This window comes from Streptomyces sp. NPDC031670, assembly GCF_055580545.1.
On record NZ_JBVILC010000028.1, the window covers coordinates 10,572 to 68,242 of the forward strand.

Genomic DNA, 57,671 nt, shown 5'->3' on the forward strand with positions numbered 1-57,671 from the left:
ACCCCCCCCACCCCACTCTCCCCTCCCCCCCCCCCCCCAACCAAACAAACCCCCCCCCCCCCCCCCCCCACCCCCCCCCCCCTCCCACCCCCTCCCCCCCCCCCCCCCCCCCCCCCCCCCCCCCCCCCGCTGCGGGGGCATCGGCGCTAGCGCGCCGGGGCCGGGGGTGGTGGTGCACCGAAGGGAAGGAGCGATTCGTCGGGAGGAAGGCATGAGCCGGATGGACAGGGTCCGCCGCAAGTGGTGGACCCGCTGGTATTTGTGGGTGGTTGCTGCCGTGGCTGGTTTGTTGGCCCTCGGCATCTTTTCCCATCCCGATCAAAGCCCTGCCCCCGCACCGGTCCCGCTCGAATCCTTGAACACCGCGCGCTCTTCGCCACCCCCGGTTCCGACGTCGGTCCCCCCTCGCCTCCGCCCTCGCATCCGCGTGAGCCGGAGCCCACGGTGACACAGACCATTCCGGCACCAGCCGTGCCAGGCCGCCCTCCACCCCTGCCCGGTCACCAGTAGTACCCCTACCGACGTGTACTTCGAGAACCGCGCCGAGGCCCGCGCGGCCGGAGCAGCCCCCTCTCACGAGGCCTGCCCGGCTACCGGCCTGGCCTTGACCGAGACGGCGACGGCGTGGCATGTGAGCCCTACCGGCCGCACGTCTGACGCCGCCCCCGTGAGCCGAGCTGATTCGCCGGTCACGGCCAGACCACAGCGTAGTGAGCTGGTCGCCGCGCAGCCTGGGGTGACCCGAGCGGGCATCGAACAGGGGGACGGCCGGGGCGCTGATCGCCGCGCTGAACCGGCCTCGACAGCTAACCCGCTGTTCACGGGCCACCAGGCGGGCTCGTGTTCGAGGCAGAGTTCGACGGCGCCGTTGTCTGCTGTTCACCTCCGTGCGGTCGGTCGACCTGGTGCTGTTCCAGTCGCGGCGCCGGAGCCTGATCCTCCGGCGCAGGAGGGTGCACACACAGGCCACGTGAAAGCCGGAGGCGCGGAGAGCGGCAGCACCTGGGGGCGGCTCCTCCCCCTGTGAGACCGTGCTGGCACGGAGGTCTTCGTGTGAGACCCGCAGTTGCGGCAGAGGCGCCTTCGTGGAGCAAGCGGGGGTCTATCATACAGCGGTTGCGGAAGGCGTCGAAGGCGAGTCAGGAGGTTCTGATGATGCCATCTGAGGTGTGCCAAGAAGTTGCAAAGCCCCTTTAGCGTTGCAGGTCAGGAGCCTGGTCCCCGCGCAGGCGGGGGTGAACCGCTGCTTGACGAGCGAGACGACTCCCGCGACGGCTGGTCCCCGCGCAGGCGGGGGTGAACCGGACTGCGCCGCGTCGTCGTCGGTGAGGGGCTCCTGGTCCCCGCGCAGGCGGGGGTGAACCGAGGGCGTCTACCTGGTCCGCCGGTTCGGCCGCCTGGTCCTCGCGCAGGCGGGGGCGAACCGCCAGGGGGCGACAGCCGGGCGCGGTTGGTTGCCTGGTCCCCGCGCAGGCGGGGGTGAATCGCGGGTCACGGGGCTGTTGCGGGAGCCGGTGCCCTGGTCCCCGCGCAGGCGGGGGTGAACCGTTCTGGGATCACGGCACTGAGGTGTGGGAATTCTGGTCCCCGCGCAGGCGGGGGTGAACCGCGGCACGTCTGGCAACCGCACATCGAGGGCCGCTGGTCCCCGCGCAGGCGGGGGTGAACGGGCTCGGCTGGAGGCGCGGAGTTGCGGTGCCTCTCCAACTCGCCGCTCGGGGCATGCGGATGCCGGGTCTCATCGCGGGAGCGTGAGGTGCGAGGTGGCTCTGGTGGGATGGTGGGTCAGTTGTTCGGTTTGCTTGGCGGGTCCTGCGCCCAGTGGTGGGTGTGTGGCGGTTCAGGTTGGTGTGGCTTGGGGTGGGCTGCGGAGCGTGAAGGCTCGTTGCGGCATCATCAACTGGCCGGAGAGCAGGGGGCGGTGCATGTCGCGGGGGCTGGCCTGGTGCGTTGTCGCATTGTCATTGGCGTGTGGTGAAGTACTCCCTTGCTGCCGTGTCGGAGTGAGGGAGTGATGGTCGATACACGCTTGTGGGGGAAGTCTGAGGGACTGCCGCTGCCCTACCCGCTGGTAGGTCATCTGGTGGATACGGCAGTGGTGTGCGGGACGGTGTGGGATGCGGTGCTCTCGCCCGCCCAGCGGCGTTGCATCGCCGAGGCGTTGGAGGTCGGGCCGGGTGAGGCTCGGCGGCTTTGCACGACTCGCCATGCCCGGAGGCCATGGCCCGCCGGAGCTTTCGGGAGGGACTGCGCCTGTACAAACTGCTACCGAAGATCGTCTCCGACGTACAGTCGCTCCTTGCCCCCGACGAACCTCACCTCCTCCCGGAAGGTCAGGAAGTTCAATTGGTCAACCTGTGGGACCCCGAGGCCGGTTCGGTTCCCGCAGGAGTCAACTACGCCCCACAATCAGCATCCTTCCTTCCGTGCGCTGATGACCAGGGGGCGTCGCTGGACGGGCTAGCCTCCCAGAGGGCAGACAAGACATCAGCCCTGCAGGAACCACCAGAGACCGATCTCCCGCCTCCAGAAAGCCAAGGAGGTTGAACCATGGCGAATCTGACTGTCCTGGCCACCACCGCGGTACCCGACCATGTACGGGGTGCCCTCACGCGCTGGATGATCGAACCGACCCCGGGGCTCTATGTCGGAACGCTCTCTGGACGCGTCCGCGATGAGCTCTGGCGCGTCGTCAGCGCCGCTGTTGGCAGTGGAGCCGCCGTCCTCATCCACCCCGAGGCCAATGAGCAAGGCTTCGCACTGCAGACCGCAGGCGAGCGACACCGAATCCCTGTCGATCTTGAAGGAATCACACTGATCGCATTTCCGGCCGGAATAGTGTTAAGAACTTGCAAACCCGGTATAAAAGGCCAGGTCAGGAAGTGTGGTCCCCGCGCAGGCGGGGGTGAACCGGCGAACACGGCGAAGGACGTGGCCGACCTCGCGTGGTCCCCGCGCAGGCGGGGGTGAACCGGAAGTTGGGGCGTAGGCGCTTTCGACGTCGGCGTGGTCTCTGCGCAGGCGGGGGTGAACCGCGTGCGATGTCGCTCATGCGCGACCCCCACGCTGGTCCCCGCGCAGGCGGGGGTGAACCGCGGGCAACGTCACCCCGGCCGCCTCACTTCTGGTCCCCGCGCAGGCGGGGTGAACCGTACGGAGGCTGACATGGCGCTGGGATCGGTCGCTGGTCCTCGCGCAGGCGGGGGTGAACCGACACCGACGTCGCAGCTTGGCGCGAACGGTGGCTGGTCCCCGCGCAGGCGGGGGTGAACCGAGGGCGGGGTCGGTGGTGACGCGGCGGTACAGCTGGTCCCCGCGCAGGCGGGGGTGAGCCGGTCTCCAACACCAACACCAGCTTCGCGACGAACTGGTCCCCGCGCAGGCGGGGGTGAACCGGCGTCGTGCCGGACGCAGCGCATCGGATCGCACTGGTCCCCGCGCAGGGGCCCCCTTGGCATAGGGAGGCCCGCTGGTCCCCGCGCAGGCGGAGTTGACCGAGGCCTCCGGGGCAAGTAGCGCGCGAAGGCGGTAATGAACGCGGCGTACTGCGCGTAGAGGCTACGCGCGGAAAGCGGACAGGCTCAGGACCAGCAGCGTTGGGTCGACTTCGGCTGTGTGGAGAGCGGCCAGCCTGCGGGGCATCGCCATTGTGCAAGGAGGTGACGGACCCCTGGGGTCCGTCACCGATGGCTCAGAAGAGCCAGCTGACGAGTTCGCTGATCAGGACACGGAGTACCGCGCTGACCACGATGCGGGAGACCTCGAGGAGGACCTCGCGTCGCTGGACGAACTTCTGCCGGAACCTGGACACTGTTTCTCCATAGCGCCTGCAGGGCCGAGGTTGCGCCACATCCCTCGAGAGGGTCGTGCGTTCATCTCGGTCTGCTGTCGGCTGGAGAGCCAATGGGATTCCGCGCACCTCCCAGGGAGACGTGCAGCAGTAAGTACTCTACGCGCAGGGCCAGTTCGCGTGCCTGCGGTTGTCTGGATTCCCCTCCGTCGGTCCTCGTGGGGCGCGGCAGGGCGACGGGATGTTGCAGGTCAGGGCCGCTCTGTTGTGTCCTGCTGTGGGACCTGTGCTGAATCTGTGACAAGGAGTGCTATGCCGCTGGATGCCCGTCTTTGGGGCAAACATGCTGGATTGGGCAAGGATGCTCGCGGTGCAGATCGCACGCATCCTTTGATCTGTCACCTGCTGGACACGGCGGCCGTTGCTGAGCTGGTCTGGGATGAGCTGCTGACCGCGTACCAGCGGAGCATGGTGGTGCAGGCGCTGCAGGTTTCGCCTGGGCAGGCGCGTGTGCTGGCGGCATTTTGGGCGGGTTTGCATGACATTGGGAAGATCAGTGTGCCGTTCCAGCTGCATCCGAATGGACCGAGGCGTGCGGACAAGAGGCTGCAAGCCCAGGAGCTCAGGGGGGAGGCGGGGTACGGGTTCGGTGCTGGTGCTGCGCAGGACAGGCAGTCGCATGAGGCGGCGGCGCACTGGTGGCTGGCGGGGGCGTTCAGGGAGAGTGGCTATCCGGCTTCGAGGCGGCGTCCGCAGTCCCGGCTCAGCCATGCGGTGGCCCAGCTCCTCGGTGGGCACGGTGGGCGTTTCCACCCGGTGGTCTACGACAAGGACTTACGGTGCCCCGTTGCGCGCCACCCCGGTATGGGCGCCGGCAATTGGGAGGAGCAGCGCCGGCTCCACTTCAATGAGGTGCGCAGAGTGGTCGGGGCGGTCTCGGTTCCGCAGGGGCGGATGACGAGCGGGGCGGCTGTTGTCCTGACGGGCTTGGTGACCTTGTCGGACTGGCTGGCCAGTATCGAAGAGGAGATCCTGACCCGGCTCAGGGACGAGGGATGGGCTGGAACCCCCGAAGACCTGGACGCCTACTGGCAGATCGCCCGCACGGCGGCTCGCCGTCTGGTCCAGCAGGCGGACCTGCTGGGGACGGGCTTCGCCCGGCCGCCGGAACCTGCCCAGGGCATGGGGGAGACGGGTCTTGGGGAGAGCATGGCGCGACAGGTGCCTGAGCTTGTAGCCCAACATGGTCCGGGCTTGGTGGTCGTGACGGCTCCGCCGTCAGAGATGCGTACTGAAGCGATCCTTCGCGCAGCGGCCGTCCTTGGGCATGCATCGAACGCGCGGGGCCTCTTCTACGCGCTGCCGACCGGTTCAGCGGCCGACAGCCACATGGCGCAGGTGCACGCGTTCGCCAGGCAGGCGCTGACCGGGCCTCGGCGGTCGCTGCTGCTCCACAGCTCTTCCCGGTTGAAGCCGGTGGAAGCCGCGGAGCAGTGGGCGCACGCCAACGCAACCGGGGGAGTCAGCGCGGAGCCTGGTGAGGAGTGGGCCCTGACAGCGAACAGCTGGCTCAATTCCCATCACCGCGCGCTGTTGGCTGCACTCGGTACGGGGACGGTGGACGAGCTTTTGCAGGCTGTGCTGCCGGTGAAGTTCAACGTCATGAGGCTCTTTGCCCTTTCCGGCAAGGTTGTCGTGGTGGATGAGGCCCATGCCCGTGGCGCCTGGGGGCAGAAGCTGATGCTCCGGTTCCTGGAGTGGGCGGCTGCGTTGCGGATACCGGTAGTCCTGGCCGCGACGGCCGCGGACAAGTCCGTGGATGCGATGCTGGCGTCCTACCGCCGAGGCGCAGGCGGCGGTCAAGAGCCGGTAACCCAGCCTCGCCGGTCGCCGGGGTGGTCGTTCGTGGACGCCCGGTCGGGAGACGGGCACCTGCCTCAGCAGCCTGCCGAGACCACACACGCCCGCACGCTCGGCATCAGAGTCGTCGACAGTTCGCCGTACGGGGAGATCCAGTCGGCTGTTGCGCCGATGGCCTCTGCAGGCAACGGACGGGCCGTCGTCTATCGAACCACGCCGGCAGAAGCGATCCGCACGTTTCACCAGCTCACACAGGATCAGCCCAGCCTTGAAGTGACCCTGATCCATGAACAGATGCGCAACAAGGACCGGTGGAAGCGGCTTGCGGCCTGCCTGAACGCTTTCGCCCCCGATGGTGGAGTCGCCGGCCCTTCCGTGCTGGTGACGACGCCGATGCTGGAACATGTCCGGGGCCTGCACTTCGACCTCGTCATCTCTGGACCGGCACCGCTCGCGGACTTGCTGGCCCGCGCGGCGCAGAGCACGAGTGATCGGCCGAGGCTGGTGGTGCTCCGGGCGGACAGCGTCTCCACAGGCGATGACGCCGCGCTGGTACGGCGCACTGACCTGCTCCTGGGATCAGGCAGGACCATTGCGCTGCCTGAAGAACTGCCCCTGCTGCTGGATGAGGTGTATGCCGACGACCTCGTCGGCAGGTTGGGGGAGTCCGGGGCTCGTGAGCTCCAGCAGCTCGACAACCAGCGCGCGGTTCGGGAGCGCAGAGCCGGCGGTACTGCGGGGTGGCTGGCGGTGCCTGGGCCGCGGGAGCTCGACGGTGACCTTGGGCGGCTGAGCCGCGATCACCCGGGTCTGGAGCCCGAGCTGCTTTCCGCGGTGCTCGGTGAGGACATGATTCATGTGGTCTGCCTCTATCCCGGGCTCAACAGGCAAGGGCAGATGGTGTACCTGCTGGAGGACGGCGTCCTAGAGCAGAAACTTGATGGCGGTCCCAAGGGGAGACCGAATTCGGGCCAGCTCGTTCCGTATCTGATACCGGTGCCGAGGCGACTTGTCGAGGGCGTGGAGGGCGACGCCAACCGTGCCTGGCGCAACATGGCCGCTCTCCAGAATGTTCTCCGGCTGAACCTGAAGCAGGACGACGGTGAGTGGGTGTACACCAGTCCGACGCACCGTATCTGCATGAGTGAACTCGGCCTGAAAGTTGACCGGTTGGCGTAACCGGCCACACTGGCCGGGCGCGCCCTTCTACCATGCGGTGAAGTCCGACCTCGGGGGGAGGGGCGTGTCCACATCTGCGTCCAATCTGATCGACCAGCCATGGATTCCGGTCGCATGGCTGGATGGGGAATCAGGCCCGTCTCACGTGGGCCTCAGGAGCCTGTTCCTGCAGGCCCGTGAGATCCGCGCACTGGCGATACCGGACGCTCCGGCTCACTCTGCTGTGCTGCGCGTGCTGTACGCGCTCACCGCCCGGATCACCGCCCTGGACGAGTCCGGTCCCGGAAGCTGGGGCGATCGGCGGGAGGACATCCTTGAGCAGGGGTTTGTGGAGCAGAGCATCGAACTTTCCGACGGCCGCAAGGCCGGCATCGCCGGCTACTTCGACCAGTGGACCCACCGATTCGACCTGTTCGACCGCGATCGTCCCTGGCTCCAGGACCCCCGCCTCCCCGACCAGTGCGACAGGAACCAGACCGCCGGCGTCCACAAACTGGTCATGAGCCGAGCGGCGGGCAACAACCATTCCTGGTTCGGGCACTGGAGCCATGACCAGCTCGTCCTCCCCAACCTCTCGCAGGCGGCCCTGGCGCTGCTGACCTGGCACTACTGGGGAGCCCCCGGCGGCCTCTCGAGGCGTGCGGTCGGCCAGGTGAGCCACCATTACGCGAAGGCTTCACCACTGCGCGCTGCGCTGTCGTATCACCCGGAGTGCGACAACCTCTTCCTCACGCTGCTGGCAGGTCTGACACCGCCGGACGGCGACGTCAGCCGGCAGAGCGACCTGTGTCCCTGGGAGTGCGACGACCTCCCGGACCCGCTCCAGCCGATGCCCGAGCCACACGGCCCCTGCTCCCGGCTCACCGCCTGTTCCCAGCACGCTCTCCACCTCGTCCCCGACCAGGACCACGAGCACACCGCCGACGCGTACATCACCTGGGCCTACAACGCCGAACGCATCCGGCCGGAAGACGACTACCTGATCTGGGACATCGACAAGGACGGGAAGACCTTCCCCCGCCCCGCACGCGCCTCCCGTTCCCTGTGGCGTGATGTCGATGCGCTTCTGCTCAAGCAGCTGGACGACTCCAGTCCCCTCCAGCCGAAGGTCATGGATCACGCCTTCGACGTCAGCCAGTACTTGCGTGTACGTGCGCTCGGCTTCGAACAGGACGCCAGCCAGGCGGCCAACTATCAATACGTCGATTCCACGACTCCGGTCCTCCTGTCCCGGGTGGAGGAAGACGTGGTGAGCGCGGAGCTGCCCGTCCGCCGGCTTCGTGAACTCGGCGAGCTCTTCGGGAAGCGGCTGGAGCAGGCCATAAAGGAAGCCTGGCTGACGTATACGGATGACAAGAAGAACGATCCGGGAGCCTGGCTGGACGCGGCCATGGCACGGTACTGGCCGTCGGCGGAGGACGAGTTCTGGTCACGATTCCGGCGGCTGAACCGCACCGAAGGTGGCGAGGATTCCGGATTCGATTTCGACGCCACGTGCAGGGCTTTCGGGCGGCACGCGCTCGACGCGTACGAGACGGTGACCGGCTCCGTGACGCGCACCCCACGAGGCGCGAAGGCCGTCACCAGGGCTAAAGCGATCATCCTGGCCGCCCTGAAAGACCCGCACAAGGCGCTGGCGCAGCCGCGCACGAAACGGGCGGCCAACCTGTAGTGACGCCGCCCGCCGACCCGAGGACAGGCATGACCTTCCACGCCCCTGAAGCGAGCAAGCACCAGAGGAATCGTGCTGCATACGCCGCATTCACCGCCCGCATCGAACGCTTGTGCCGCACCGACCCCGGCGCCCGCGCAGCGCTGCGCGCGGGTCTGCGCCGCGACCTGAACCACCCGCGCGCCCGCCCCATGCACCGGCTGCTGACACCGCTCCTGCCACAGGGCTGTGACGACAGATCCGCGCAGGCCCATTACACCGTGGCGTCCCTCATCGCGGCCCAGCCCCGGCACGCCTTCGCGACCGGCCAGGAGGACGACGAAGACACTGCCGTCGAAGTGGAAGCAGCCACGCAGCAGGTACTTCAGGAGGACGGAGAACCCGACAAGGGAGCCGTCGCTCCCGAGTCCACGCGCTACGGCCCGTCGTTCGGTGCTGCGCTCGGCGATGCCGTCATGGCGAAGGGCGCCTCCATGCGGATGAGCGCCGCAGAGAGCCGCATCAACCTCCTGACGCGGCAGAGCCTGCGCGGCATCCACCTCCACCTCCCCGCCGCGGTGAACCAGGTACGCACCACCGACGCCACCATCGACTGGGGCCAATTGCTGACAGACCTCGTCGACTGGCCCTACCAGTCCGGACGCATCAGCCGCCGCTGGCTGCAGGACTTCTACCGGATCACCGCCCGCGCCGACCAGGACTGAACCCCTCACCCCAGGAGATCCCGATGGACCGCAAGCCACGCTTCATCGACATCCACGTCGTCCAGCCCGTTCCCTACGCCAACCTGAACCGGGACGACACCAACTCGGTGAAAACCATGCTCTACGGCGACGCCCTGCGTACCCGCATCTCCAGCCAGTCCTGGAAGCGGGCCATCCGCGACCACTTTCAGGACACACTCGGCGACAACGCGCTGCGCACACGCCGCATCGGCGAGCGGGTCGCCGAAGCGCTCCGCAGCCGCGGATGGGATGAAGCCCTTGCCGAACGTGCGGGCGCGCACGTCGCGGCAGGAAGCAGCATCAAGTGGGAAGTGGCCAAGGGGAAGGACAAGCAGCCCCTCACGAACAAAGTCCTGACCAACGCGCTTGTCTACCTCCCCGAAGACGCTGTCGAGGAGCTCGCTGACATCGCCGAGGCCCACAAGGACGCGCTCACCACGGACTTCACCGGCAAGGGCAAGACCAAGCCCGAGAGCGCCCTGAAAGGAAAGATCGACACAGTTCTGACCCGGAGGAACGGCATCATCAACCTCTTCGGCCGCATGCTCGCCGAGGTCGACCAGGCCGGTGTCGACGGCGCCGTCCAGGTCGCGCATGCCTTCACCACACACACCACCGAGATCGAACTCGACTACTTCGCAGCCGTCGACGACGTCACCCGTATGAGAGGCGACGAAGCCGGCAGCGGTCACATGGGCACCGCCGAGTTCAGCACCGGCACCTTCTACCGGTTCGCCACCGTCGATCTCCAAGAACTCACCAAGAACCTCAGCGACGACAACGACATCGCCCTGGAGGCGGCCCGCGAGCTCGCCGGCCAGTTCCTGCTCTCCTTCATCGAATCGCTACCCCAGGCGAAGAAGAACTCCACCGCCCCGCACACGCTCCCGCACCTGGTCCACGTGGCCGTCCGCTCCGACCGGCCCCTGTCATTCGCCGCAGCCTTCGAAGAGCCCGTACGGCCTGCCGAACACGGCGGCTACGTCGCACGCTCCGTGCAAAGCATCGACGCCTACTCCAGGGCTGCCAACACACTCCTCGGCCCCGAGCGGGTCCTGCACGCGGCACACGCCTCCCTCCAATTCGACAAGCTGGAGCACCTCGGCGAGCGCCACGCGTCCTTCGAGAATCTCGTCACCACCTCCATCGACATCGCTCTCACCCAGGCCCCGCAGTGACCGAAATCCCCGCCCGCGGCCTGCTGCTGCGCCTGGCAGGCCCACTCCAGTCGTGGGGCACCCACAGCAAATACCTGCGCCGCGACACAGCCCGGTTCCCCACCCGGTCCGGCGTCGTGGGCATGCTCGCCGCGGGTCTCGGACGGGAGCGCCAGGCCCCCTTGGACGACCTCACAAAACTGTCGATGACGGTACGCGTCGACCGGCCCGGCGTCGTGCTCTCCGACTTCCACACCGTAGGCGGCGGGCTGCCCGCCGATGAAACGGTGATCACCGTTGACGGGGAACGCAGGACCAAGGGCAAGGGCACTCTCGTCTCCAAGCGCCAGTATCTGGCCGACGCTGCCTTCATCCTCGCGCTCACGTCCGACGATGAAGAACTGCTTCACTCATGCGCCGAGGCCCTGCGCAACCCGCACTGGCCCCTCTTTCTCGGCCGCCGGTCCTGCCCGCCAGAGGGCCCGGTACTGCTGGGAACCGTGGACGATCCGCTGCAGCACCTGGTCCGGATGCCGCTGGCAGCAAGAAGACCGCACGGCGGCCCGCAGCCGATCGAGTTTTACGGCGACAGACCGCTCGGAGTGCTTCCCGTGAACACGGACGCCCCAGACAGCGGTGACGGTGACCACCGCAGCGGCGACGTCGCCGATGAGCCGATGTCGTTCGCACCGCTGGAGCGTCTGTACCGGCCCCGGCCGCTGTACCGGCGTGCCGCCTACCTTCCGGATGCACGATACGCAGGCTTCGGCACCGGCTATGTGGAAAAGCTCCAGAGCTATATCGATACCTACATCTCCCATCCCGAGAGGAGGACCCGGTGACTGTGTGGCTGACCCGCATCCTGCCCTCACCCACTTCTTCCGACGCCCGCCGAGATCTCAGCGGTAGTGCCCAGGGCATCCGATTGCACCAACGTGTGCTGCAGATGTTCCCCGACGAAGTCGAAGGCCCGGCCCGGGCCGCATTCGGAGTGTTGTTCCGTGCTGAGGAAACCGTGCGTGGACCGCAAATCCTCCTGCAGAGTCGCCTAAAACCAGTTCCCTCCCGCCTGCCGGCGGACTACGGAAAAGTCGAAACGCGCATCCTCGACTCCTTGCTGGCGCAGCTACACAAGGGGCAAATCGTCAACTACCGCTGCGTGGCCAATCCCGTGCGCAAACCAGGAGCCGCCTCTCGGGCGGCGTACAACCTCCCTCCGGTCGTCGCCTTGAGCGGCAATGCTGCCATTGAATGGTGGGAACGCCAATCCACCGCTGCTGGTTTGGAACCTCTGCACATCAACGCCCAGCCGCTCGTCGCGGTCCACGGCCTGCGAGGTCCCAACGGTGCCGCCGCAAAGCAGCAAATTCAGCATTCCCGCACACAATTCGACGGGATAGCCCGAGTCCTCGACGCCAACCTGCTCCGTGAGAGGCTCGCGGCAGGTATCGGCCGGGGCAAGGCATACGGATGCGGTCTGCTGACACTCGCGCCCATACAGCAGCGGCCGTGAGTGATGGACCCGAAGATGACCTGATGCCTGCCGAGAAGCTGTAGCTACGGCGGAAGGGATCCGCGTACCGGCCTTCTCCGCGGGCTTGCTGGACCCTGGTCTCCCGCGTAGGCGGGGTGAACCGGTGGTACAGCGTTTGGTGGCCTTGAGGCGTTGGTCGTCCCCGCGCAGGCAGGGGTGAAATGACGACGGCAGTGCGGTTCTCGTCGTGCTCACCGTGGTCTGCGCGCAGGCGGGGGTGAACCGACGTGCGTGTATAGGGCGCTCGCTCCGGTGGTGTGGTCCCCGCGCAGGCGGGGGTGAACCGGTCGTCAGCGGCTTCGCCGATGGCATCAAGTCGTGGTCCCCGCGCAGGCGGGGGTGAACCGGACGAGCAACTGGCCAAGGCCCGCACCCGGCAGTGGTCCCCGCGCAGGCGGGGGTGAACCGCGGGACTGCTCCATCACGACGCGGCTGAACATGTGGTCCCCGCGCAGGCGGGGGTGAACCGCAGCGACGGACGCCACACTGCGCGCCAGCGGCGTGGTCCCCGCGCAGGCGGGGGTGAACCGCCGGGCAACGCGGCGGGGCTGAAGGAAGTCCCGTGGTCCCCGCGCAGGCGGGGGTGAACCGGAGGCCCATCATGGGCAGGGACGACATCAACGGTGGTCCCCGCGCAGGCGGGGGTGAACCGACGACATCCGGAGCCTGCGCAGCCTCAGCCCCGTGGTCCCCGCGCAGGCGGGGGTGAACCGAACGCCGCAACCAGTACGGGCGCTGAGGTCGCGTGGTCCCCGCGCAGGCGGGGGTGAACCGTTCACGCAGGACAAGTGGGGGTTCCTCGCGGCGTGGTCCCCGCGCAGGCGGGGGTGAACCGGTGGTGCACTAGGAGGGGGCACCCTGGGCGAACCGTGGTCCCCGCGCAGGCGGGGGTGAACCGACGCCCGTCCCCGGCCGGGACACCCCTCGTGGGTGGTCCCCGCGCAGGCGGGGGTGAACCGAAGCACGGCGGAGACACGCCCGCCACGACCGCGTGGTCCCCGCGCAGGCGGGGGTGAACCGGAAATGATCATGGCACTGAAGCCCGAGTACTCGTGGTCCCCGCGCAGGCGGGGGTGAACCGCCGAGCTTCAGCTTCAGCGGCCTGTACGACGGGTGGTCCCCGCGCAGGCGGGGGTGAATCGTACTCGCGCAGGAGCTCGGCGTCGACGAGATCGTGGTCCCCGCGCAGGCGGGGGTGAACCGGACCCCTCTCCGGGGAGCGAGATCCGCGGGCAGTGGTCCCCCCGCAGGCGGAGGTGAACCGTCGGGAAGCCACGTCTGCACCAGCGGACCACCGTGGTCACCGTGCAGGCGGGGGTGAACCGGACCCCTCTCCGGGGAGCGAGATCCGCGGGCAGTGGTCCCCCCCGCAGGCGGAGGTGAACCGCATCACGACTCGACATCAGTGAGGGCGAGAACGTGGTCCCCGCGCAGGCGGGGGTGAACCGGCGGAGGACGCTGCGCCGGCCCTGCTCATGGCGTGGTCCCTGCGCAGGCGGGGGTGAACCGACCACGTCGGCTTTCTTTGCCTGTCGTGCGTAGTCGCTCCTGCACGGCAGCGAGCTGGATGAATTGACCCCAGTGGTCCTCGCGGCCAGCGACGCCTTACCGTGAAGACCATTGATGTCGATCTCGCCCGGTTTCGCATTGCCTTGTCGCAGACGCAGGCCGGAACACGCCGCGAAGAGGCAGACCGCCATTCCTGACGAAACCGTTGCCCACACGTCGAAGGATGACGCCCTCGGGATTGCGTGGTGGACAGAGGACTCTGAGCGCTGGGACCTCCTGCAGTTCGAAGCAGGCCACGATGCTGCTGGCCTGCCACTTGACCGGTGGTGGAAGGACCGCAGGGACGTCCTGGAGGCGCTCATCCTTACCCCGGGACCGGTCGACCACGACTTCGCCCGCTTCCTCCTGGAGCAGGAGACACGGTTCCACCGCCACTGTTGGGGCTTCAGCCACACGATCGAGACCGCCGCGCTCCTGCTCGCCGAGCACTGCCGACCCGATGACATCTGGCACCTGTGGCAGGCCATCACCACCAGCTTCGACACGTGGTGCGGCCTGCCCCACCAGCTGCTGCTCGCGGGGTCATGAACGATGCGCACGATTGCCTACGTCGCCGGCTCCGACCACGAACAACGGGACAATCTGCTGGGGCACCTCCAGGGACTTGCACAGGCGACCGACGACGACGTCACCACACTCATCGCCGAACGCCGCCGGTACTACGCCGACGCCCTCCGCGAACTGGATGATGCACAGGAGCACGACGATGACCGCTGAATAGCCGTTCTCCAGCACCCCCGTGCCGTCGCCACACGAGGCTGCTGCCCGGTCCGTGCCCGTCTCGGTATCCACGCGGACACTGTGGTCGGCGGCGCAGTGTTCTGGCCGAGAAGGGCGTCGACCCCCTTCCGGGCACGCTCGAAGCCATAACGGTGGTCTTCCGGGACATCGCTGCAGACTGCGTTGCCGGCCGCCACGATGAGCTCGCAGGGCCGACACCGACCGGCGGGACTTGCCCGCCAGTATCCGTAGAGCACTGTCGGTATCTGCCTCAGCGTAAGGAAAGCAGCATGGCGTGGAACAGGGGTGCGTGCGGCAGTTGGGGGCGGAGGTCACCGAGTACGGTCCAGCCCCATGATTCGTACAGGGCGCGCACTTTGGGGTGGTCCTGGTCGACGAGGAGCGTGGCGCGTTCTTCGGGGCGGTGGGCGAGCAGGGTGTCGTGCAGTTGCTTGGCGGCGCCGGTTTTCCGCCAGGGTGTGCGGACCATGAGCTCGCTGAGTGCGTAGGTGCGCTGGCCGGTCTCGTTGGTGATGGCGGGGTCCACGGGGGTGAGGAGGCCTCCCCACCAGCGGGCGTCTTCGGGCAGGGGGGCGCCGTAGGCGTAGCCGACCGGCTGGTTGCCGTGGGCGCGGTCGTAGCCGATGGTGCAGGTCCAGCCGGGCCGGGAGGACCAGCCGTCGAGGCCCTGGGCGAAGCGGTCGACGGTGGCGAACGGGTCGGTGGCGGCCGCGTCGGCGTAGATCTCGGCGTAGAGGTCGAGGAGCAGCGGGCGGAGCTCGGCGGCCTGGTGGTGGTCGTAGTGCCGGATGTCGAGGGACACAGTGGTGCTCCTCCTAGGCGGTGGTGAGGGTGTGCTGGACGGCGGCGAGCCGGGTGGTGATGCGGCGGCTGTCGAGGCTGGTGGTGTTGAGGTCGGCGATGGTGGCGGCGGCCTGTTCGGGTTGGCGTTGGGTCAGCTGGAGTTCGGCGAGCTGTACGCGGTAGAGGGCGCGCTGGCGGCGCATGCCAGTGGGCAGGAGCTGCAGCGTCTGTGTGGTGGCGGCTTCAGCCTGGGCGTAGTTGCCCAGCACGGTGTGGGTGATGGCAGCGAGTCCGCTGATCTCGGCTTCGTTGAGGAAGGCGAGCCAGGACGGGGGAGGAGCGCTGACACGGTCGTAGGCCTTCTCCGCGTTGAGCAGGGAGCGGGCGGCGCCGGTGCGGTCGGCGGTGGTGGCCTGGCTGATGGCGAGGCGGGAATGCAGGAGGGCGGCGAGGTGGGGGTGGTGGCGGACCTGGCGGTGGTCGAGGGCGGTGCGGGTGAGGCGGAGCGCCTCGCGGTGGCGGCCTTCGATGCGGGCCTGCAGAGCGAGATTGGACCAGGCGCGCCCGACAGCGCAGGGGTCGGCGGCCAGCAGCGCGCTCTGCAGGGAGGCGGCGTGCAGCTGGGCGGCGGTGTCGGTCTCGCCGCAGTCGTGGGCGGCCCAGCCGGCTGACGCGTACAGGCTGCAGATAGCGCCGTGCAGGGCCTGCTCGACGCGGTCGCCGTAGCGGCAGTTGTCCAGGGCGGTGTTGAGCCGGTCGATGAAGGCAGTGGCGGTGGAGACGAGCGGGCCGCCGCCAATGGCGAAAAAGTGCGCGTCGAGCCTGGCGGTCTGCTCATGCACGCGGTCCACGTCGCTCATCGACAGGCGGCCGTGGTCCGGGGTGTCGTCGACGCCCAGAGCGAGCGTGACGGTGGCGGTGGTGGATGCTGTGATGAACCGGCGACGCAGCAACGTGACCTCCTTCGGCACGACGGGCGGCTGTCGCGGCGGGGCGGGCAGGGTCGCGCTGCCCTTGCCCCGGGGCACGAATCCCATCGCCTGGGCCGGACGGCCGAAGAGCTGTTCCAGCGCCAGGAGGTAGTGAACCCAGGGCCATCGGACTTGCCCGCTGAGCCAGTACCGCACGTGCCGGTCGCTGCACCGGCGCGGGCAGTTGGGCCCGAACATCTCGGCCAGGGCGTCGTTCAGGGCGTGGGCCAGCGTCCGCTGCGTGAAGTCGAACTCACGCATCAGTTCTGCCAGCTGGCGGTTGGGCACTGGGTCCATGGGGCTCCCCCGGGGGTGCGGGCCGTGACCGCGACGGTAGTCCCGCCGCGCTGGGCGCGTTGGCAAAACTTTCCGGTCCCCCTGCCTGAAGTGCCCGCAATCTCGCCTGACCTCACCCGATCGTGAAGGAGTTATCTGGGCGCAACGAAAACCCCGCCCCCGGGAGACAGCTGTGGCCCACACGCTCACCGACACCACGACCCCGTGGCACGAGGCCGCGACGGTGCCCTGTATGTCCCGCGACATCGAGATCGCCATGGCCCTGGCTGCCCACGCCCCGACCGGACAGGCCGCAGTGCTGGTGCGGGAGCGTCTGCGCTGCCACATCACGCTGCTGGATGGTCCCGCACAGGACCAGGTGCGGCGGATGACGCCGTCCCGCGGGCGGGACGTTGCCGCCCACACGATCCGCCAGGCACGCAGCCTGGCCGGCTCGGGTGGCGATGCCGCGGCTGCGCTGCGCCTGCTGGCCAAGAGCGTGCAGCACTTGATGCGGTACGCCGCGCAGGCACTCCCGGCGCAGCCGCTGCCGCTCCTCAGCGCGGGGGAGGAGCAGCCCGTGCGGCTCGCCCTGGCCCCGCCCCTGCCGCCCTCCGACCAGGAGGCGGACGAGGAGGCGCAGGCACAACACCCATACGGGCGCGGGCATCCGGCCCGTGCCGCTCACAAGGAGGAACTGGTGGAGCGGTCCAAGTCAGAACAGGTCCTGGAGTCGACGGGTCCCGTCGTGGTGGCGCCTGACGGTGCTGCCTCGATCGTCGCGCCGTCGAGCGTCGTGCGGATCGAGGACGTCGAGGACGAAGGCCCCTGACCCCCTGACCCGGGTCTGAGCCCTGAAGAGTGCGGTGCCGGGACCAGGGTCCGGCACCGCACTCGTTGCCAAGGAGATGCAGTGATCCACGTCTACACCGGCCCCACACTGGCCAGCGGTACATCGGTGCTGTGCAGCCCGCGCGTGAGGGTCCACCCCCCGGCCATGCACGGTGACCTCTTCGATCCGGCGATCACCGAGGGCGACACCGTCGTGCTGATCGACGGCGTCTACCACCAGGCGCCCGCGCTGCGGCACAAAGAGATCCTGGCCGCCATGGCCCGGGGAATCCGCGTCTACGGTGCCGCGTCGATCGGGGCGCTGCGGGCAGTGGAGCTCGCCCCGTACGGCATGACCGGCATCGGACGGGTCTATCACTCCTACGCTAGCGGAGAAGTGGCGGGGGATGACGAAGTGGCCGTAGGTCAGCACCCTGACGGCGCATATGGGCGGCTGACGTGGCCACTGGTCAATCTGCGCGAGGTCCTGCGGCATGCGGTCGCCGGCGAAGTCCTGGACGTGCACCAGGCAGAGGAACTCCTGGGGGAGTGGGGCGCCTTCTACTATCCTCAGCGCACCCTCGACGCTGTCCGTTCGGTCTGCCGGCGTCTGGGGACGCGCGCGTTCGAGCGGTGGCTGATGGCGCGGCTCGCCGCCGATGAGCACTTCGGCGATGTGAAGCGCGCCGATGCCATCGAGGCTGTCACCGTGGCCTGCGCGTCCGCACCGCCACAGTCCCGCGCTGTGTCGGCCGGCTGCTGGGACACGGTCTACTACCGGCGATGGGCTTGCTTGTTCACGCCTACGTCGACGCAGGAGGGGGTGCTGCCAGCCGGCCTGCGTCTGTCCTACCAGAGGCTGTTCGACCCCGATTTCCCCACGGTGTGGCGGGCATGGCTCGAGCACCTTTCCCGTCACCCTCATCCGGCAGCGGCCGATGACGCCATGCCGCTGGCGAGCCGCGTGCGCCGCGCAGCGCCGAACGCCGCCGCCGTCCCGGCCCACCTCATCCTCCGGCCCGAGCCGGACCTGCACGATCCGGCCACCAAGTCTTGCCTGCTCATGCGGGAGACGCCCACGGACCGGGCGGCGATCGCCCGCTACCTCGATGCCAACGAAGCCGCGCGCACCCAGCGGGGGCACTGCTGCGAGGCGATCAGCGCCGAGGCGGCCCGCCACACGCTGCTGCGCCTGTGGAAGACCTCCCCGGATGCCGTGGCTGGGCATGCTGCCGCCTGTGGTTACCGCACCCCCCAACGGGCGCTGGATGAGCTGAAGGTGTTCATGACCGGGCTCCTGCTGGACCAGAACCGCCTGTCCGAGGCGGTAGCCCGGTGAACGCGCCCGTTGTGCGCCTGGATGGCACCGTGCGGGCCCGCAGCCCCCAGGACACCTGGAACACCCTGCAGCCCCTTCTGTCGGACTTCGGGATCACCCGGGTCGCCCGGCTGACCGGCCTCGACTGCCTGGGGTGGCCGGTGTGGACGGCGATCAGGCCCGCGGCACAGACGCTCACCGCCACGCAAGGCAAGGGCGCCACCGACCTGCTGGCGAAGATCTCCGCCGTGATGGAGAGCATCGAGTTGTGGCACGCCGAGCAGCCATCGCACATCGCCTGCACCGCAGCGGCCGCCGATCTCGACCTGCCCTACCCTCTGGGCGCCCTCCCGCTCCACCGGCACCATCCAGGTCTGGCAGCGGTAAAGCTCGACTGGGTGGCGTGCACCGGAGCCCTGAGCGGCAGGCCCGCCCTCCTGCCGGCTGGTCTCATCCATCGCAGCGCGGCACGCCGCTTGTGGGAACCGGACCTGTGGCACACCACCAGCACGGGACTCGCCTGCGGCAACAGCCACGCCGAAGCGGTCCTGCACGCCCTGCTCGAAGTGATCGAACGCGACGTACTTGCTGCAGATGACCCACGCCACGCAGCCAGCCGCCTTCCCCTTCACCCCGCCACCGTCGAGGACCGCTACTGCCGACAGCTCCTCGACTCCCTGTACCAGGCGGGCATGGAAGTGGAGATCAGCGCAGTCGAAAACGCCTACGGCCTGCCGGTATGCCTGGCCCTCGTATGGAGCGAAGACTTCCCGCTCTGGTTCGCCGGCTCCGGCTGCCACCCCGCCCCGCCCATCGCCCTGTCCCGGGCGCTCACCGAAGCGATGCAGTCCCGACTGACCTGCATCGCCGGGACCCGCGACGATCTCCCCTCCCAGGAAGAGGTCTTCACCGCGGCTCCGCAACGCAGACCTGTGCCCGCGCCCGGTCCGCGGCTTGAGTGGAGCACGGTGATGCGCGACATGGTTCCGCCGGGCGGCGACTTCGCCCAGCAGGTAGCGGATGTGGCGGGGCGGGTGGAGAAAGTCACCGGCTACGAACCGCTCGTGGTCGACCTCGCCGACGCCGCATCTCCGATCGCCGCGGTGAAGGTGATCTGCCCCGGCACCCGCTCCCGGACCACCCGGGCGGTACCCCGGTGACGGCCGAACAGTACCTGCGGGAAGGCTTCGACGCATTCCACCTGGCCCGCTCCCAGACCCGGCTGGTCTCCCGCCTGTACGGGCAGGCCATGGGCGATGACCGCCCGGCCGGGCTGGGCACCTACAGCTCCTGCGACCGCACGCTGCTCACCACGCTGGCCAAGCGGCTGGAGCTCCACCGCGGGCAGCTCCTGCTGGATGCCGGATGCGGTAGCGGCGGCGTCGGCCTGTGGCTCGCCCGCACCCTGGAGACCCGGCTGTACGGCATCGACATCTCACCCGTCGCCACCCATCTCGCCGCCCGCCGCGCCCGCCTCCTCCTCACCCCCGGCCACGCCACCTTCTACACAGCCCCCCTGTCACGCCTGCCTTTCCCCGACCGGCATGTGCACGGCATCATCTGCGTGGACGTCCTCTCCTTCGCCCCCGACCGCCTCGCGGCGCTCCGCGAACTGCACCGTGTCCTGCGGCCGGAAGGCCGGGTCGTCATCACCCGGGCCATACGCCACGACACCCCCGCATCCGAGATCGAGCAGCCGGTGCGGGACGCCGGATTCGAGCTGGAGCACCTCGACGAGCGCCCCGAAGAACCCGCCGCCTGGGGCCGCCTCTACCGGTTATGGATAGCCCACGAACCCGAACTGCGCCGCGTCCTCGGTGACACACAAGCCGGCCGGATGCTCGCCGAGGCCGAACGGATGCTGCCCCGGCTCTCCGAGCGTCGCGCCCTGGCACTCACCCTGCGCCGCCCCGCCGCACAGGGCCGATAGGCTCCAGCCATCGAAGAAGGGAAGATCTGCCATGAGGTTCGCGGTGCTGTCCGCCGGATCGTGGGGCACCACGTACGCCGCCGTCCTGGCCCACGCCGGCAACGACGTGCTCATCCACGCCCGACGGCCCGAAATCGCCGAAGCGATCAACACCCGCCACGAGAACCCCGCCTACCTCCCCGGCATCCCCCTGCCTGAAAGCCTGCGGGCCACCACCGACCCAGCCCGGGCCCTCGCGCACGCGGACGCAGCGGTCATCTCCATCCCCGCCCAGTCCCTGCGCACCAACCTCACAGCCTGGACCCCGCACCTTGACCAGCGCACCGCTGTGGTCAGCCTGATGAAGGGAATCGAGACCGACACCGGACTGCGGATGAGCGAGGTCATCCAGGAAACAGCCGGCCTCCCGGCCGAGCGGATCGCCGTGCTCTCCGGCCCGAACCTGGCCCGTGAGATCGCTGCGAAGCAGCCCGCCGCCTCCGTCATCGCCAGCACCAACGAAGACCTCGCCCGCGCCCTCCAGACCGCCAGCGCCACCCCGTACTTCCGGCCCTACACCAACGCCGACGTCGTCGGCTGCGAACTCGGCGGCGCGGTCAAGAACGTCATCGCCCTCGCCACCGGCCTTGCCACCGGACTGGGACTCGGCGACAACGCCACCGCACTCCTCATGACCCGCGGCCTCGCCGAAACCGCCCGCCTCGGCACCGTCCTGGGCGCCGAACCCCTCACCTTCGCGGGCCTCGCCGGAGTCGGCGACCTCGTCGCCACCTGCGCCTCGCCCCTCTCGCGCAACCGCACCTTCGGTACCCACCTCGGCCAGGGCATGACGGTGGCTGAAGCAACGAAGGCGACATCGCAGACCGCAGAAGGCGTGAAGTCCGCCGCAGCCCTGCTGTCCCTCGCCCGCCGCCACCAGGTCGACATGCCGATCACCGACGTCGTCGTCCAGGTCATCGACGGCCGGCTCACCGCCAAGGGGGCCGCTGAACAGCTCATGTCCCGCACCCCTAAGCCGGAGGTCTACGCGGCAGCCACACCCTGACCGCTGAGCGCCGCCGCTCCAGCACTCCGCGAGGCCAGGGCGGGGGAGGGCACATCGGGGATGCGTCGTTGGACGCGACCACCCTGCTCCATGGTTCGTTTGCCCGGGGCTCAGGCACGAGAGCGGTCTGCCCCGTCACACGAGCCATCGGACAGTGCCTAGACCAGTGGCGAAGCCGCGAAGGAGTAGCTGTACACGCCCTTCCCATCGTTGTTCCAGTTCAGGAACAGGGTTGCGTCGCCCAGGCCCGGCCCGCTGACCCGGTGAGTGAGGGCGGGTGTGGTGTACGAGCCGCTGCCGCGCTCTACCCGCTCATGCAGATCGAATTCGCGTGACGAGACGATGGGATCCGTGCCACGGACGGAGCGCTTGATCTCCGTCTGGAGGCCGACGGAATCGAACGTATTGACCTGGTGCGCCGCGTAGGGAGCCTGCCACCGCAGGGAGGAGTACGCGGTGACGGTGTTCCGGCTGCGCCGGGCGCAAATCGTCACGGTGAACGTGAAGTTGTCGGGCCAGGGCCCGGAATACTGCGGCATGTCCAGCGTCTTTGAACTCGTTGTGCACCGGTAGCCCCCGCGGGCCGGTGCTGCCACGCCGGCTCCTTGCACCAGTGTCGTGGCCAGGAGCGTTGCTGCCGTCAGAGAGATGAATCGCCGCATGAGCGGATCAACGCCACGAGCACGGGGGCACGTTACGGCCCATGCTGAAAGATCACCCGCCAGGTAACCGCCTGACGCGACCTTGTCGATTTCACGCGGCTCGTTTCCAGTCCGGATGGACCGGGACTGTCAGACCCTGCCCGTAGCGTCGTGAAGGTGGGCCTGGAGCGGCCGGGCCTCTGCGCACGGGAGCAGCCCATGGGTGAGATCAACATCGGCAGCACGGACCTGGACCGGCTGCTGACGGACAGCGCCAGCTCCTACGGAGCTTCCTACCAGCAGATATTCATCCAGCTGGCTGCCTCACACCGCGGCCGACCCGCCGCCGACATCCTTCCGCTCCTGCACTGGGCGGCGGACCAGGCCCTGCTGGGGTTCACACACGACGACCTGATCGAGCAGGCCGAAGCGATCAGCGCCGGCAGGCAGTACGTCCTGCGCATTACGGTCACCTGATCGAGAAGATAGCGTCAGGGCCCTGGCTGATGCGGGCGGCTGGTCAGAAGGCCGCCGAGAGCGGTGTCGCCCCGAGGGAGACGAGGGCGGCGCGGCCGCCCTGCCCCCTCAGGCGCGGTGCGTACGACGGAGGGCGTCAGCGAGCTGGTCGCGGCTCATGCGGGAGAGTCCCTTGACACCGGCCTTGGCCGTCTTGTCGTAGAGCTCGGTCTTCGTCAGCGACTGGAGCGACTCAGTCTTGGAGGTGCTGGCGCGTTTCTTCGCAGCGGGGCTTCTTACGGCAGGCGGGCGTCGCGGAGGTGCTGGTTTTCTGACGTGCGTCCTTGGGGGAGTGGGCCTGCTGCGTGAGTGCCGACTCCTGGTGACGTCAGCCCTGTGGAGTCCTCGAAGGGCGGTTCATCATCCTCCGAGAGCGAGGACCTCGTGCCGCGGCGTCACGTAGCTGCGGTCCGTGTCGCCCCCTGTTCCCGTCCTGGTGGAGGGTTGGCTTGTGTCTGAACCCGTAGTCCCCGGGGTGACTTTCGGCGCGCTGCGCCGTTGTCGATTTGATCAAGTCGGGCGGACGCGGGTCCGCCCGTGCCTTGCGACACCCATGGAGGACAGATGATCGCCCCTACGGCCGCTTTGCGGACTGCGGTACGCGCAACAACAGTCGTCACATTCACCGCAGGACTTCTCATCGCGGGCGTCGTCAGTGCCCAAGCTGTCGCCCCTGTACCAACCGGCACGGACGCGCCTTCGGGCCTGCTCGGGCAGGTCACCCCTATCCTGGGGGGCCTCCTCAGCGGCGGTGGCATCTCCACCCTGCTGCCCGCCGGCATCCTCGGCGGCTGAGTGCCTGCTTCGGGATCCTCCGGGCGGGCGGGCTCGGTAGCCTGCTTGCAGGTGGGCAGGAGGCAGTGGCCGGGTGGCGGTGGTGCGAGCCACCGCCACGTCTGGCCCAAGGTCATCACGATGCCCGCCCCCCCTTGCCCCTAGAGCCCCACTCCCCTCATGGCTGCCGTTCGCGGAGCGGTCACCGCCCCGTTCCGCGAACGCCTTCCCAAAGCGCTCTCTTCGGGCAATGGTGGCTCGACCTGTCGATTCAAGGTGCAGGCAGAGGCACTTACTCCGGATGGCTGACCTCGCGGCCGCGTGTCCACGTCTTGCGTACTCGTTCGTTGCCTTCGCTGGTCTCGATGAGGCTGATCACGGCGTCGGGGTCGGATCCGTACAGCCTGACCCATTGCGTGTACCGGGCCAGGGCGGGCTCCGGGACGGTCCACTCGCCTTCCGTGGCCGGACCGGCCGCCCTGAACTGCAGCCGCACCACGTGCCTCGTCACGCTCCGCTCCTTGCCTTGGTGTTCGTTTCTCAGAGTTCCTGCTGCGCGGCCGGTCGTAGGGTCTGCGCGGTGTTGCGGCCTCCTGGTGGCAGCGCCTCCTGCTCAGAACTCGCCCTGCAGCCGGTATCGCTCCCGGCCGCAGTTCTGGCCGGTGCGGGCGGTGTGCGCGAAGGCCAGGAATGCTCTGGCGCCGCTGTGGAAGTCGACGCCGACGCCGGGGTGCTGCGCGGGGGTTCGGCCGGTGTAGCCGTAGACGCGGGCGATCTCCGCGTGCTGGCTGTTGGTGAGATCGCGACGAGATAGTCCTCGGCGGCACGCGCGGTGATCTTTCGGTCCTGGTATAGGGCAGGGACCGGCACTGTGGGGAGGACTTGTCCGGTGACGGGGATGTCGGCGTCGTCCATGCGGGCGCCGGGGGCCAGAGCGCACGTGATCATGACCCACAGGCGGCTGCCCGACGTCATGGTGACAACGATGCCGTACGGAGGGGCGTCGGCGTCTGCCCACGGTTCGGCACGGGCGATGTCGGCGGCTTGGGGCAGGACGCCGAGACAGAGCTGACGGACGCGGGCGGGACGCATAGGGCTGAAGTTCCTTACCGAGGGACCGTTAGGCGGGCGGGGTGGCGAGGGTGGCGGGGCGGATGATGTGGGCCCCGAGGCGGGCACGGGCGGCGTCGGCGGCCTTCTCGATCCGGCGGGTCTTGTCGTCGGTGGGATCGAGGTGCAGCTGATGGTGCGCCTGTTCGGCCGGGCACAGGCCCTGGACGCGCAGGGAGATCTCCTTGACCCTGGCCCTTTGCAGGCCAAGCGACGCATACAGCTGGTGGCAGGCGCGGGTGAGGTCACTGCTGTGGGCGGTCGGTTCGGGCGGGGTGCGGCTGCGGGTGGTGGTGGAGGCATCGGCGTAGCGCACGGTGACCGCTACCGCCCGGCACGCCTCGCTTCGTTGGCGTAGCCGCAGGCCGATGACGTCGGCCAGGCCGGTCAGGGCCCGGCGGTGCTCATCAGGGTCGAGCTCGTCGTGAGGGAAGCGGTGGGTGGCGGCGGTGGAGCGGGTTAGTGCGGTGCGGGTGACGGGGCGCGGGTCGTGGCCCTGGGAGCGGGTCTGGAGTTCGCGTGCGGTGGTGGTGCCCAGCAGCCGGGCCAGGGTCGCGGAGCGTGTGGCGGCGAGATGCCCGATGGTGGTGATGCCGAACTGCGCCAGCGTCCTGGCGGTGGCCGCTCCCGCCCCGGGGAGGGCGGCCACGGGGCGGGGAGCGAGGAAGGCGGTGACGGCGTCGGGCGGGATGACCGTGATGCGGTCGGGCAAGGTCTCGGCTGCGGCCATGGCGGCGATCATCGGGCTGGGGCCGGCACCCACGGTGGTGTGGACGCCGTACAGCGCCATCGCGCGCAGCCGCAGGAGCTGGCCGATGCCGTGCGGGTCCTGACCGAAGTAGCCGAGCGCACCGGTCAGGTCGAGGTCGACGGTGTCGGGAGGCACGGGCTGGTAGCGCGGCGTGAACTGCTCCACCAGTGGTAGCAGCCGGTCGAACAGGTCGCCGTCGCTGTGGTCGAGGTGGAAGCGGATGCGCATCACGCACCGCTGGCGGGTGCTGGCTGTGGTCATGGCGTTCACCCCGCACTCCCTTGGTTCTCCAGATGCCTCAGAGTGTCTCGTTTTCCTGCTGCGGGCGGGTTCGTCGCCATGGGTCGCGAGACGCACGCCGTTCGCAGCAGCATGACCATCCGCCTCTCAGCACTTCGAGGGCTGCCGATGCACCTCCGAGATCAATATATCGAACATAAATCGAACATCGCGAGGTGAGTGAGAACTGCCCTTGCCGTTCGAGCTGTGACTGAGTACTGAATCTGTCCAATGAGCACTGAACCTGTCGTGCTGTGCACTCAAGTTGGCGGGAAGGCCAGTCCTCGCGGAGGCTGATCTGGGCTGATTCGTTGTCGCCCTTTACAACTCGCCATGGGCGTGGTGCGTTGGTCTGGTGGACAGCTGGCTGCGCGTTGGACCTTCCGAGTCCGGAGCTGTGTGGTCACACCTGGCCGGGCTGCACGACCTCGTGGTCCCGTGCGCGATCGCGCCGGGGGTCGAGGACGAGGTCGCCGCCGCATCACTGCGGAGCTGGAGAGTGGCGTGGTCGGCGGCTGGCACCGAGGTCGTCGTTCCCGTACTGGTGCATGCTGCGGGGCCTCCGCCGACGGGGCTGGTGCCGGTTCGGCGGTTCTCCTGGCGTCCGGGCCAGCGGCATCGGCCCGGCTTGGGATACAGCGCCTCTACCGGCTGCTTGAACGGGTTCGAAAGCCTGGCGGAGCGGCGGCTTCTTCTCGTGCTGGATTTCATGCCGGGGAGCAGGGAAGTGCTGTCGCAACCCTTCACGCTGCGGTTCACGGTGGCCGGCTGCCGGGTGGAGCATGTCCCGGACTTCGCGGTGCTCCGCGATGACGGGTTGCTGGTGGTGGACGTGCGGCCTGGCGGCCGCGGGGACCGGACGGACGCGGTGAAGTTCGCGGCGACCGCCCGGGCGGCCTCGGCCGCCGGGTGGTCCTATGTCCTGGTGGCCGGCTGGCGTCCGCGGTTGGTGGAGGTGGTGGAAGCGCTGGCCGCCCGCCGTCGTCCGATGAAGGACCCGCTGAGGTTGCAGGACCGGCTGATGGACCTGGCGAAGGCAGCGCCGGTCCGGCTGGGGCACCTCGCGTCGATGACCGGGATGCCGGCGATAGCCCGTGCCTATCTGCTGCATCTGCTGTGGAGTCGTCGCCTTGCCATCGACCTCGATCACGGACTGAGCGACGGCTCCTGGGTCCACGTCGCCGGGGGCGGGCGGTGACCGGGCAGCGGCTCGGGCTGGAGGATCTGCCCGAAGGCGAGCGCGAGAGGCTTCGGCTGCGTCTGGAGCACCTGCTGGAGGTGGAGACCGGCTTTCGCAGCGGCAGCGGGTACTGGGCCCGGCCGGATGAGCCGCGTCCCGCTTACGACCCGGCGACGACGACTCTGATGGAGCGGCGCCGTGCGAAGGCTGTCGAGCTGAGCTCGTTGAACAGGGACGAAGCCCGGCATCTGGGCTGGTCGGGAGTAGGCGTGCGCACTCTGGGCCGGATGGCGGCCGCCTACCGCGAGCGGGGGCCGGCCGGATTGGTCGACGGGCGTCGGGATGGCTCTCCGCGTGGCCGGCGGTCGCTTTGCCCCGAGGTGGAGGAGGCGATCCGGGCGGTGCACGAGCAGTGCCTGCGCCGGTCCCGGATCAGCATGGCTACACGGGAGCGGTTGATTCACCAATACGTGCGGGAGGTGTTCCCGGGCAGGGAGGTGCGGGTGCCGCACCGGACGACGCTGGCACGGGTGTGGCGGGAGTGGTTCGGTGCGGGCGGGGCCCGGCAGCGCTACGTACGCTCCGCCGCCGCTACCCCGGCCCCGGCGGGGGCGCCGGTGATTGTGTCGCGGCCGGGGCAGGTGGTGGTGCTGGACTCGACCCCGTTGCCGGTGAAGGTCCTCGACGACGTTTTCGGCACTCCGGTCACGGTGCATCTGACGATCGCGCTGGATGCGTACACGCACTCGATCGTCGCGTTCCGGCTGACGCCGGTGGCGGAGTCAGCGGTCGAGGTGGCGATGCTGCTGCGGGACGTGCTCTCGCCACTGCCGATGCGCCCGGGCTGGGGCGAGAGCATGGTGTGGCCGTACCCGGGGGTGCCGGCCACGCTGGTGGCGGAGTTGGCGGGCGGGCCGGTGGCCGGGCTGCCGTTCTTCCCGCCGGAGGCGATCACCGTCGACCACGGGGCGGCGTTCAAGAACCACCACCTGGTCCAGGTCGCCCGCACGCTCGGCGTGGACTTGCTGCCGGCCCGGGCGATGCGGCCCACCGACAAGGCGGCGTGCGAGCGGGCCTTCGCCGCCATCCAGTCCCTGCTGCTGGAGCTCGTGCCGGGCTGGCGCGGCATCGATGTCGCCGACCGCGGCGCCGATCCAGAGGGAGACGCGGCGTGGACGGTGGCGGAGATGGAGCACCTGCTGGCCTCGTGGATCGTCGCGGTGTGGCAGAACCGGCGCCTGGACCAGCACGCTCCTGCCTGGGATCCCTCCGGCCGGCACAGCCCCAACACCCTGTTCGCCGCTGCTGCGGCGAGAGACGGCATCGCGGTCGAGATCCCGCCGCCGGAGCTGTATTACGAGCTGCTGCCGGTGCACTTCGTGAAGGTCGATGTCCGGCGCGGGGTGAAGGTCGGCGGCCTGTGGTACGGGGCCCACAGTCCGGCGCTCGACCCCTGCAAAGGCGTTCCCGCTCCTCGCGGTGGGCGGCACGGGGGGAAGTGGGCGGTGCGCCGGGACCCGAGGGACTGCCGCCAGGTGTTCATCGAACTCGACGGCGCCTGGCATGCGCTGGCGTGGAACGGGCTGCCGCCCCAGGGCACGGTGCCCGCGTTCGGGGATGGCCGGATCAGCGAGGTCCTCAAAGCGGCCGCCCGGAGCGGGCTGCGGCCGCGTACGGACGCCGAGTTGCTGCCGGTGCTGTTGGATCTGCTGGCCGAGGTCACCCCGGTAGAGGGCTGGCCCGGACGCCCCGAGGCGCGCAAGAGGGCCGCCGCCCGGGCCCGCGAACTCGCCCGCGCCAGGGCCGCAGCCGCCGCCGCCCCGAAGACCGGCCGCCGCAGACGCCCGCGCAGCGGCCCGCACCGGCACGGGAGGTGGCGGACGCCATCAGCGCCGACCGCACCCGGCGCCGTCAGGCCGCCACCGGCGGGGCGCGGCCCGCTCCCGCGCCCGTGCTCGGCGAGGCACTGACAGCGCGCACCCTCTACCCGGTGGCCCGGCCTACGCACGAAGGAGATCCGGACGAGGTACTGGAACCGGCCGAGGGTGACGAGGGCTGAGGGAGTCGGGAGGCAGCGCGCGATGACGGGTGATGTGCGGCGCGACTCGGTTGCGGGGTGGGAGCAGTGGCGGCTGTCGAGGCATGCCTTCGAGCCGGCGCCGCGCGTCTCGGCGAGGAAGTGGCGGGCCATGCCGGCGGCCGCGAAGGCCGCCTGGGACCTGGCCAGGGCGGCGACGCATGCGAACCTGCCGTTGCTGGCCACGCCGATGAGCCAGAGCGTGGACCGGCTGCTGTCGGCGCGGATTAGGCAGAACGCGTTCAAGGCCCGCCCGGCCACCAGGGCGGGGGTGATGGTGTCTGGCGGCGGATACCAGGGCAAGACCGAGACCGTATGCGAGATCGCCGCGGCCTTCGAGGACTCCTGGCGTGAACTGCACCGCACCCATCCCGACGCGGTGCCCGGCAGCCGCGACCTGTGGGCGCCCGTCGCCTACGTGCAGACCCCCGTGACGGCGAAGCCGAAGAGCACCTGCAAGGCCATCCTCGACTTCTACGGGGCCTGCACCAAGCGGATGGACCTGCCCGAGATGGTCCGCCAGGTCGCCGAGTCTCTCGGTGATCACGGCACGAAGGTCCTGGTCCTGGACGACATCACCCGTCTGCGGATGCACCGCGCCGATGACCAGGACACCCTCGACCTGATCCGCGCCTTCATGTCCATGCACGTCACCCTCGTCCTGGTCGGTGTGGACATCGAAGGCTCCGGACTCATGGGGGAGGGCCGCTCCACCGCCCCTACAAGCGAGCGCCGTCGGCCGGTCCACGGCTGGGAGCCCACCCAGACCGAGCGCCGCTTCGACCTCGTCCACCTCGACCGGTTCCGCTACGACACCCCCGGCCAGATCACCGCCTGGACCTCCCACCTCGCCGGCATCGAAGACCATCTGCGGCTCCTCAAGGCCCGCCCGGGCATGCTCACCGAACACACCATGCCCGAGTACCTCTACGCACGGACCGACGGTGTCGTCGGGCTGCTGGAACGCCTCATCGAGGACGGCTGCTCACAGGCCATCGCCACCGGCACCGAACGCCTCACCCCATCCCTCCTCGACAGCCTCGCCCTCACCCTCACCGGGGATACCGGCCGCGACTCCCGCTCCGGGGAAATCCCACCCGTCCCCACCCGTCCCCGCCGACGTCGCAACAGTGCATTCGACGACCACGGCCCCGGCCCTGCCGCCCAGGAGACGGCATGAACCTCCCGTTGCCCCGCAGCCTCGCCCCGGTACCGGGCGAACTCCTGCCCGGCTACCTGCTGCGTCTGTCACACCGTCTCGGCATCGCGCCGCTGGACCTTGCTGAGCGCCTCGACCTGGTCCACGGAGTACGGCGTACCGCCCTTTCACCGCGCCACATGATCCGCCTCAACCCCGACCAGGCCGCGAGCCTCGCCCGCTCCTGCCGCCTCACCCCGGCCGAAGTGCAGGGGCTGACCCTGGCCGGGCAGGCCCCCGGCTACAGCCCGCTGCACCCCGTCTACCGCGCAGAGCCCCACAACCTGCCTGCCCTGGCCAACGACGGGTGGGTGTTCACCGCGTTCAGCCGCTGTTGCCCCCAGTGCCTGGCCGACCCACCCGCCGACGCATGCCCGCAGGCCGTGATCTGGCCCGGCACATGGCGCCTGTCGCACACCTTTCTCTGCCCCCGCCACCGGCGCTTTTTGGAGGTGCGCTGCCCGTCATGCGGCGTGCCCGCCCTTGCCGGCGGCCACCGGCAGGACGACGACCGTACCCCCACGACTCTCGTGGCCCAGCCCGCTCTGCGCCTGCATCCCGCCCAGTGCCGCAACACCGGCAACGCAACCACCACGGCCCCCTGCGGGCACCGCCTGGACAGCACCGCTCCCATAGTCCCGGGCGACCGCCCCGGCCCTCAGCTTCTCGCCCTGCACCACCGGCTGGCTGCGGCCGCCGCCGTCGCGCCCGGCAACGGCGAGGCTCCCAACCGCCTCTTCACCGATCTGCGCCTGGTGTTCCTGCTCATGTCCCTGACGTGGCCTGCCGCCGTCGAGCACGTCACCGGCCCCGGCCTCATCGACCAGGTCGGGAGCCACATCACGGCCGAACCGCGGCCCTGGCGCAGCGTCGATGCCCAGCCCGCCGACCCCCGCCAGGCCGCCGCCTTCTACACCCTCGCCCTCCAACTCCTCGACCGCCCCGACGCGGCGGACCTCCTCACCCATCTGCTGCGTACGCTGCCGCGTCAGACGCTGATCCTCTACCGGGCCCGGCTGCACCGGATCGCCCGCCAGGCCAACCCGCACCTGCACCAGGCTCTCGGCCCCCTGCTCCAGAGCGACTGGGGGCGCAGCCCCCGCTTCCTTCCGCCCGACCCTCCCGTCCCCCAGTTCCGCTCGCACCATGTGCCCCAGCGGCTGCCTGAGGCCTGGACTGTGCCCCTCAGTGAACTCGACGGACCCCGGCGCGAACTCACCCGCGAGGCCGCCATACGCCTCGTGCAGATGACCGCGCCCCACCTCGCCTACAGCCAGGCAGCCCAATACCTGGGCGTGCTCCCCGCCAGCGCATGGTTCGCCTCACGCAACACCGTGCGCCGCTGGGAGAAACAGCCCGGACACGCCAACGCCTTCGTGCAAGCCCTCAGCCGCATCCCCCAGATCGCCGCCGCGGCGGGCCCGCTCATCGACTACCACCACCGCCGGCTTGCCCTGGCCGGCCATTCCATCCCCCACGGGGACTGGCCGGCTCTGGGTATCGCCGCCCACACCAGCGCGCGCCTCGATCAACTGGCGGCTTCCGCCTTCGTCTGGGCCCACGCCACCCAGTCCGAAATGTGCCGCGCCCCCTGCCTGCGCACCACAGGAGGCCCTCTGCTGCGCCCGTGGCCAGGAACCCTTTGGGTGCGCGAATTCCACCGCGGCGGGGACACCCCAGCTGTGCGGCGGCTCATTTCCTACGCCGCACGCATAGCCGCGCGCGTCGACGAGGCAGCACCGCCCGCTTCATCACCCTGACAGGCGGCGAGTGGGGTCTTCACTGTGGCTGAACCGCAAGCCGCCGCCAGATCGGCGTCTCTCCGTGGCCGGACGGCGTGCCACCCCTGTGCCGGCAAGCCGCGCTGTGTCCTGTGAGGCGAGATGCGGATCAGGGACGAAAAGGCGAACGCGCTTGCTGGGCCGGGGCGATGTAGCTGGTCCAAGCCCTCCCGTCGTACCAGCGGTTCGGCGCCGGGCGGCGGCGCACGGTACGCGTCCGGGCGGTGACGGCGCCACGGCCCTGGGCTGCCGGGGTGGGCGCGGGGGTCGGCAACATGCGCTGGCCTGCCAGGTCAGGGTGTCGCCGGTCTGCTCGGCGAGCACGTCGCGCGCTGCCCAGGTCAACAGCGGCGCGGCCGGCGCGGCTGCGCAGGCGGCTCAGGTCTGGTCGTCGCGCGCAGCGGACGGTGTCAACGGCATGCTGGAGGCGTGTGGTTCCGGCCATCGGGGTGTTGTTTTTGGCCTGTCTCCGGCCGGAGGGGTCGCCTGTCCGGGTGACCGTGTCATCGACCCGCAGGCGTCGGGGCACGGTGCCATAAGGAGGTGGGCCAGGACATGACGGTGTGGGTGACGCAGACGCATCAAGACCTCCATGACCCGCAGTGCGCGCATCTGTACGCCCTGCACCGTTTTCCCGATCTCCCGGCAGCCGCTGTCCGCTTCTCCTGGACCGCGGGGCAGGAGAAGCGGGTTGCGGAGGCGGGCCTGGTGTACTGCGTGGACGGCGTCGACCACATCATCACCTGTCGTCCGCGGCCCCCCGCGGAAGCGATCCGCCGTGCGCACCGCCCCTGGACCCTCCACCTCCACCACACCGATGGCCACGAGGCCGTCCAGACCTTCCCCGGGGCCGTCACCACAGGCCGGCTGGCTTCCTTCGTCACCCGCTTCGAGAAGGTCTCCTAGCCTGCCCGGCAACCCCGGGGCCGGCATCCGCCGTCCCCTGGCACGCGTCGTGTGCGGGCCGGGGAGGGCTGTCGAGCTCGCCACCGGTTGCCGCCTGACGAGGCGCCCCCGGCGGAGCGAGCCGTACGGGCAGTTGGAGGGCGGCTCGTGTCCGCGCCCGGTGGCCCGCTTTCTGGGTTGAGAGCGGACAGCTCAAGAGCGATGGCCCGATCGCAAGGCTGGGACCCGGCCAAAGTCGTGAAGATCCTGCTGGAAGAAGAGATCAAGGGCCGGGACGAGGCGACCCGCCGCAACCATCGCCCGCAGGCACAACTTCCGTCCGGGAAGACCTTCGATTCCTGGCGTGAGGCCGACTCCTCGATCCCGGCCCCGACTCAGCGGGCCCTGATGACGCTGGAATGGATCGGCTGCGCGGAGAACTTGGCCGGCGCGGGGCCCTCCGGACGAGGAGGAGCCACCTGGCGAAGGCGCTGGCGAACAAGGCGATCGACGAGGGCATGAAGGTCTGCTGGGTCACCCTCGGATCGCTCACCGCCCGCCTCGGACGGGCGACCGTCGACAACACCGTCTCCAAGGCCGTCGCGAAGATCGCCAGATGCGAGCTCATCGTCGTCGACGACATCGGCATGCTGCCGCCGAAGCGTTCTACCGCGTCATCGACGCTGCCTACGAACGCGGGTCCGTGATCGTCACCTCGAACCTGCACCCCTCAGGATTCGATTCGATCATGTCCAAGACGCCGGCCACCGCCGCCGTCGACGGCCTTCTTCACCATGGCCACATCGTTTTGACCGAGGGCTCCAGCCTTCGGCTCACCCAGGCCACCACCGGTCAGGTCGTCGTCCCTTTGAACCCCGCCGGAGGAACCCGGCCACGGGCCCACGGCAACGTTCCCCCGCCCCTGTGGACCACCGGGCCTCGCGGCACGATGACGGGCATCGGGCTCCTGCAACTGAGTGCACCACATGCAACCATCCGCCTCATGCACGGGCGAGTCGAGCCAGTACGCCCCCGACAGGAGGGGACGGGGTCCAGGGAGCGGTTGCCGGCCGCCAGGAAATTCCATAGCCGTCCCAACGACCCCGCACCGAACCAGCAACGGGACAGTCAACGCAGCCCGTCAAGGCGACACACACCCCCGGGGGACGGAAAGCCATTCCGGACAGGGAGGCCAGATGCTTGCCCGCAAGGATCTTGAGTTGTCAGTTCACCCGGATGTCCCACTGCCGGTGGACACCTATTTCGCCCCAAGGGCCCAAGAGCTTCGTCTGGGCCCGCGCCAGGTACCTGCCCGGGCGCACGAACTGCTGGGTCCTCGAGGGCCTGGACGGTCATCATGCTCAGGGGCCGCCGTGTCATCCGGCCGACCGCGCTCACCGGCAGGGCCCCCACGCCGGCCCCGGGGCACCAGCGGCTCACGCGGCGCGCATCAGGGCCACGTCCGAAACAGCCAACCGTCCCGGCCCCTTCCTTGTCTGACGTGCCGTCACAGCACAATTGGGTTGCGATGCCCTCAGCGGCATGTCCCACCCCACACCAGCGCCGTTGGCCATGCATGGACAGGAACGACGACGGCGCCGTGAGGCCCTCCTGGAGCGCTGAGGTGGCGAGCGTCTACTGGCTGGATGGGTACGGACGCGGGGCAGATGACGGCCGTGTCGGGCAGGACGGCACGCCCGCACCGGCACCGGCCAGCTGGATGCGGGCCTTCATACTCGCTTTCGCCGTCCTGACCATTGCTGTTGCCGCGGCTGCGGCGGTATTCACGCCGCGGTGAGCGAGCAGGCGCGGTTCACCCGGCCGCTCCTGGCATCGTGACGGGCCTCGCGCAAGGCCGACAACCCGGGCAGATCAGCCTCCCGTACGAACTCCTGCGGCACGGGGACGAAACCGTGTCGCGACCCCTGGTCCACAGGCCGGACGATCTCCGTTGGGGCTGTGCGGCGCTCTGAAGGCGGGGCGTTCGCCCGCACCCTCTTGGTCCGGTGACGGCCGCCCCCCTTTTCGTCCTGGTATCCCGCCACTCGGCAGACTCGGGACTGTACCTGTGAGCAGGCAGCCGCCGTCGTCCTTCCTGGTGTGTGCAGGCCACCGGCAAGCGCGTGTCAGCGCGGTGAGGGCGCAGCGGCGTGCCCCAGGGGCGGGGCCCCGTGGGGAGAGGCCGTCGGCACGGCTGTGTGATCGTCACTGCTGCGGGTGGCGGTGGTGGGGAGTTGGGTCTCGGGCGGGGAGGGCGGGGCCGGGGGCTGACAGGAGGAGGAGAGCGTCGGCGTGGGGCTGGTCAGGCATTCGGCCGGTGCGGGTGATTGCCAGGGGAGAGCGGTGGGGCAGGCGGGCGCGATGATCGACGGGGTCGGGGGGAGCGGCGGGTGGGTGTGGCTGGGTGTGGCGGTAGGGCTGGGTTCGGTGGGCTGGGGTGTGGGGGCGGGGGCTGCGCTGTGGGAAGGCGTGGTGGTGGGGGCGGGGGCCGTTGTTGTCACTGTGGCGGGCAGCTTCGCCGGCTGGGCCGGGCCGGGGGTGAGGGTGAACGCCGGATTCGGCGGGGTGATGTGGATGTCGGCCCTCACGGCGGTGCAGGCTGCGCCTGTACCTGCGATCAGGGCGCAGGCAGCAGCGATGAGGAGCAGGGTCCGCATGTAGATCGCCTCTTTTCGGTGGGGTCACCGGGCTTGAGGGGTGGTCGGGTTCAGGAGGTGCTGAGGGTCTGGATGAACTGTTTGAGGCCGGTGAAGAACTGTTGGATGCCGTGGACGATGTCGAGGAAGGTGTGGGCGGTGGGGACGGGGGCGATGGCGATCAGGAACAGCAGGATGATGAGGACGAGCCAGAAGAGCGGTCCGCGCGGCGCACTGAGCACGGTGGTGTCTCCCTCCTACAGGGATCGGGCGCAGGCAGGTGCGTCGAGGGCGCCGGCGTTGTGTCAGGCGGGGGTGAGGAGCGCGAGCCGCCCAGCGAGCGGCCCGCTGTCCGGACAGGAGTGACGGGGCCGGCGGGCCGTCGGCTGCGCAGACCGCGGGTGGGGAGAAGCGGACGGGGCCGCGCGGATGCGTGGTGCGGCATGCGGGGCCGGTGAGGTTCCTCCTGCGCAGTTTCCGCCGTGCTGGTGAAGGCTTGCAGGGTGCGTGTCGCCCGCCGTACGCCGACGCCCTGGGGGAAGTTCCCGCGGGAAGGGTGCGGTAGAGCTCGGCGGCGGTGGGAGAGCCGGGTTCCAGGTCGCCTCAGGGATGACCGGGGGGTCTTGTGCTGAGCAGGTACGTCGATGTTTTCGGCCGGGGTGGCCGCGAGGGTGTCGTACAGGTGCGCCATATCAGGTGACCTCCGTGGTCGTGGTGCCTGCGGCGCAGCGTGGCGGTAGCCGCGGCGGGCGGCGAGGCCCGGCGGTCGGCGACGGCGTCGAGGACCCGCTGGCGGGCCTGGCGCCTGGCGACGGCCCCAGGATCGCGGCTCGTGCCGCCGGGCGGCACTGTCACGCCGGATGAACTCGCAGGGGTGCTGTGTCGATGTCATCTCGTCTCCCCCTCCCCTGGCGTTGGCGTTGGCGGGGCGCGGGCCAGGCCGTGGACGGTGACGTTGATGGGGGCTTGCTGTGCCGGGTGCTGCTCGTGGATCACTGCCGGGAGCAGGCCGGACGGCGGGTCCGTGTGCCGGGGCCTGGCTCGCGGTGACGACGGGTCTGTTTGCCAGGCAGGCGGGTGGAGCCACCGAAGACCCGGCAGTGGTGCGGGAGCGGTCGGTGGGAAGGCCGGTTGTCAACGGCGTGGGGCAGGCCGGGGGCCTACTCGGCGATGCGCGTGCGATACGACCAGCGGTAGACGGCACAGTGCAGGCCGTCGTGTTCGGTCATTTCCCCGGTGACGACGAAGTGTTCACGGCCTCCGTACCAGGTGACGGTCACTTTGTCGGTGGGCACCGTGAGGGGGTGGAGCCGGTAGGCGGCAGGGAGTTCGTCGGGGCCTTCCACCAGGAGGGCATGGGTCAGAGGGGACATTCTTCCTCCTGGTACTGCTGGCGGTTGCTGGTGACAGGGAGTGGTGTCCCGTACGCGGGGGTGTGGCGTGGCGGGGCGGTGGGGCCGGGACTGGTCCCCGCTGATGTCGCCTGCGGGGGGTGTGTCGAGCAGGAGGCGGGCGATGGCTGCGCAAGTCGTGGCGGGGTGAGCGGTGATGTGGACGGGTCGCAGCTGCGGATGGCGAAGGGTCAGGGTGCGCAGGAGGCGGGTGAGGTCTGCTTGCTCGGTGCAGGCGATGGTGTCGGTTCCGGCGGCGGTGCGGGCCAGGATGTAGAGGCGGGTTTGCCGGCCGGGCAGGCGGCGGGCGAGGCGGGCCAGCCAGCGGACGGTGGACCGGGCGGTGTTGGCGTGCGCCGGGCCGGGGCGGGACGGGGGCGGGGGCGGGAGGATGGCTACGACGTGGCGTGCGCCGGTGAGGCGGTGGATGAGGGCGGCGCCGCCCATGATGGTGCAGCGTTGGCCCAGGCGTTCCAGTTCCCGGCCCAGCTGGGCCGGCAGGCAGTCCGCGTCGGTGGAGTGGGCGCTGGTGAGCAGCAGCCAGGTGTCGGCCGGGGGGAGGGGTGTGGGGGTGTCGGCGGGCGGCTGGGACCGCCGACGCCCTGTTGCGGTGGGTTTGGGGCGCTGGGTTCGGGGGCGGCTGCGGTGGCTGCGGCCCCGCCGGGCGGTGGCGCTGCCGCGCGGGGTGCTCAGGCGGCTACGCGTGATCATGTGGGCCTCTCTTACCGGGGTGTTGTGGCGTCAAGCTGTGGGTGCGGGTGTGAGGGGGCTGGCCGGTGAGCTGGTGGAGCAGGTAGCCCGCCAGGGCGGCGGCGGTGGGGTTGGTCCACGGCACGGTGTGGGGAAGGTGCGGTGCAGGTCGCGTGGGAGCCGGTCGCGTACGTCCGCGGCGCGCAGGGAGCCCGGGCCGGGGGGGGGGAAGTGAGGTGTCGGCGTCGCAGCGCCCCTTGGCGAGGGCCAGCTCGGGCCCCGGCGTACGCCGGCGTCTGGCGACAGGTCCCTTCCGGGAGGAAGAGTGCGTGGAGGATGGTGCGGTCGTGGTTCGCCCGGCTGGCGGAGCCGGTTTCTTCGAGAGGCGGCAGGGAGTACTTGGGCCGGGCTGACGGGCCGGTGAGGGTGGGCTCGGGTGGATGCTCGCCTCGCCTCGTGTGTGGCGGGCGGGGGGTGGTGAGGGTTATCGCAGTGCCTCCACTGTGCTGGCGATGTCCTGGAGGATGCGTTCGGCCTGCCACTGGTCGGCGCCGAGGGGAGATGGTGAAGCGTTCTTGGAGGGCGAGGAAGAACTCGGCGACGGCGAGGGAGTCCAGTTGCAGGTCGGCCAGTGACGTGTCGGGAGTGGTCTGCTGCGAGGAAATCCCGAACTTCTCGGTGAGCAGGGTGAGGAGCGTGTCATAGACGGGTGACATGTCAGGTGCCTTCTGCGGCGGGGGCATCGCGGGTGCTGTGCGGTTGCGGAGGCAGGGTGTGGGGTGTGAGGTCGGGCCAGGTCAGGGTGAGCGAGCCCCAGGCCAGTCCGGCTCCGAATGCGGTCAGCAGGGTGCGGGCGCCGGGGCGCAGCACGCCGAGTCGGGCGGCGGTGCACATGGCCAGCGGGATGGAGGCGGCAGCGGTGTTGGCGAACTCGCGGACGTTGCCGTAGCGGCGGGAGGGGGCGATGCCCAGGCGGTCGGCGACGGCGTCGGGGACCCGCTGGTCGGCCTGGTGCCCGATGAAGACCTCGATACTGCTCGCGGGCCAGCCGGCCCGGGCCAGCACGGCGCGGGAGGACTGTGTCATGCGGGCTATGGCGTGGGCGTAGATGGGGGCGCCGTGCATCCGGAGGTAGAGCTGGTGGGGCGGGGGCGGGGGCGGGGACGGGTCGGTGGCGTAGGGCTGGCGGGAGCCGCCTGCGGCGATGGCGATGAGGTCGCTGCCGCTTCCGTCGGCGCCGAGGTCGACTGCCGTGATCGCGCCCGGCTCGTCGGCGGCGCCCCGGCGCAGGCATACCGCGCCGGCGCCGTCGCCGCACAGGGGCGCGGCGTCCCGCATCGCGGGATCGATGAGGCGCGAGTAGGTCTCCGCCGCGATGACCAGCGGGCGCGCGTACAGACCCGCCAGCAGCATGCCGCTGGCCACGGCCGTGGCGTAGACGAAGCCGGAACAGACAGCCGCGACGTCGAAAGCGGGCACGTCTGTCAGGCCGAGGCGGTGGGCGACTTCGGGCGCGGTGGCCGGGCACCGCCGGTCCGGCGTGGTGGTAGCGAGGATGACGAAGTCGGGCGCCCACCCGGCAGCACACTGCAGGGCAGCTTCGCCTGCGGCAACCGCCAGATCACCGGTACAGATATCCGGGCCGGCCTGACGCCGCTGGGTGCGGGCGCGGGTGCGGGCGCGGATCCACTCATCGGTGTCGTCCAGGGCTGCGCGGCGTGCAACCTCCTGCCTGGAGAGAGCCTGGGGAGGAAGACAGGAGCCCAGGCCGCAGATCACGGCAGCGGGACGGGGAATGCTCACCTCGTCCTCCCTTCTGGGGGCCGCACACGGACAGGCTGGTACGGGGGCGCCGGCCGGGTTCGCCGGCGGGCGCCAGGGGTGCTGCGCGCCGCCGGAGCAACCAGGGCCAGTCCGGGCCCGAGGTTGTTGCGGCGTGCGGACCCCGGCTGGGGGACGCGCACAAAGTGGTGCGGGTGCGGTGTGCCCGCGGCAGCGGGCGCGTTGGGCGGCCGTCGTGTTCGCTGGTGGCCGCCAGGTGTCCGTGGCCCTGCGGGCCCCGGGGAGGGCTGCCTTCCTGGCGGGCGGGGCGGCGTGGCGCAGCCTCTCGGCGGTGCGCGCAGATCGTGGGGGCCGCGGGCCGGGTATGCGCTGGGCAGTTGAACGCCTTTTTTGCCTCGGGCACGGCCGCCACGTGGGTGCGCCCGGCCGTGCTGGGCGGGTCGTCGCGGGCGGTGCAGGTGCGGAGCGAGGCATGCATCTGCCGGGGCACGGTGGCAGGCAGGGGGCTCGTCCGGGTCCACGGGAGGTCGCGCATGTCAGGCCTTTTTTGGGGGGGGCGGGGGCGGGGGTGTGCCGCGGCCCCCGGGAAGGCGGGGCGCGGCACACCGGCCGGTGACGGGTGTTGTGGGTTCGGGAGCTGCGTGTGCCGTCAAAGTCATGGGTGCGGGAGGTCGTTGGCGGGGGCGGCCGGGCCGGACGGTGCTGGGCGGGATGCGCAGGGCCGTGCCGGCGTAGCCGGATGTGCGGGCCGGCGTTCGTCGGGCCGGGGCCGATGGTTGGGACGCGGGGGGCTTGGGGAGGGGGCCCGTTCCGGGCCCCCTGCGGGTCATGGGGCGGGGGTAGGTGTGAGGAGGTGGTGGCCGGTGAGCTGGCCGAGGAGGTAGCGGGCCAGGGCGGCGGCGGTGGGGTTGGTCCACAGCGCGGTGTGGGGGAAGGGGCAGTGCAGGTCGCGTTGGAGCCGGTTGCGTACTTCCGTGGCGCGCAGGGAGTCCAGGCCGAGCATGGTCAGAGAGGTTTCGGCGTGGCAGCGCCCCTCTTCCAGGCCCAGGGTGGTGGTGATGTGCTGGATGATGATGCCTTCCAGGAGGGGGCGGCGCTGCTCGTCGGGGGCGGCGCGCAGGACGGCCAGTGCGTCGTCGCCACCACTGCCCGGCCCGGCACCGTGTTCGGCGGGGGCCAGGTCGGTGAAGTAGGCCAGGTCGGCGGTGTCGGGGTAGGCGGCGAGCCACTGGGCAGGGTTGAGGGGGCTGTAGCCGGTGCGGGCCCGGTCGTGGCGCAGAATCGTCTCCAGGGCGGCGATGCCTTCCTCGGGGCCGATCATGGTGTGGCCGAGCTGTTCGAGGTGCGCTCCGCGGCCGTGCTGGGCCCAGGCGCCCCAGTTGATGGCGGTGGCGGGCAGGTTCTGTGCCCGTCGCCAGCTGCAGAACTCATCCATCCAGCCGTTGGCGCTGGCGTACGCGCCTTGTCCGGGGCTGCCCAGCACGGCGGCGATGGAGGAGAAGGCGGCCCACCAGTCCAGGTCGAGGCCGGCGGTGGCGCGGTGCAGGCGCCAGGTGCCCTCAGCTTTGGGACGCCAGACGCGGGTGAGGAGTTCGGGGGTGATGTTGGGGGTGGTGGCGTCCTCGATGACGGCGGCGCAGTGCAGCACACCGCGCAGGGGGAAGCCTGCTGCCTGGGCGCATTCCACGAGGTGTTCGGCGGCGGCCGCCTCGGCGAGGTCGGCGCACTCCACATCGACGCGGGTGCCCTGGGCGCGCAGTTCCTCGATGAGGCGGGTGGCTTCGGCGCCGGGCCGGGAGCGGCCGGTCAGCACGAGGTGCGGGGCGCCGCTTTCGGCGAGCCAGCGGGCACAGAGCAATCCCAGGCCGCCCAGGCCGCCGGTGATCAGGTAACTGGCGTCGCGGCGTACCACGGTGGCGTCGTGGGGGCGGACGGGAAGGGTGGCGGTGCCGTGGTGGGGCCAGGTGAGGATGAGTTTGCCGGTGTGGCGGGCTGCGGCCATGGTGCGGAAGGCTGCCACTGCTTCCTCGACGGGGTGGCAGGTGACGGGCAGCGGTGGCAGGGTGCCGTCCGCGAACGCGGCCGCCAGCTCCGCGTACAGGCCGGCGATGAGAACGGGGTCATTGCGCAGCAGCAAGGGCATGTCGATGCTGGCGAAGGTGATGTGGCGGCGGAAGGGCAGCAGGCTCAGCCGGGTGCCGCCGTAGATGTCGCGTTTGCCGATTTCCAGGAACCGGCCGTGCCGGGCGAGGAGGTCCAGGCTCGCGCTCTGGGCCGGCCCGGTCAGACTGTTGAGGACGACGTCCACGCCCCGGCCGTGGGTGAGGTGGGGGATCTGCTCGGCGAAGTCCAGGCTGCGTGAATCCATCACGTGCTCCACGCCCAGCTCGTGCAGGTAGGCGCGCTTGGCCTCGCTGCCGGCGGTCGCCCATACCTCGGCGCCCAGGGCGCGGGCCACGTTCAGGGCTGCCAGCCCGGTGCCGCCGGAGGCGCTGTGGATCAGGACGCTCTCCCCGGGCCGCACCCGCGCCTGGTGGTGCAGGGCGTACCAGGCGGTGAGGTAGGCAGTCGGCAGGCCGGCGGCCTGCTCCAGGGACAGGGCGGGGGGGACGGGCAGTGTCCAGTCGGCGCGGACCCGCACGAACGACGCCATCGGTGTGTCGATGGCGATCGTGGCCACGCGGTCGCCGACGCGCCGGCCGGTGACCTGCTCCCCGACGGCGGTGATGACCCCCGCAGAGTCCGCCACCACGAGCACCGCCGGATCTCCCGGCATGCGCATCTGCTGGTAGAGGCCCAGGGCCATCAGGACGTTGTTGTAGTTGAGGCTGGTGGCGTGGACGTGGATTTCGACTTCGTCCGGGCCGGGCGGCGGGCGGTGGCCCGCGGTCAGCCGCAGGGAGCCGAGGTCACCCACGTGCTGCTGGTCGAGCAGGACGCGGTCGGCCGCCCAGTCGATGCGCCTGCGCTGCTGGTCGGTGTCGGTCAGCGGGCGGGTGCACAGGCGGGCGGTGTAGCGGTGCCCGCCGCGGTGGGCGATGTCGTCCTGAGCGTCGGGGCAGGCCAGCAGCTCCCGGGTGATGTCGTCGGCGCTGGTGGCGGGGTCGGTGTCCAGGACGGTGGGGCGCAGCTCGGGGTGTTCGTAGCTGAGGGCGCGCAGCAGGGCGCGCAGCCCCGACTGGCCGAGCCGGGGGATGTCGTCGGGCAGGACCTGGTGGGCGGTTGAGGTGATGGCCCACAGGCGCGGCGGGCTGTCACCGCTCTCGGCGATGAGGGGCTGGACGATGTCCAGCAGGAGCCGTTCGGCGTGATGGCGGGCGCGGCCGGGTGCCTCCTCGTCCGCGGCGTCGTCGGAGTCGAACAGGACGGCGATGCCCTCCAGCGGCGCCTGAGTAAACCGTAGGCAGTCCCGCAAGCGGGTGCGGGCCGGGCCTGTACCGGCGGTGTCCTGCTCGTGCTGGTGCGCGGTTCCGGCGGGCGTGGGCAGGGTGGCCAGGGTGGTGGTGGCGCCATGGGATTCCAGCACGCCGGCGACCTCCCGGGCGGTTTGTGTGCCGCCCGCGTCCACCACAAGCCACCTGCCACCAGCGGCCGGCGCCGGCTCGGGCAGGGGTGTTTGTTCCCAGCGGGTCTGGAGCAGGCGGTGGTCGAAATCCTCCTGCGGGGAGCGGGCCGGGAGCCGCACGAGTTCCGCGCCCTGCGCTGTGGCCAGGACGTTGCCGTCCGAGTCCAGGAGGCGGAGGGTGGCCGTGGCACCGTCGTCTGTGGCCCCGCGTTCCAGGCGGATGTGGCAGTAGCGGCCCCGGGTGATGTCCCCGAACAGGCGCACCTCACCGATGCGGGTGATCAGCACCACGCCGTCGGCGGGGGCACGGGTGGCGAGCCATGCCATCAGGACTGCCTGGAGGCAGATGTCCATGGATGATGGGTGCCAGTGCAGGTCGCGCACGGGTGGGCGGGCCGTGTCGGGCAGGACCAGTTCGGCGAGCACGCTCACCTCTTCCTCTTCCTCTTCCTGAGGGTGGTTCACCCGCAGCGACACCAGGCCGGCGAACGCCGGGCCGTAATCCAGACCGAAGTGTTCGCGTACGTGTGCGTACAGCTCGTCGGCGGACTCCTTGTGTGTGTGCTCGGCGCGCAGCCTGTCCATGTCGGCGGGCGCCGGGGTGGCGGCGCGATGGTGGGACAGGCGGGCGGTGGCGTGCACGGTCCTGCCCATGGCGTCGGCGCCGGGCACACTCAGCTCCCATAGGGCGCTGTCGGCTGAGGTGGTGGTGGCGTGCGCGGTCACCGTGACGGGTTCGGTCAGTGGCAGGACGTTGCGCAGTTCGAGGTCCTGCACGCACACGGCGGACGGCTGGGCCGCGAACAGGTCGGTGGCGGCGGCCAGGGCCATCTCACACATGGCGGCGCCGGGCAGGACGGCGGTGCCGTCCACACGGTGATCCTCCAGCCACGGCAGGTCTGTGGTGTCCAGGACGTTCTGCCAGTAATGGGTGCCGTCCTGCCCGGGGTCGGCCAGGTACGGGCCGGTCAGAGGGTGCACCCTGGGCGGGGTGAGGCGCGCGATCTCGTGGTGCTCGCGCTCCCAGGAGGTCGGCGGCACATCGGCCAGCTCCCCGTGCGGGTACCGGCGCTCCCATGCAACGGGGTGGCCGGCGCAGTGCAGTTCGGCGAGCCGGGCAGCGAAAGCGGCCGGGCCGGCGCTGTCACGACGCAGGGAGGCGATGACGGCCGTGTCGTTGGTCCCGGCATCGGTGAGGGTTTCGCGCAGGGCGTGCCCGAGCAGCGGGTGGGGGGAGATCTCCAGGAAGATCCGGTAGCCGTCTGCGGCCAGCGCCCGCACGGCTGGGGCGAACTGCACCGGTTCACGCTGGTTGGCCGTCCAGTAGGCGGCATCCAGCACAACATCGGCGCGCGGGTTTTCGCGCACGGTGGTGTAGAACGGCACCACGGGCGGCTGGGCCACCACCTCCTGCAGGGCTTCGCGCAGGTCGTCCAGGATGCTGTCCATGTGCCGGGTGTGCGAGGCGACGTCCACGTTCACCAAGCGGGCGAATACGTCGTGCTGCTGCCAGTAGGCGACCATGTCCGCCACCTGCTTCGCGTTGCCGCCCACCACCGTGGAGGCGGGGGATGCGATCACGGCGACGTCGACGCTGTCCGCGCCTTGCTCGGCGAGGTCGTGCTCGACCTGCTCGCGGGGCAGGGCGACAGAGGCCATCCGGCCTGTGTCTCCTGTGCGCAGGGCCAGGCGGGAGCGGCGGCAGATCACCCGGGCCCCGTCCGCCAGGTCCAGGGCGCCCGCCGTCACAGCCGCGGCCACCTCGCCCATGGAGTGGCCGACCACGGCGGCCGGGCTGATGCCGTGGGCCCGCCACATCGCGGCGATGCCCAACTGCATGGCGAACAAGGTGGGCTGCACCCGGTCGAAGCCGGTCACCTCCGCGGGCGAGCCCAGCGTCTCTCGCAGGGAGAACCCGGACTCGGCGGCCACCAGCGGCTCCAGGTCGTCGATCACCCGGGTGAACGCCGCATCGACGTCCAGCAGGTTCTGGCCCATGCCCGCCCACTGCGAGCCATGCCCGGAGAACATCCACACCGGTCCAGGACCGGTATCTTGGAGCGCCGTCGCCTCGACCACGCCGTCCACCGTCTCGTTCTGGGCCAGGGAGCACAGCTTGTCCGCGAGCTCCTTGGTGCTGCCGGCCACCACCGCGGCACGATGACGCAGGTGTGAACGGCGGACGGTGAGCGTGTAGGCGATGTTCTCAAGCGGGGTGTCCTGGCCGTGCTGTTCCACCCAGTGGGCCAGGCGGGCGGCGCAGGCCCGGACGGCCGCCGCCGTCCCGCCGGAGAGGGGGAATATCTGCGGCACACCGGAACTGTCCCGCTGTCCCACCGCACCGTCCGCGCTCTGAGCAACGGGTACTGGGGCCTGTTCGACGATCACGTGGGCGTTGCCGCCGTTCATCCCGAATGAGGAGACTGCGGCCAGCCGGGCCGGGCCCGGTACCGGCCAGGGCACCGGCTGCGTCGGCACGAACAGGCGGGTGGAGTCCGCGTCGATCTGCGGGTTCCACCGCGTGAAGTGCAGCGACGCCGGAATGGTGCCCGAGCGCACCGCGAGGATCGCTTTGAGCAGTCCGGCCACGCCAGCAGCGGGCTCAGCGTGACCGATGTTCGTTTTGACCGAACCGAGTGCGCACCGGGCCTGGCCCTGCCCGTAGACAGAGGCGAGTGCGGCGAACTCGATGGGGTCGCCGACCGCCGTGCCGGTCCCGTGTGCCTCGATCATGCCGATATCGCCCGGCTCTACGCCGGCGCGGCGCAATGCCTCACGGGCCAGGGCCGTCTGGGGCGGCGCGGACGGCGCGCTGAACCGGGTGCCGTGCCCGTTGTGGTTGATCGCGGAGCCCCGCAGCACGGCTAGGATCCGGTCGCCGTCGCGTAGGGCGTCCTCATGCCGCTTCAGCGCCACCACGCCGCAGCCTTCACTGCGTACATAGCCGTCAGCGTCGGCGTCGAACGCCCGGGAGCGGCCGGTGGGGGAAAATGCCGACCAGCTCGCGAGGACAGCAGCGGTCTCCGGCACCAGATTCAAGGTCACCCCGCCCGCCAGTGCCAGGTCGGCCTCCCCGGCCCGCAGACTCTGGCAGGCCAGGTGCACAGCGGTCAGGCTGGAGGCGCACAGCGCGTCCAGGGTGATGTGCGGGCCGCGTATGTCCAGCAGGTAGGCGAGGCGTCCCGGGCCCACGCTGGCTGCCCCGGTGTACAGGACGTAGGGCTCGTCTCCCAGCTCCAGGGGGCGCCGGCTGCGCACTTCGTAGTCGTGGGTGTAGATCCCGAAGAACAGGCCGGTCCGTGAGCCCTTCAGGGACAGTGGAGGGATGCCCGCGTGCTCCAGTGCCTCCCACGACACCTCCCACAGCAGCCGGTGCTGCGGGTCCACCCACGCCGCCTCCTGCTGGTTGACCCCGAAGAACTCGGGCTCGTAGGCGTAGATGTCACCATCGAGGAAGCCGCCGTAGCGCATCCGCTGGGCCACCGGTCCGGGCAGCACCGCCAGTTGCTCCTGCGTCCACCGCTCGGCGGGCACCTCGCGCACCGCTTCACGGCCCTCCTCCAGTAGCCGGCCCAGTGCCTCCAGCGAGTTGGCCCCGCCGGGGTAGCGGCATCCTGTGCCCACCACCGCGATCGGCTCATCCACCGTCTCACGCCCCTCGACTGTCATCAGCAGTCCTCTCCTTCGTCGTTCCTGAGTTGGCCCTTGGTCGATGCGCCGCCTCACGGCGCCTTGGTGCGCGGGCTGCCCCGTGGGCAGGGGAGACTGCCAGCCCTCGCTCGAATCCGGGGCACCCGCATCCGCGCCTCATTGCGGCACAAGGCAGGAGAAACGGCTGCCGTCCGCGCGGCCGGCGCGGTCATGCCGTCGCAGCCCGCGACGGACACCACGTCCGCCTTTCAACGTCTGTACAGGACCGGTGAAAAGGGGCCTCCCGTAGCCGGTCACCGCCCGCTGACAAAACTACTCCCGGATACTCCCCGGAATGAGTTGCATTCCGGCACGGAGTTTCTCCGCAGCACGCATATGCCCCCTCTGTATCCGGTGGGCAGCGGATGCCGACAAGGGGACTACCCCGGGCGAGAAACGTTACTCCAGAAATCCTCTGCCGGAACGGAGCACCGAAGAGTGCACGGGGCGTACGGGTGTCAGAAGAAACGAGCCCGCTCGCGCCGGAAACGCTGCGTGCGACCGCGTGCGCCATGCGGTGAAGTCAGAAACCATCACCCGGCGCCTCACTTCCGCATGACATGCCCCTCCTTCTCCATATTCCCCGGCCGCCTCAGAGGCGGCCGGCACTATCGCACTTTCACGGCAGCAATATTCGGCACCGCCGCACTCCGAACTTCTGGGGGAACAGAGAAACGAGTCGCCGCGCGTTCTCGCCCTCCGCCCCGCTCCGCCCTCCAACAGGCCGCATATATCCGGCCGTTCCATTCACGCACCCCGAGCGCGGGAGCGAATCCTCTTGACAGGCAGCCGGAACAGGGCGTTAACGTCAGAGGGCCGGCAGAGGATGCCGGACCCCGTTTGCAGGTGCCTGAGAAATATGCAAGCCGCAGCCCATCGAAGGTTCTTCCCAGATTTTCTGGTTGTTTTTGCGTTGCGTACTAATTCGGGCTGTTGCCGTGAAAGGGGGAGGGCGGGCGGATGTCAACAGCCCAAAACACTTTGCCGCCCTGCGCCGGACCGATCAGGAGTCATCCGTGCGCCCCATGGAGGCAATGAACGCGCCTGGGCGGAAGGTTCCCGCGCCGACTGATTCCCTCCAGGCGCCCCGCCAGCAGAACGAAATATCACCGAACCCAACGAAAAGGAGGATCTTGCTATGGCGAGGAAGAACGCCCTCACCCGGCTGGTCCGCAACAGTGAACGCATGGACAAGGACATCCGCCGGGGCATCCGCAAGGGCCTGGGCACCAAGAAGAAGAAGTCGAAGAACAAGAAGCGGGCGAAGAAGAACCAGCGTCAGATCAACGCGCTCGCCGGCCAGATCGGACAGCTCACCCAGCAGGTCTCCACCCTCACCACCGTCGTGGCCGAGGACCGCAAGGGCAAACCGGCCGCTTAGCCTGCCCGCCCTTCCGCGCAGTGCGACGGACGAGGAGCATGCATGCCCCAGGGACGTACCCGCCGCACCGTCCGCATCCTGTCCCGGTCCTTCGCCGACGAGGCCGGCCGCACCCTGAGCACCCGGCGCGGCCGGCCCGCCATCCCTGAATCTGAGGACCGCAAGCTGCACAGGGCACAGACATTCCGCCGGACACTGGAAACACTGGGCCCGCTGTATGTGAAAGTCGGACAGATCCTGGCCACCCGCCCGGACTTCGTGCCGAAATACATCCGGGACGAACTGGAGAACCTCAACGACCAGGCCAACGTCGAACCGTTCGCCCGGTTCGCAACGGTCCTGGAGGAAGACCTGGGCGCCGACTGGCGAGCACAGTTCAGGGAGATCAACACCGAACAGCCGCTGGGCGCCGCCTCTTTGGCCCAGGCATACAAGGCCATCACCACCGATGGCACCCCCTGCGTCATCAAGGTGCAGCGCCCCAACGCCTCCACGGCGGTCCTGGGCGACATGGCCGTTCTGAACAACCTTGCCCGGCTGATAGCGAAGGCGGCCCCGCACTTCAACGAAGTCGTGGACGTCAAGGCCATGCTGGAAGTCCTGTTCACCGTCATGGAAGCCGAACTGGACTTCACACGCGAGGCCCGCAACATGAAGGACGCCAGGAAAGCCGCCAAGCACTTCAAACGAGTCCGCGTGCCCAAGGTCATCACCGCCACCCCCCGCGTTCTGGTACAGACCTTCGCGGACGGTGTGCCCATCAACCGCGTGAAGGACGATGACTTCAGCAAGAAGCAGCGGAAGGAAATGTCCTACCAACTCATCCAGTTCATGTTCCGCTGCTACTTCCTGGAAAGAAAATTCCACGCCGACCCGCACCCGGGAAACATCATCATCAGCCCCGACGGCAAAGCACACCTCATCGACTGGGGCATGGTCGGACGCCTCGACCGCACCACCAGCGCCGCCATCCTGGGCACCTTCATGGCAATGGCCCACAACGACGGCGCCAGCATGGCCAGACACTGGGTCACCCTGGGCACCGCCACACCATGGAGCAACGTCTCAGCCTTCATCGGCGACCTCACCCGCATCGTCCCCCACTGGACCGACGCCACCCTCGAAGAACTCAACTTCGGCGTCGCCCTCATGACACTGCTGCGCTACTCATCCCACCGCGGCATCCAGATCACACCGCTCGTCTCCGTCATGGGAAAATCCGTCGCCAACATCGAAGGATCCGTGCGCTTCCTCTACCCCAAACTGAAACTGTCCACCGCGCTACGCAGAACACTCAAAGACATCATGCGGGACCTGCTGCTGGACACCCTCACCGAAGAACAAGCCGCCCAGAGCGCCCTGCACCTGCTGAGCACCCTCACCCAGACCCCCGCCCAACTGCAGGCATCCCTCACCGACCTCTCGACCCGCCAGCTCACCGTCCAGACCCGCACCAACCTGGGTGACCCCATCACTCCCGGCCGCCGTCAACGGATCCCGGGACGCAGCGGTGCGGTGCCGGCCGCCGCTCTAGGCGCCGCCTTCGGCCGGATCCGCGAACGAGCACGGAGGAAGTCATGACCGCCGCGACGCCACCCACCAACCCACGCCTTCGGAAAGTTCACCGCACACCCTCGGCCCCCGCCCAAGCCACAGTCACCGCCACGCCCCTGCCCTCCCCGCAACGCCCCGCAATCTGTGCCGGGAGGCGCCAGCCGCAGCCTGAACACCGCACCGCGAGCGTCGCCTGGCGGGACGACCGGCGCCGATAATCGAGGAAGAACGCTCATGCGTGAAGCGACACCTGCCGACACCCACGTGCCGCCCCGCACGGTGGGTGTCCTGGGCATGGGCGTCTACCTGCCCTCGGGGAAGCGGAGCGACGAGCCGGTGGCACGAGCCCTTGACGCCCCGGCCCAGTTGGTCGCCGACTGCACCGGGGTGCACACCCGGCATATCGCCGCGCCGCATGAGGCGGCATCCGACCTGGCGGCCGGGTGATCCATTGTCCGAGGTCTTCGCCGCCAAAGCGGCGTGTCCCAGCGAGTAGATCGCCTATGGCCCCGCCTTCGGTCAGGTAGTGGTCGATGAGGGCGAGGTGACGCTGCCACGCGGCGTTCCACGGACCCGTCGACCTGCCAGGGCACGGGACGGCCGCCGGACCGGAGCCTGCCCAGCACCTGGACACGTTCGGGCCAGCGGCGGGTGAAGGCGGGGCGGCGGCAGTCGGTCATGATCCGCCCGATGCCGCGCATCACCCCGTCGATGGTGATGGTTTCCTCGCGTCGGGGCAACAGGGGCCTGGCCTGCGGCGCTGCCCATCACGGTGACGGCGACCAAAACCTGAGCATCGAAGTTGTCCATCCGTGCCATGTAGCGTGCTCAGTCACATTTGGCTGCTGGCGGCTTGCTCGTTTGCCGCGGGGTGAGGAAGAGGGCAAAGGCTGGCTCCAGGGTGACCAGACGGCAGTCCGCGATCAGTGAGGAGCCGGTCTGCCTGCTCCCGGAATGGGCAGGCCAGGCGTACTCAAGCCCCGTGCTACCCCTCCCGATCCCGCCGTTCTGTACCCCGATGCCGCGACCTGCGGCAGCCTCGCCACCGCGCTCCGGGTCGAGGCGGAAGGCCGCCTCGCCGCCGTCCCCGTCACGTCCTCGGACACCGCTCCGCTGCTCCACGCGACCGTCGCAAGCACCCTGCCGCACCGCGAGCCGCTGCGGATCAGCGCATGGGAGCACGAACGGCAGTGGTCGATCCGGGGCGAGGAGCCGTTCCAGGGCCCTGCCCCTCGTCGACGGCGAGACGAAGGACCTGGCGGAGGTCGCCGGGGCCGCGCGGGCATGGCACGACGGGGCGGCCCTGGAGGACATCCGCCGGGCGGCCCCCTTCGTACACCTGACCGGCCGGTTCGAGGTGCCCGACAACGATCCCGTGCGTCTGACGGAATCCGAGTGGCAGGGCATGCGCCAGGGGGCGGCCGACCTGGAGTACGTCTGGCAGGGGTCGTACCAGGCCCTGATCGAGGCGGCGTACGCCGAGCCGGCGCTGCGCGCCCTCTACCCGTTCACGAGTCACTGGGCGCTGCGCTTCTCCACCACCACCCGCCCGAGCTTGACAGTGAGCGGACCCTGCCTGACCGCGGGCAGCGACGGCACGTACGGAGTGGGAAGGGGCTTCATCACTTCAGACCTCGGCCTGTGCGCCACACCGCACGAGGCCGTGGCACTGGCCGTACGGCACCTGCCGCCCGACCTCGGCCCGGTCGCACTCGGCAGATAACCCACCTGGCAAGCGGCCGGACCAGCAGCGCAGCAGCAGATCACTGAGATGCCGCTCACCGTCTACCAATGTGACTCAGCACGCTACTTGTCGAGAACCGCACTACTCGACGTGCGGTTCTCCGGGCGGGTCAGCACGACAACTGTCGGATTCAGCGAGGTATCTGTCGGTTGGTGATCGCTCGGCAAGCAAGTTGTCGCCAACTCCGAAGAAGTCGCCCCGCCAGCGGCGCCCAGCCGCACCCGGTGACGCTGGAGATCGACCTCGGCGACCTTCACCGTGATCAGCTGGCCCTCATCGACAAGCTGATCCGGAGTCTCGGCCGGCTCGTCAGTCAGCTCGGAGAGATGCAGGAACCCGACAACGTCTGGGGCAAGCTGCATGAACACACCAAAGGGAACGATCTTGGCAATCGGCCCGGTGAGGACTCGACCGGCCTGATCAGCGAACCGGATGAGTGGAACTTCTTGCAGAGCCTTCAAGGAGAGCGTGACCTGTCCGGAGCGCGTCTCGGCGATGATCACCTCAGCGGTGATCCGCTGGCCGGCTTCGACTGCCTCGGAGGGGTGGTTGATCCAGCCCCACGTCAGGTCCGTCACCCGGATGAAGCCGGTGCACAGGCCCTCGGGTTCGCCGTCGACGTGAACGAAGACCCCGAAGTTGTGAACCTCGGAGACCGTCCCGGTGACGACCCGCCCGCGTTCGAGCGCCAGGAGGAAGGACCGCAGGGCCGGGATCTCGCACGCCCTGGCGGAGAGGTGAAGCTGCCCTTCGCGCCACCGCCCGATTTCTTCGGCATCGATCTCCTGGCCGACCTCAAACAGCTCGGATGGATGCTCGATCCGACGCATCGACGCTTCGTGCAGAGGAATCCGACCGATCTCGGTCGCTTCTCCTTCGGCATCCACGAGCTGCACCAGGACGTCCGCTCCGTCGAATCCGATGACCTTCACAGTTCTCACAACCCCCGGCCGGAGCTGGTTGATCAAGGACTGCAGGCGAGGGTCAGGGGTTGGCGCGGACATGGAGGTGAGCCTAGTCGGGGCCGACCGCAGACGACAGATTCCGTGCTGACACGACAGTTAGCCTGCTGAGTCACAACCAAGCGCGCGTACGGGCGAAGTCCTGAGCGGGGTAGTTGGCGGATCCCGCCAACTACCCCGCTCGGTCACAGCTGTGACCGGTCGAGATACCTGTCACCTGGGCGGGGAGACTGACACCAGCGGCGCGCGCTCGCTGCGACGCTGTGACTGAGCGCCCGAGTTGGCGGATGCGTGCTTCAACTGGCGGCAGTCGCCATCTCGCGGAGCCAAACGAACAGACCCAGCTCAGGGTGCTAGGGCAGTCACGAACGACGGAGGCCCGACGATCCAGATTGCGTCGTAGCCGAGCCCTGCAGCCCACGCTCCGTGTCGACTTCTGAACTCCTCCGCGACCCGGGGCAGGGCTGTTGCGATGGCATCCGTGGCGTCCAGGGCGAGGACGATGCCGTGCTTCGGACGGTCCTGCTTGTGCAAGATTGGATGTGGCGGATGCCTTGGGCCCCGCCAGGACCAGCCTTGCCAACGGTGACCTCTTCGGAACCAACCGCGTGGTCACTGTCGCTGACGTAGTGAACCGGCGGCTGATCATCTGGGGCGATTGCACTCGGATCCATCAATCCAGTCTCATCCCAACATCGGAAGATGCCCGGCTTGGAGCCCGCCAACCATAAAGCTCAGTTCCGCCAAGTGGCGCTCAGTCACAGACGTACTGCCGACGGCCCTCCCACCAGCGGAATCGGCGTACAGCCGGTGACTGCTAGCCTGCAAAATCGGAGCAGGTGACAACAACATCGACCATCTGGTGAGAGGTAGCTCGACCAATGCGGCGCCGAAGCCCAGGTCAGCCACGAATCCGGTGACACCTATCTCGCCCAGTCACACTTGCCCTTGATCCTTGTGACGGTCTTGGCCCAGGCACTGGTCTCGGCGGCTTCGAACCGGTGCCCGAGGTGCAGGGGGTGACCGACACCTGGTGGCGGGGCGAGGACTCGCTCATCGCCGTGTACCGGGGCGAGGCCGTCGGCCTTAACGCCCCGCAGTACCTCGAAGCACACGTCTACGGCGGGCTCGACGCGTTGGGTCTCCACGGCGGCTGACTCGGAGTGCCGAATCCGGTCCGCCTCCAGGTGCCTGTAGATTTGCACCGTTTTAGGCTGGTTGTCTACTCGAGGGGGCAGCCTGGGAGGTGTGGATGCCTCGGCCTGTCTCGTACGGCGCGATCTCGTTTGGGCTGGTCACTTCTCTGAACTAGGGGCTGTCCGGGCCTGGCTGTCGACGCTGGTGCACCCGGCAGGTTCCGACAAGGTGCCGTTCTGGCGGCGGGGCGACTACTCGGCGTCGATCCCCAAGTCTCTACGCATGGCGTCCCGTAGAACTTGATGTGCCGTGTCGTAACGCAGACGGGCCGTGACATATTCATCGCTACCAAAGCCGTGCCCGTCTGTGACTACCTCGCAAATATCTCGGAGGAGTTCGAAGCTGTCATCGGACGGACGCACGACGAACTTCGGGGCAGTGATCGATACCTCGTAGCGCAGCCCCGTGCACACCTCGAGTGCTTCCCAGAGGACAGGACGATGCACGGACAACTCGACACTGGGATCACGGACTGCAACGCGACAGGCGTTCCGTGCCGCGGCGAGTGCTGTCAGGTACGTCACGTACAGGCTCTTGCGGCTCCGTACACGCTGGTCGCCGCTCTCTCGCCTCCATCTGCGATGGTCTAGGAAGCCAGCAGACGCGGTTGCGATGCCTCCGCCGACCAAGGTGCTGAGTAGCGTCCCCCACTCCATCGAACCAGCGTGCGCCCTATCATGCCTACCGTCGAGATGCCCGGGCTTCGCCCCCTACGTTAATGACCTTACGATCGTCGACTGAGATCGGCAGTAGATGCGCGTCCGGCCAGGTTGTAGAACGTCGGCATGCCGAGGTCGACGATGCGTTGACGAGTTTCCTCCGCGTCGAGCTGGGCCAGCGGGGCTCAGCGGCCCCCGTCCGAAGACGGCCTCACCCCACCCTGCTGCCCTGCCCGGCCAGTAGAAATGATGCCTCCGCGGCGACAAACCTTGAACTCTCCGCGGACTGCTTCCAGATCCACATCCTGGACGAGGACTCCGACGCCGACTTCAGCGATGTGTGGACTGAGCAGACAATGCTGGACGGGCTCGGAGTCGCTGAAGGAGGTCTGGCGATCGGCACGGACGTCAACTTCACCGTGGCAGTTGCCGTCCATCTCCTCACAGCCCAGCCCGACGATGACAGCGACGACTTCGACCACGTCGTCGAGGCAAGCCTCAACCTGGCCTCGGGACGACTTGTGGTGCTCGGCTGCACTGACGACGTCGACGCCGCAGCTCGCTTCGACATGCCCTCCGGGTGGACCCGCATCCGGGCTTCCAGGCGCGGTCTTGCCGCTGCGGCCTTCCCCGACCCCGACTGCGAGGACGAGCCCGAAGACACCGAGGAGATCCGGCTACAAGCGTGGACAGCCCCGTACTCCGAGCCGCACATCACCAAACGATGGGCAGGTCCCGACGCGGAACCGCTCTCGTGAACCAGCTCTTCGTGCGCCCAGCCTTGGGGCCCGGACTGCCTAGTCCGCGCCGGGGCGGCGTCGTACGTCGGCATAGACACGGGCGCGGACACCGGACTCGCCAGGGACGCGCCACGTCGGAGTGACCCCGGAGGTCGCCCACTGCAGCTGGAGCTGTTCCATCACTGCCCGGACGGTTTCTTCGTCGGTGGCAGCAATATCGAGGACGGCCAGGCCCGGTTCCGAGATGTGCGCCTCGTCGATGTGCATGGTCCCAAGGACGACTCTGCCCGGGCACGGGGTTGCCTGGCGGAGGCAGAAGCATCCGTACGAGGGAACGCAGCGCACAGATCCGGCTCGGTCGGCGGGACGTTACGGCTCCGCACGCACCGCTGCCGACGCGATCGGAGAGGGCTTCGACTGATGCGGCCACGCCGCGCGCCCCCAGAGACCGGCGCGCGCCCGATGTAGCGCACCGAGCTTCACCCAAACCGGTGGAACCGCGCTGGGATACCGGGGCGCGGCAGGTAAGTACGGGACGCTGGGAGCGTGCGCTGCCTCATGGTCCCGTTGATCCTGCTCTTCCTGGTCGGGACGTGCGGCTGCGTGCGTGTGCAGACGCCGGTGCGGGCAAAGCCCGTCGTCATGGCCCGGCCGCTCGCGCACCCGGCCCCGAGCCAAGCTCCTGCCAGGGAGGTCCTGGCGGCCTACCCGTCCAGCCCCACGCCCTCGGTACCGGCCACCGGCCACCGGCCAGACACCGCGCCCGCCTCCCCGACACGGCACTACCGGCCACACACCACCCACGCCCCGCCGCCACGGATCGCTCCCCGTCCCGTTCACGCCCCGGCCGCTCTCAACCCGCCGCCAGTCCGGAAGAGCCGTCCGTATGACGTGAAGGCCCTGTGCGGTGCGTCCGAGGCAGTCACGAGCGCCGCTGTCAGCCAGCTGTGCTGGCAGCACCTCGGCTGACCACGACGGTGCCCTTCTCCTGGTCGCTGCCGGAGCCCATGCTGGCGGCCCCCACCGCGGACCCTGCCCTCCCGCCCGGCCATGCCGCCGAGCCCAAATGGGACGGATGGCGCGCCCTGCTCTCCTGGAACGCTGGGAAAGCCGTGCTGCGCTCTCGCCGGGGCACGGACCTCACACCCTCCTTCCCGGAGGTACGTTCCGGCGCGGCACAGCTGCCGGACGCCACCGCGCTGGACGGGGAACTGGTGGTGTGGGACGAAGCGGGACGGATCGCATTCGAGCGGCTCCAGAGCCGCCTGCAACGGCGAGGGACCGGCGCGGCCCGGATCGCCGAACAGTGGCCCGCCCACTTCGTCGCCTTCGACCTGCTGCGCCTGGCCGGCACCGACACCACCAGCTACTGACAGCCGGCACTGACCGCCGGCAGGCTCGCGCCAAGGCGGCGGCAGGGGCGGGCACCCCTGCCGCCACCAACCACATGGGCAACCCGCGACATCAGACCTCAGCTACGGAAAGGCCGCGCGGCCAGCGACGTGACGCCGGTGACGATTTTCTGCACGTACTTGACCAGATGCCTGGCGGAGCCGGCTCCGTAGGAAGCGCTGTCGCGGAGACGGTGGAACTCATCGTCCTCGACTGCCGCGAGCTCCACTGCGGCGGTGTGCGTCAGGTACCGCTCGGTCGCCCCCACTCCACTTTCGGCTTCAGCCGGCCTGCCTTGGCGGTCGACAGCGCCCGCAGTAACGCCCCCACGTCGGTCGGTGCTGCCACCGCCACGATCGCCCCGCTCGCTGCGGTCAGCCGCTCAGCTGTCGTCCCTCCAGCGAGGAGGGGCGCGAGGATCCGGTGACGGCGACCAGCCCGACCGTCTGGCAGATGTCCCGGCCGGCCTCGGCCCCGGTGACCAGACGCACCGCGTCGCGGTCGGCCTGCCACGCCAGCTTCCTTCATCACCTTGCCCCGGCGCAACGACCTCATACGACATCCCCTCCTGCCTGCCGGTTACGGGGGAGTTCTTCGAGGTAGACCGGCGCAGCCTCCCTGCCGGCCGCCGCCTGGACCGCGGCGGACAGCAGGCGGCTGTTCGTCGCGTCCATCACGCCGACGGCCTCAGCCGGATCCCACCAGTCCCATCCGAGCAGTTCCCCCTCGGGCACACGGATGCGGAAACAGTCCTCGGGTCGGATGGTGGCGGCGAAGACGAACAGATGGCAGGCGAACGGATTCACCTCATACGCCCCGTTACGTCCGAGGGGGAGCCACTGCACCACCAGCAGGCGGCCTGCGGTGACGGGCACGCCCGTCTCCTCCCGGCCTTCGCGCTCGCAGCACTGGCGGGGAGTCTCCGCGCCTGCCGGCCCCTCTTCGGCCTTTCCGCCGGGCATCACCCAGTGCCTCGTGCCCGCGTGGTGGACCAGCAGGACCCGGCCGTCACCGCTCTCGATGAACGCGGCGGACGCCGAGCCGACCAGGGCGCGCGAGGAATGCTGTGGCCTCACGCGGCCCACCCCATCGAGGTATCGGCACGGTTGGCGGCGATGGCCGTGAGCGCCACCGCGGTGATGTCCGCGACCGGGGCGGGCAGCGCCGCAACCGGATGCCACTGCAGCCGGATGAGCCGGTCACCGGCCTTCGGGGTGCCCCGGTGCTCCAGAACGCGGAAGAACAGCAAGGCCCGCGCGCTCGCGGTGGCGCTGCCGTAGACGTCGAGGACGTGGACCAGGCGCAGGTCCTGCGGATCCACGCTCACCCCCAGCCCCACGGCGGCCGTCTGCCCCGCCGCACATGCCAGGGCCGACTCCCTCTCTCGCCGCGCGGCCGGCAAATGCCAGCCGCAGGCAGGGAAGTCAGCCGAAGGGGCGCGGAGTTGCCAGAGAACCTCCCCGCACTGCTCGAACACGAGATGGACCCCGACGAGGGTAGGCGTAGGCGGCAAGGGAGCTCCTCCGGTGGCATCGGATGCGGACAGGTGCTCGGAAAACCTCCGTGCCAGGTCATGCGTCACGGTGACGGACGGGCGAAATGGCGAACAAACGTTCTAGAGGCGGCGATGGGCCCGCAATCCCGGGCGCGGGCCTCGCGCTCCTCCCTTTGATCCGTTCTCGGGGAACGCGGCATTCGAACCGGTGATTGCCCAG

44 protein-coding genes, 1 pseudogene and 1 CRISPR repeat array are annotated in these 57,671 nt (G+C 69.6%); of the genes and pseudogenes, 29 read left to right on the plus strand and 16 right to left on the minus strand.

Features of this window, described 5'->3' with window-relative positions; all coding sequences use genetic code 11:
- Window positions 1–582 precede the first annotated feature (582 nt).
- From ACZ5ID_RS33040 to ACZ5ID_RS33085, 10 genes are all read left to right on the plus strand, one after another.
- Window positions 583–657: an excalibur calcium-binding domain-containing protein gene (locus ACZ5ID_RS33040; RefSeq protein ID WP_468905550.1), complete on the plus strand. Its 75-nt coding sequence runs from the start codon at window positions 583–585 to the stop codon at window positions 655–657.
- Between the two features lie 557 nt (window positions 658–1,214).
- Window positions 1,215–1,671: a CRISPR direct-repeat array (repeat unit 29 nt; unit sequence CTGGTCCCCGCGCAGGCGGGGGTGAACCG).
- Between the two features lie 343 nt (window positions 1,672–2,014).
- On the plus strand, window positions 2,015–2,464 hold the full coding sequence (locus ACZ5ID_RS33045; RefSeq protein WP_468905413.1) for an HD domain-containing protein: 450 nt from the start codon (window positions 2,015–2,017) through the stop codon (window positions 2,462–2,464).
- A gap of 86 nt (window positions 2,465–2,550) precedes the next feature.
- Window positions 2,551–2,970, plus strand: a complete 420-nt coding sequence (cas2e, locus tag ACZ5ID_RS33050) for a type I-E CRISPR-associated endoribonuclease Cas2e (RefSeq protein ID WP_468905416.1) — start codon at window positions 2,551–2,553, stop codon at window positions 2,968–2,970.
- Window positions 2,971–4,102: 1,132 nt separating this feature from the next.
- The gene (locus tag ACZ5ID_RS33055; RefSeq protein WP_468905418.1) at window positions 4,103–6,829 is read left to right on the plus strand and encodes a CRISPR-associated endonuclease Cas3''; all 2,727 of its coding nucleotides are present in this window, start codon (window positions 4,103–4,105) and stop codon (window positions 6,827–6,829) included.
- 37 nt (window positions 6,830–6,866) lie between these two features.
- Window positions 6,867–8,501 (plus strand): type I-E CRISPR-associated protein Cse1/CasA, encoded by a 1,635-nt coding sequence (gene casA / locus ACZ5ID_RS33060; RefSeq protein WP_468905420.1) that lies wholly within the window; start codon window positions 6,867–6,869, stop codon window positions 8,499–8,501.
- A 29-nt stretch (window positions 8,502–8,530) separates the two neighbouring features.
- Window positions 8,531–9,205 carry a type I-E CRISPR-associated protein Cse2/CasB gene (casB, locus tag ACZ5ID_RS33065; RefSeq protein WP_468905423.1) on the plus strand — a complete coding sequence of 225 codons (675 nt, stop codon included), beginning with the start codon at window positions 8,531–8,533 and terminating at the stop codon, window positions 9,203–9,205.
- A gap of 23 nt (window positions 9,206–9,228) precedes the next feature.
- Window positions 9,229–10,404, plus strand: a complete 1,176-nt coding sequence (gene cas7e / locus ACZ5ID_RS33070) for a type I-E CRISPR-associated protein Cas7/Cse4/CasC (protein WP_468905425.1) — start codon at window positions 9,229–9,231, stop codon at window positions 10,402–10,404.
- Entirely contained in the window at window positions 10,401–11,225 is an 825-nt protein-coding gene (cas5e, locus tag ACZ5ID_RS33075) for a type I-E CRISPR-associated protein Cas5/CasD (protein WP_468905428.1), read from the plus strand. The genes cas7e and cas5e overlap by 4 nt, the downstream gene beginning before the upstream one ends.
- The gene (gene cas6e / locus ACZ5ID_RS33080) at window positions 11,222–11,896 is read left to right on the plus strand and encodes a type I-E CRISPR-associated protein Cas6/Cse3/CasE (RefSeq protein WP_468905430.1); all 675 of its coding nucleotides are present in this window, start codon (window positions 11,222–11,224) and stop codon (window positions 11,894–11,896) included. Before cas5e ends, cas6e begins: the two co-directional genes overlap by 4 nt.
- 1,644 nt (window positions 11,897–13,540) lie before the next feature.
- Window positions 13,541–14,014 carry a hypothetical protein gene (locus tag ACZ5ID_RS33085; RefSeq protein WP_468905432.1) on the plus strand — a complete coding sequence of 158 codons (474 nt, stop codon included), beginning with the start codon at window positions 13,541–13,543 and terminating at the stop codon, window positions 14,012–14,014.
- Here the strand turns inward: ACZ5ID_RS33085 and ACZ5ID_RS33090 are convergent.
- The 3 genes from ACZ5ID_RS33090 to ACZ5ID_RS33100 all read right to left on the minus strand — a co-directional run bounded on the left by ACZ5ID_RS33090 (window position 14,009) and on the right by ACZ5ID_RS33100 (window position 16,278).
- Complete coding sequence (locus ACZ5ID_RS33090; RefSeq protein ID WP_468905435.1) at window positions 14,009–14,278, minus strand: hypothetical protein; 270 nt, start codon at window positions 14,276–14,278, stop codon at window positions 14,009–14,011. The genes ACZ5ID_RS33085 and ACZ5ID_RS33090 overlap by 6 nt on opposite strands.
- A 199-nt stretch (window positions 14,279–14,477) precedes the next feature.
- Window positions 14,478–15,029, minus strand: coding sequence for a GNAT family N-acetyltransferase (locus ACZ5ID_RS33095; RefSeq protein WP_468905437.1), 552 nt, complete (start codon window positions 15,027–15,029; stop codon window positions 14,478–14,480).
- 13 nt (window positions 15,030–15,042) lie between these two features.
- Window positions 15,043–16,278 carry a hypothetical protein gene (locus ACZ5ID_RS33100; protein WP_468905439.1) on the minus strand — a complete coding sequence of 412 codons (1,236 nt, stop codon included), beginning with the start codon at window positions 16,276–16,278 and terminating at the stop codon, window positions 15,043–15,045.
- Between the two features lie 172 nt (window positions 16,279–16,450).
- Here ACZ5ID_RS33100 and ACZ5ID_RS33105 point away from each other — a divergent pair, with 172 nt between their 5' ends.
- The 5 genes from ACZ5ID_RS33105 to ACZ5ID_RS33125 all read left to right on the plus strand — a co-directional run bounded on the left by ACZ5ID_RS33105 (window position 16,451) and on the right by ACZ5ID_RS33125 (window position 21,381).
- Window positions 16,451–17,089 (plus strand): DUF6415 family natural product biosynthesis protein, encoded by a 639-nt coding sequence (locus ACZ5ID_RS33105; RefSeq protein WP_468905441.1) that lies wholly within the window; start codon window positions 16,451–16,453, stop codon window positions 17,087–17,089.
- A gap of 81 nt (window positions 17,090–17,170) precedes the next feature.
- Complete coding sequence (locus ACZ5ID_RS33110; RefSeq protein WP_468905444.1) at window positions 17,171–18,427, plus strand: TfuA-like protein; 1,257 nt, start codon at window positions 17,171–17,173, stop codon at window positions 18,425–18,427.
- A complete protein-coding gene (locus tag ACZ5ID_RS33115; protein WP_468905446.1) occupies window positions 18,424–19,566 on the plus strand; it encodes a YcaO-like family protein in 1,143 nt (380 codons plus the stop codon). The genes ACZ5ID_RS33110 and ACZ5ID_RS33115 overlap by 4 nt, the downstream gene beginning before the upstream one ends.
- Window positions 19,563–20,336 (plus strand): class I SAM-dependent methyltransferase, encoded by a 774-nt coding sequence (locus tag ACZ5ID_RS33120; protein WP_468905448.1) that lies wholly within the window; start codon window positions 19,563–19,565, stop codon window positions 20,334–20,336. The genes ACZ5ID_RS33115 and ACZ5ID_RS33120 overlap by 4 nt, the downstream gene beginning before the upstream one ends.
- Before the next feature lie 31 nt (window positions 20,337–20,367).
- A complete protein-coding gene (locus ACZ5ID_RS33125; protein WP_468905450.1) occupies window positions 20,368–21,381 on the plus strand; it encodes an NAD(P)H-dependent glycerol-3-phosphate dehydrogenase in 1,014 nt (337 codons plus the stop codon).
- A gap of 158 nt (window positions 21,382–21,539) precedes the next feature.
- On the opposite strand, the gene ACZ5ID_RS33130 is transcribed toward ACZ5ID_RS33125, so the two are convergent.
- Window positions 21,540–21,977 (minus strand): hypothetical protein, encoded by a 438-nt coding sequence (locus tag ACZ5ID_RS33130; RefSeq protein ID WP_468905452.1) that lies wholly within the window; start codon window positions 21,975–21,977, stop codon window positions 21,540–21,542.
- A gap of 264 nt (window positions 21,978–22,241) precedes the next feature.
- Here ACZ5ID_RS33130 and ACZ5ID_RS33135 point away from each other — a divergent pair, with 264 nt between their 5' ends.
- Window positions 22,242–22,499 (plus strand): hypothetical protein, encoded by a 258-nt coding sequence (locus tag ACZ5ID_RS33135; protein ID WP_468905455.1) that lies wholly within the window; start codon window positions 22,242–22,244, stop codon window positions 22,497–22,499.
- A 1,105-nt stretch (window positions 22,500–23,604) separates the two neighbouring features.
- On the opposite strand, the gene ACZ5ID_RS33140 is transcribed toward ACZ5ID_RS33135, so the two are convergent.
- Both ACZ5ID_RS33140 and ACZ5ID_RS33145 read right to left on the minus strand, forming a co-directional pair.
- The gene (locus tag ACZ5ID_RS33140; protein ID WP_468905457.1) at window positions 23,605–23,823 is read right to left on the minus strand and encodes a hypothetical protein; all 219 of its coding nucleotides are present in this window, start codon (window positions 23,821–23,823) and stop codon (window positions 23,605–23,607) included.
- A 609-nt stretch (window positions 23,824–24,432) separates the two neighbouring features.
- Window positions 24,433–25,434 carry a DNA polymerase Y family protein gene (locus ACZ5ID_RS33145; RefSeq protein ID WP_468905459.1) on the minus strand — a complete coding sequence of 334 codons (1,002 nt, stop codon included), beginning with the start codon at window positions 25,432–25,434 and terminating at the stop codon, window positions 24,433–24,435.
- Between the two features lie 595 nt (window positions 25,435–26,029).
- Between ACZ5ID_RS33145 and ACZ5ID_RS33150 the strand changes: the two genes are divergently transcribed.
- From ACZ5ID_RS33150 to ACZ5ID_RS33175, 6 genes and pseudogenes are all read left to right on the plus strand, one after another.
- Window positions 26,030–26,650, plus strand: a complete 621-nt coding sequence (locus tag ACZ5ID_RS33150) for a TnsA-like heteromeric transposase endonuclease subunit (RefSeq protein ID WP_468905552.1) — start codon at window positions 26,030–26,032, stop codon at window positions 26,648–26,650.
- Window positions 26,647–28,602, plus strand: coding sequence for a transposase (locus ACZ5ID_RS33155; protein WP_468905462.1), 1,956 nt, complete (start codon window positions 26,647–26,649; stop codon window positions 28,600–28,602). Before ACZ5ID_RS33150 ends, ACZ5ID_RS33155 begins: the two co-directional genes overlap by 4 nt.
- Before the next feature lie 111 nt (window positions 28,603–28,713).
- Entirely contained in the window at window positions 28,714–29,889 is a 1,176-nt protein-coding gene (locus tag ACZ5ID_RS33160) for a TniB family NTP-binding protein (protein WP_468905465.1), read from the plus strand.
- Window positions 29,886–31,667 carry a TniQ family protein gene (locus ACZ5ID_RS33165; protein WP_468905467.1) on the plus strand — a complete coding sequence of 594 codons (1,782 nt, stop codon included), beginning with the start codon at window positions 29,886–29,888 and terminating at the stop codon, window positions 31,665–31,667. Before ACZ5ID_RS33160 ends, ACZ5ID_RS33165 begins: the two co-directional genes overlap by 4 nt.
- A 576-nt stretch (window positions 31,668–32,243) precedes the next feature.
- Window positions 32,244–32,594 (plus strand): hypothetical protein, encoded by a 351-nt coding sequence (locus tag ACZ5ID_RS33170; RefSeq protein WP_468905469.1) that lies wholly within the window; start codon window positions 32,244–32,246, stop codon window positions 32,592–32,594.
- 201 nt (window positions 32,595–32,795) lie between these two features.
- Window positions 32,796–33,792: pseudogene (locus tag ACZ5ID_RS33175) on the plus strand (ATP-binding protein).
- Window positions 33,793–35,280: 1,488 nt separating this feature from the next.
- On the opposite strand, the gene ACZ5ID_RS33180 reads toward ACZ5ID_RS33175, so the two are convergent.
- The 5 genes from ACZ5ID_RS33180 to ACZ5ID_RS33200 form a co-directional block, all read right to left on the minus strand.
- On the minus strand, window positions 35,281–35,451 hold the full coding sequence (locus ACZ5ID_RS33180) for a hypothetical protein (RefSeq protein WP_468905472.1): 171 nt from the start codon (window positions 35,449–35,451) through the stop codon (window positions 35,281–35,283).
- 918 nt (window positions 35,452–36,369) lie between these two features.
- Window positions 36,370–37,311: a DUF5988 family protein gene (locus tag ACZ5ID_RS33185; RefSeq protein ID WP_468905474.1), complete on the minus strand. Its 942-nt coding sequence runs from the start codon at window positions 37,309–37,311 to the stop codon at window positions 36,370–36,372.
- 11 nt (window positions 37,312–37,322) lie between these two features.
- Window positions 37,323–38,033, minus strand: coding sequence for an acyl carrier protein (locus ACZ5ID_RS33190; protein WP_468905477.1), 711 nt, complete (start codon window positions 38,031–38,033; stop codon window positions 37,323–37,325).
- Window positions 38,008–39,093 carry a beta-ketoacyl-ACP synthase 3 gene (locus ACZ5ID_RS33195; protein WP_468905479.1) on the minus strand — a complete coding sequence of 362 codons (1,086 nt, stop codon included), beginning with the start codon at window positions 39,091–39,093 and terminating at the stop codon, window positions 38,008–38,010. Before ACZ5ID_RS33195 ends, ACZ5ID_RS33190 begins: the two co-directional genes overlap by 26 nt.
- 805 nt (window positions 39,094–39,898) lie before the next feature.
- Window positions 39,899–46,306 (minus strand): SDR family NAD(P)-dependent oxidoreductase, encoded by a 6,408-nt coding sequence (locus tag ACZ5ID_RS33200; protein WP_468905482.1) that lies wholly within the window; start codon window positions 46,304–46,306, stop codon window positions 39,899–39,901.
- 1,159 nt (window positions 46,307–47,465) lie between these two features.
- On the opposite strand from ACZ5ID_RS33200, the gene ACZ5ID_RS33205 reads away from it, so the two are divergent.
- The 4 genes from ACZ5ID_RS33205 to ACZ5ID_RS33220 all read left to right on the plus strand — a co-directional run bounded on the left by ACZ5ID_RS33205 (window position 47,466) and on the right by ACZ5ID_RS33220 (window position 50,985).
- Window positions 47,466–47,708 carry a hypothetical protein gene (locus ACZ5ID_RS33205; RefSeq protein WP_468905484.1) on the plus strand — a complete coding sequence of 81 codons (243 nt, stop codon included), beginning with the start codon at window positions 47,466–47,468 and terminating at the stop codon, window positions 47,706–47,708.
- 42 nt (window positions 47,709–47,750) lie between these two features.
- Entirely contained in the window at window positions 47,751–49,289 is a 1,539-nt protein-coding gene (locus ACZ5ID_RS33210; RefSeq protein ID WP_468905486.1) for an ABC1 kinase family protein, read from the plus strand.
- Between the two features lie 207 nt (window positions 49,290–49,496).
- Window positions 49,497–49,709 carry a hypothetical protein gene (locus ACZ5ID_RS33215; protein WP_468905488.1) on the plus strand — a complete coding sequence of 71 codons (213 nt, stop codon included), beginning with the start codon at window positions 49,497–49,499 and terminating at the stop codon, window positions 49,707–49,709.
- A 928-nt stretch (window positions 49,710–50,637) separates the two neighbouring features.
- A complete protein-coding gene (locus tag ACZ5ID_RS33220) occupies window positions 50,638–50,985 on the plus strand; it encodes a DUF6193 family natural product biosynthesis protein (RefSeq protein WP_468905490.1) in 348 nt (115 codons plus the stop codon).
- 83 nt (window positions 50,986–51,068) lie between these two features.
- Here the strand turns inward: ACZ5ID_RS33220 and ACZ5ID_RS33225 are convergent, their stop codons facing one another.
- Window positions 51,069–51,974, minus strand: coding sequence for a S1 RNA-binding domain-containing protein (locus tag ACZ5ID_RS33225; RefSeq protein WP_468905493.1), 906 nt, complete (start codon window positions 51,972–51,974; stop codon window positions 51,069–51,071).
- Between the two features lie 1,013 nt (window positions 51,975–52,987).
- On the opposite strand from ACZ5ID_RS33225, the gene ACZ5ID_RS33230 reads away from it, so the two are divergent.
- Both ACZ5ID_RS33230 and ACZ5ID_RS33235 read left to right on the plus strand, forming a co-directional pair.
- Window positions 52,988–53,125 (plus strand): hypothetical protein, encoded by a 138-nt coding sequence (locus ACZ5ID_RS33230; RefSeq protein ID WP_468905495.1) that lies wholly within the window; start codon window positions 52,988–52,990, stop codon window positions 53,123–53,125.
- Window positions 53,126–53,970: 845 nt separating this feature from the next.
- On the plus strand, window positions 53,971–54,582 hold the full coding sequence (locus ACZ5ID_RS33235; RefSeq protein WP_468905497.1) for a hypothetical protein: 612 nt from the start codon (window positions 53,971–53,973) through the stop codon (window positions 54,580–54,582).
- Window positions 54,583–54,621: 39 nt separating this feature from the next.
- On the opposite strand, the gene ACZ5ID_RS33240 is transcribed toward ACZ5ID_RS33235, so the two are convergent.
- Window positions 54,622–54,831 (minus strand): DUF6207 family protein, encoded by a 210-nt coding sequence (locus ACZ5ID_RS33240; RefSeq protein WP_468905500.1) that lies wholly within the window; start codon window positions 54,829–54,831, stop codon window positions 54,622–54,624.
- Window positions 54,832–55,511: 680 nt separating this feature from the next.
- Here ACZ5ID_RS33240 and ACZ5ID_RS33245 point away from each other — a divergent pair.
- On the plus strand, window positions 55,512–55,937 hold the full coding sequence (locus tag ACZ5ID_RS33245) for an ATP-dependent DNA ligase (protein WP_468905503.1): 426 nt from the start codon (window positions 55,512–55,514) through the stop codon (window positions 55,935–55,937).
- A 98-nt stretch (window positions 55,938–56,035) separates the two neighbouring features.
- Here ACZ5ID_RS33245 and ACZ5ID_RS33250 read toward each other — a convergent pair whose 3' ends face one another.
- The 3 genes from ACZ5ID_RS33250 to ACZ5ID_RS33260 all read right to left on the minus strand — a co-directional run bounded on the left by ACZ5ID_RS33250 (window position 56,036) and on the right by ACZ5ID_RS33260 (window position 57,283).
- Window positions 56,036–56,224: a hypothetical protein gene (locus ACZ5ID_RS33250; protein WP_468905505.1), complete on the minus strand. Its 189-nt coding sequence runs from the start codon at window positions 56,222–56,224 to the stop codon at window positions 56,036–56,038.
- Between the two features lie 283 nt (window positions 56,225–56,507).
- Window positions 56,508–57,032, minus strand: a complete 525-nt coding sequence (locus tag ACZ5ID_RS33255) for an NUDIX domain-containing protein (RefSeq protein ID WP_468905507.1) — start codon at window positions 57,030–57,032, stop codon at window positions 56,508–56,510.
- The gene (locus ACZ5ID_RS33260; RefSeq protein WP_468905509.1) at window positions 57,029–57,283 is read right to left on the minus strand and encodes an NUDIX hydrolase; all 255 of its coding nucleotides are present in this window, start codon (window positions 57,281–57,283) and stop codon (window positions 57,029–57,031) included. Before ACZ5ID_RS33260 ends, ACZ5ID_RS33255 begins: the two co-directional genes overlap by 4 nt.
- Between the last annotated feature and the right edge of the window lie 388 nt (window positions 57,284–57,671).

What these genes read in the sequence shown, in the direction of transcription:
- ACZ5ID_RS33170 (WP_468905469.1), top strand. Translation starts at nt 32,244, where the DNA reads ATGACGGTGTGGGTGACGCAGACGCATCAAGACCTCCATGACCCGCAG.
- ACZ5ID_RS33205 (WP_468905484.1), top strand. Translation starts at nt 47,466, where the DNA reads ATGGCGAGGAAGAACGCCCTCACCCGGCTGGTCCGCAACAGTGAACGC.
- ACZ5ID_RS33145 (WP_468905459.1), bottom strand. Translation starts at nt 25,434, where the DNA reads ATGACCACAGCCAGCACCCGCCAGCGGTGCGTGATGCGCATCCGCTTC.
- cas2e (WP_468905416.1), top strand. Translation starts at nt 2,551, where the DNA reads ATGGCGAATCTGACTGTCCTGGCCACCACCGCGGTACCCGACCATGTA.
- ACZ5ID_RS33165 (WP_468905467.1), top strand. Translation starts at nt 29,886, where the DNA reads ATGAACCTCCCGTTGCCCCGCAGCCTCGCCCCGGTACCGGGCGAACTC.
- ACZ5ID_RS33215 (WP_468905488.1), top strand. Translation starts at nt 49,497, where the DNA reads ATGCGTGAAGCGACACCTGCCGACACCCACGTGCCGCCCCGCACGGTG.
- ACZ5ID_RS33045 (WP_468905413.1), top strand. Translation starts at nt 2,015, where the DNA reads ATGGTCGATACACGCTTGTGGGGGAAGTCTGAGGGACTGCCGCTGCCC.
- ACZ5ID_RS33135 (WP_468905455.1), top strand. Translation starts at nt 22,242, where the DNA reads ATGGGTGAGATCAACATCGGCAGCACGGACCTGGACCGGCTGCTGACG.
- ACZ5ID_RS33125 (WP_468905450.1), top strand. Translation starts at nt 20,368, where the DNA reads ATGAGGTTCGCGGTGCTGTCCGCCGGATCGTGGGGCACCACGTACGCC.
- ACZ5ID_RS33055 (WP_468905418.1), top strand. Translation starts at nt 4,103, where the DNA reads ATGCCGCTGGATGCCCGTCTTTGGGGCAAACATGCTGGATTGGGCAAG.
- ACZ5ID_RS33200 (WP_468905482.1), bottom strand. Translation starts at nt 46,306, where the DNA reads ATGACAGTCGAGGGGCGTGAGACGGTGGATGAGCCGATCGCGGTGGTG.
- ACZ5ID_RS33240 (WP_468905500.1), bottom strand. Translation starts at nt 54,831, where the DNA reads ATGCACATCGACGAGGCGCACATCTCGGAACCGGGCCTGGCCGTCCTC.
- cas7e (WP_468905425.1), top strand. Translation starts at nt 9,229, where the DNA reads ATGGACCGCAAGCCACGCTTCATCGACATCCACGTCGTCCAGCCCGTT.
- ACZ5ID_RS33190 (WP_468905477.1), bottom strand. Translation starts at nt 38,033, where the DNA reads ATGCCCCCGCCGCAGAAGGCACCTGACATGTCACCCGTCTATGACACG.
- ACZ5ID_RS33210 (WP_468905486.1), top strand. Translation starts at nt 47,751, where the DNA reads ATGCCCCAGGGACGTACCCGCCGCACCGTCCGCATCCTGTCCCGGTCC.
- ACZ5ID_RS33185 (WP_468905474.1), bottom strand. Translation starts at nt 37,311, where the DNA reads ATGATCACGCGTAGCCGCCTGAGCACCCCGCGCGGCAGCGCCACCGCC.
- casB (WP_468905423.1), top strand. Translation starts at nt 8,531, where the DNA reads ATGACCTTCCACGCCCCTGAAGCGAGCAAGCACCAGAGGAATCGTGCT.
- ACZ5ID_RS33160 (WP_468905465.1), top strand. Translation starts at nt 28,714, where the DNA reads ATGACGGGTGATGTGCGGCGCGACTCGGTTGCGGGGTGGGAGCAGTGG.
- ACZ5ID_RS33100 (WP_468905439.1), bottom strand. Translation starts at nt 16,278, where the DNA reads ATGGACCCAGTGCCCAACCGCCAGCTGGCAGAACTGATGCGTGAGTTC.
- ACZ5ID_RS33085 (WP_468905432.1), top strand. Translation starts at nt 13,541, where the DNA reads ATGTCGATCTCGCCCGGTTTCGCATTGCCTTGTCGCAGACGCAGGCCG.